The 55,442-nt window shown below is 64.3% G+C and carries 55 protein-coding genes and 1 pseudogene (1 of these 56 cut by a window edge); 20 read left to right on the forward strand and 36 right to left on the reverse strand.

The window, feature by feature from the left end; genetic code table 11:
• Window positions 1-173: 173 nt before the first annotated feature.
• Complete coding sequence (locus tag CSC67_RS10950; protein WP_209304312.1) at window positions 174-827, forward strand: C40 family peptidase; 654 nt, start codon at window positions 174-176, stop codon at window positions 825-827.
• A gap of 97 nt (window positions 828-924) precedes the next feature.
• Here CSC67_RS10950 and CSC67_RS10955 read toward each other — a convergent pair whose 3' ends face one another.
• From CSC67_RS10955 to lptF, 3 genes are all read right to left on the reverse strand, one after another.
• Entirely contained in the window at window positions 925-1,290 is a 366-nt protein-coding gene (locus CSC67_RS10955) for a DUF2325 domain-containing protein (protein WP_118994558.1), read from the reverse strand.
• A gap of 278 nt (window positions 1,291-1,568) precedes the next feature.
• Window positions 1,569-2,531, reverse strand: a complete 963-nt coding sequence (locus tag CSC67_RS10960; protein WP_118994559.1) for a CysB family HTH-type transcriptional regulator — start codon at window positions 2,529-2,531, stop codon at window positions 1,569-1,571.
• Window positions 2,532-2,667: 136 nt separating this feature from the next.
• Window positions 2,668-3,780, reverse strand: coding sequence for an LPS export ABC transporter permease LptF (gene lptF, locus CSC67_RS10965; RefSeq protein WP_118994560.1), 1,113 nt, complete (start codon window positions 3,778-3,780; stop codon window positions 2,668-2,670).
• 67 nt (window positions 3,781-3,847) lie between these two features.
• On the opposite strand from lptF, the pseudogene CSC67_RS10970 reads away from it, so the two are divergent.
• From CSC67_RS10970 to CSC67_RS10985, 4 genes and pseudogenes are all read left to right on the forward strand, one after another.
• Window positions 3,848-5,342: pseudogene (locus CSC67_RS10970) on the forward strand (leucyl aminopeptidase).
• A gap of 59 nt (window positions 5,343-5,401) precedes the next feature.
• The gene (locus tag CSC67_RS10975; protein WP_118994561.1) at window positions 5,402-5,839 is read left to right on the forward strand and encodes a DNA polymerase III subunit chi; all 438 of its coding nucleotides are present in this window, start codon (window positions 5,402-5,404) and stop codon (window positions 5,837-5,839) included.
• 125 nt (window positions 5,840-5,964) lie between these two features.
• Window positions 5,965-6,663 (forward strand): Bax inhibitor-1/YccA family protein, encoded by a 699-nt coding sequence (locus CSC67_RS10980; RefSeq protein WP_118994562.1) that lies wholly within the window; start codon window positions 5,965-5,967, stop codon window positions 6,661-6,663.
• Window positions 6,664-6,873: 210 nt separating this feature from the next.
• Window positions 6,874-7,935, forward strand: a complete 1,062-nt coding sequence (locus CSC67_RS10985; RefSeq protein ID WP_118994563.1) for an enolase C-terminal domain-like protein — start codon at window positions 6,874-6,876, stop codon at window positions 7,933-7,935.
• A gap of 103 nt (window positions 7,936-8,038) precedes the next feature.
• On the opposite strand, the gene CSC67_RS10990 is transcribed toward CSC67_RS10985, so the two are convergent.
• The 18 genes from CSC67_RS10990 to CSC67_RS11080 all read right to left on the reverse strand — a co-directional run bounded on the left by CSC67_RS10990 (window position 8,039) and on the right by CSC67_RS11080 (window position 24,176).
• The gene (locus tag CSC67_RS10990; protein ID WP_118994564.1) at window positions 8,039-8,614 is read right to left on the reverse strand and encodes a PIN domain-containing protein; all 576 of its coding nucleotides are present in this window, start codon (window positions 8,612-8,614) and stop codon (window positions 8,039-8,041) included.
• Window positions 8,611-9,198, reverse strand: a complete 588-nt coding sequence (gene recO, locus CSC67_RS10995; protein ID WP_118994565.1) for a DNA repair protein RecO — start codon at window positions 9,196-9,198, stop codon at window positions 8,611-8,613. Before recO ends, CSC67_RS10990 begins: the two co-directional genes overlap by 4 nt.
• Window positions 9,191-10,078 (reverse strand): GTPase Era, encoded by an 888-nt coding sequence (gene era / locus CSC67_RS11000; protein WP_118994566.1) that lies wholly within the window; start codon window positions 10,076-10,078, stop codon window positions 9,191-9,193. Before era ends, recO begins: the two co-directional genes overlap by 8 nt.
• Window positions 10,075-10,836, reverse strand: a complete 762-nt coding sequence (gene rnc / locus CSC67_RS11005; RefSeq protein ID WP_118994567.1) for a ribonuclease III — start codon at window positions 10,834-10,836, stop codon at window positions 10,075-10,077. The genes era and rnc overlap by 4 nt, the downstream gene beginning before the upstream one ends.
• Entirely contained in the window at window positions 10,836-11,723 is an 888-nt protein-coding gene (lepB, locus tag CSC67_RS11010) for a signal peptidase I (protein WP_118994568.1), read from the reverse strand. The genes rnc and lepB overlap by 1 nt, the downstream gene beginning before the upstream one ends.
• A gap of 25 nt (window positions 11,724-11,748) precedes the next feature.
• Window positions 11,749-13,542 carry a translation elongation factor 4 gene (gene lepA, locus CSC67_RS11015; protein ID WP_118994569.1) on the reverse strand — a complete coding sequence of 598 codons (1,794 nt, stop codon included), beginning with the start codon at window positions 13,540-13,542 and terminating at the stop codon, window positions 11,749-11,751.
• A 118-nt stretch (window positions 13,543-13,660) separates the two neighbouring features.
• The gene (locus CSC67_RS11020; RefSeq protein WP_167752854.1) at window positions 13,661-15,139 is read right to left on the reverse strand and encodes a DegQ family serine endoprotease; all 1,479 of its coding nucleotides are present in this window, start codon (window positions 15,137-15,139) and stop codon (window positions 13,661-13,663) included.
• Window positions 15,140-15,193: 54 nt separating this feature from the next.
• Entirely contained in the window at window positions 15,194-16,249 is a 1,056-nt protein-coding gene (locus tag CSC67_RS11025; RefSeq protein WP_118994571.1) for a MucB/RseB C-terminal domain-containing protein, read from the reverse strand.
• On the reverse strand, window positions 16,249-16,734 hold the full coding sequence (locus CSC67_RS11030) for a sigma-E factor negative regulatory protein (protein ID WP_118994572.1): 486 nt from the start codon (window positions 16,732-16,734) through the stop codon (window positions 16,249-16,251). Before CSC67_RS11030 ends, CSC67_RS11025 begins: the two co-directional genes overlap by 1 nt.
• A gap of 11 nt (window positions 16,735-16,745) precedes the next feature.
• Window positions 16,746-17,345 (reverse strand): RNA polymerase sigma factor RpoE, encoded by a 600-nt coding sequence (rpoE, locus tag CSC67_RS11035; RefSeq protein ID WP_118994573.1) that lies wholly within the window; start codon window positions 17,343-17,345, stop codon window positions 16,746-16,748.
• A 445-nt stretch (window positions 17,346-17,790) separates the two neighbouring features.
• Window positions 17,791-19,020, reverse strand: a complete 1,230-nt coding sequence (gene fabF / locus CSC67_RS11045; RefSeq protein ID WP_118994737.1) for a beta-ketoacyl-ACP synthase II — start codon at window positions 19,018-19,020, stop codon at window positions 17,791-17,793.
• A gap of 147 nt (window positions 19,021-19,167) precedes the next feature.
• Window positions 19,168-19,407: an acyl carrier protein gene (gene acpP / locus CSC67_RS11050; protein WP_017524526.1), complete on the reverse strand. Its 240-nt coding sequence runs from the start codon at window positions 19,405-19,407 to the stop codon at window positions 19,168-19,170.
• Window positions 19,408-19,576: 169 nt separating this feature from the next.
• Window positions 19,577-20,320, reverse strand: coding sequence for a 3-oxoacyl-ACP reductase FabG (gene fabG, locus CSC67_RS11055; RefSeq protein ID WP_118994575.1), 744 nt, complete (start codon window positions 20,318-20,320; stop codon window positions 19,577-19,579).
• A 4-nt stretch (window positions 20,321-20,324) separates the two neighbouring features.
• Window positions 20,325-21,257: an ACP S-malonyltransferase gene (gene fabD / locus CSC67_RS11060; RefSeq protein WP_118994576.1), complete on the reverse strand. Its 933-nt coding sequence runs from the start codon at window positions 21,255-21,257 to the stop codon at window positions 20,325-20,327.
• Window positions 21,258-21,278: 21 nt separating this feature from the next.
• Window positions 21,279-22,265: a beta-ketoacyl-ACP synthase III gene (locus tag CSC67_RS11065; RefSeq protein ID WP_209304316.1), complete on the reverse strand. Its 987-nt coding sequence runs from the start codon at window positions 22,263-22,265 to the stop codon at window positions 21,279-21,281.
• The gene (plsX, locus tag CSC67_RS11070; RefSeq protein WP_118994578.1) at window positions 22,265-23,356 is read right to left on the reverse strand and encodes a phosphate acyltransferase PlsX; all 1,092 of its coding nucleotides are present in this window, start codon (window positions 23,354-23,356) and stop codon (window positions 22,265-22,267) included. The genes CSC67_RS11065 and plsX overlap by 1 nt, the downstream gene beginning before the upstream one ends.
• Before the next feature lie 43 nt (window positions 23,357-23,399).
• On the reverse strand, window positions 23,400-23,582 hold the full coding sequence (rpmF, locus tag CSC67_RS11075; protein WP_118994579.1) for a 50S ribosomal protein L32: 183 nt from the start codon (window positions 23,580-23,582) through the stop codon (window positions 23,400-23,402).
• A 60-nt stretch (window positions 23,583-23,642) separates the two neighbouring features.
• Window positions 23,643-24,176 carry a YceD family protein gene (locus tag CSC67_RS11080; protein ID WP_118994580.1) on the reverse strand — a complete coding sequence of 178 codons (534 nt, stop codon included), beginning with the start codon at window positions 24,174-24,176 and terminating at the stop codon, window positions 23,643-23,645.
• A 154-nt stretch (window positions 24,177-24,330) separates the two neighbouring features.
• Here CSC67_RS11080 and CSC67_RS11085 point away from each other — a divergent pair, with 154 nt between their 5' ends.
• The 3 genes from CSC67_RS11085 to CSC67_RS11095 are packed head-to-tail and all read left to right on the forward strand — an operon-like array spanning window position 24,331 to window position 26,452.
• Window positions 24,331-24,918, forward strand: coding sequence for a Maf-like protein (locus CSC67_RS11085; protein WP_118994581.1), 588 nt, complete (start codon window positions 24,331-24,333; stop codon window positions 24,916-24,918).
• Window positions 24,915-25,631: an SAM-dependent methyltransferase gene (locus tag CSC67_RS21245; protein ID WP_135227460.1), complete on the forward strand. Its 717-nt coding sequence runs from the start codon at window positions 24,915-24,917 to the stop codon at window positions 25,629-25,631. Before CSC67_RS11085 ends, CSC67_RS21245 begins: the two co-directional genes overlap by 4 nt.
• Window positions 25,632-25,636: 5 nt before the next feature.
• Window positions 25,637-26,452, forward strand: a complete 816-nt coding sequence (locus CSC67_RS11095) for an N-acetylmuramoyl-L-alanine amidase (protein ID WP_118994583.1) — start codon at window positions 25,637-25,639, stop codon at window positions 26,450-26,452.
• Window positions 26,453-26,519: 67 nt separating this feature from the next.
• Here the strand turns inward: CSC67_RS11095 and CSC67_RS11100 are convergent, their stop codons facing one another.
• The 4 genes from CSC67_RS11100 to CSC67_RS11115 all read right to left on the reverse strand — a co-directional run bounded on the left by CSC67_RS11100 (window position 26,520) and on the right by CSC67_RS11115 (window position 29,960).
• Window positions 26,520-27,224, reverse strand: coding sequence for a protein-methionine-sulfoxide reductase heme-binding subunit MsrQ (locus tag CSC67_RS11100; protein WP_118994584.1), 705 nt, complete (start codon window positions 27,222-27,224; stop codon window positions 26,520-26,522).
• Between the two features lie 8 nt (window positions 27,225-27,232).
• Window positions 27,233-28,225, reverse strand: coding sequence for a protein-methionine-sulfoxide reductase catalytic subunit MsrP (gene msrP / locus CSC67_RS11105; RefSeq protein WP_118994585.1), 993 nt, complete (start codon window positions 28,223-28,225; stop codon window positions 27,233-27,235).
• A 131-nt stretch (window positions 28,226-28,356) separates the two neighbouring features.
• A complete protein-coding gene (locus tag CSC67_RS11110; RefSeq protein WP_118994586.1) occupies window positions 28,357-29,016 on the reverse strand; it encodes an HAD-IA family hydrolase in 660 nt (219 codons plus the stop codon).
• Entirely contained in the window at window positions 29,013-29,960 is a 948-nt protein-coding gene (locus tag CSC67_RS11115) for an RluA family pseudouridine synthase (RefSeq protein ID WP_118994587.1), read from the reverse strand. The genes CSC67_RS11110 and CSC67_RS11115 overlap by 4 nt, the downstream gene beginning before the upstream one ends.
• A 505-nt stretch (window positions 29,961-30,465) precedes the next feature.
• Here CSC67_RS11115 and CSC67_RS11120 point away from each other — a divergent pair.
• Window positions 30,466-33,450 carry an Rne/Rng family ribonuclease gene (locus CSC67_RS11120; RefSeq protein ID WP_118994588.1) on the forward strand — a complete coding sequence of 995 codons (2,985 nt, stop codon included), beginning with the start codon at window positions 30,466-30,468 and terminating at the stop codon, window positions 33,448-33,450.
• Window positions 33,451-33,561: 111 nt separating this feature from the next.
• On the opposite strand, the gene accD is transcribed toward CSC67_RS11120, so the two are convergent.
• From accD to CSC67_RS11140, 4 genes are all read right to left on the reverse strand, one after another.
• Complete coding sequence (gene accD, locus CSC67_RS11125; RefSeq protein WP_118994589.1) at window positions 33,562-34,440, reverse strand: acetyl-CoA carboxylase, carboxyltransferase subunit beta; 879 nt, start codon at window positions 34,438-34,440, stop codon at window positions 33,562-33,564.
• Between the two features lie 38 nt (window positions 34,441-34,478).
• Window positions 34,479-35,321 (reverse strand): tryptophan synthase subunit alpha, encoded by an 843-nt coding sequence (gene trpA / locus CSC67_RS11130; protein WP_118994590.1) that lies wholly within the window; start codon window positions 35,319-35,321, stop codon window positions 34,479-34,481.
• 18 nt (window positions 35,322-35,339) lie between these two features.
• A complete protein-coding gene (gene trpB, locus CSC67_RS11135; protein ID WP_118994591.1) occupies window positions 35,340-36,539 on the reverse strand; it encodes a tryptophan synthase subunit beta in 1,200 nt (399 codons plus the stop codon).
• A 101-nt stretch (window positions 36,540-36,640) separates the two neighbouring features.
• Window positions 36,641-38,866, reverse strand: a complete 2,226-nt coding sequence (locus CSC67_RS11140; protein ID WP_118994592.1) for a RelA/SpoT family protein — start codon at window positions 38,864-38,866, stop codon at window positions 36,641-36,643.
• Window positions 38,867-39,014: 148 nt separating this feature from the next.
• Between CSC67_RS11140 and CSC67_RS11145 the strand changes: the two genes are divergently transcribed.
• Window positions 39,015-39,527, forward strand: coding sequence for a flavodoxin family protein (locus tag CSC67_RS11145; RefSeq protein ID WP_118994593.1), 513 nt, complete (start codon window positions 39,015-39,017; stop codon window positions 39,525-39,527).
• Between the two features lie 43 nt (window positions 39,528-39,570).
• Here CSC67_RS11145 and CSC67_RS11150 read toward each other — a convergent pair whose 3' ends face one another.
• Together CSC67_RS11150 and pncB are read right to left on the reverse strand one after the other, a co-directional pair.
• On the reverse strand, window positions 39,571-39,924 hold the full coding sequence (locus CSC67_RS11150) for a RidA family protein (protein ID WP_118994594.1): 354 nt from the start codon (window positions 39,922-39,924) through the stop codon (window positions 39,571-39,573).
• Window positions 39,925-39,953: 29 nt separating this feature from the next.
• Window positions 39,954-41,132, reverse strand: a complete 1,179-nt coding sequence (pncB, locus tag CSC67_RS11155; RefSeq protein WP_118994595.1) for a nicotinate phosphoribosyltransferase — start codon at window positions 41,130-41,132, stop codon at window positions 39,954-39,956.
• A gap of 246 nt (window positions 41,133-41,378) precedes the next feature.
• On the opposite strand from pncB, the gene fdxA reads away from it, so the two are divergent.
• The 6 genes from fdxA to CSC67_RS11185 all read left to right on the forward strand — a co-directional run bounded on the left by fdxA (window position 41,379) and on the right by CSC67_RS11185 (window position 46,432).
• A complete protein-coding gene (gene fdxA / locus CSC67_RS11160) occupies window positions 41,379-41,702 on the forward strand; it encodes a ferredoxin FdxA (RefSeq protein WP_118994596.1) in 324 nt (107 codons plus the stop codon).
• A gap of 19 nt (window positions 41,703-41,721) precedes the next feature.
• A complete protein-coding gene (locus CSC67_RS11165; protein WP_118994597.1) occupies window positions 41,722-42,555 on the forward strand; it encodes a ferredoxin--NADP reductase in 834 nt (277 codons plus the stop codon).
• A gap of 352 nt (window positions 42,556-42,907) precedes the next feature.
• On the forward strand, window positions 42,908-44,140 hold the full coding sequence (locus CSC67_RS11170) for a polyhydroxyalkanoate depolymerase (protein ID WP_118994598.1): 1,233 nt from the start codon (window positions 42,908-42,910) through the stop codon (window positions 44,138-44,140).
• Between the two features lie 8 nt (window positions 44,141-44,148).
• A complete protein-coding gene (gene rsxB, locus CSC67_RS11175; protein ID WP_118994738.1) occupies window positions 44,149-44,829 on the forward strand; it encodes an electron transport complex subunit RsxB in 681 nt (226 codons plus the stop codon).
• The gene (nth, locus tag CSC67_RS11180; RefSeq protein ID WP_118994599.1) at window positions 44,826-45,464 is read left to right on the forward strand and encodes an endonuclease III; all 639 of its coding nucleotides are present in this window, start codon (window positions 44,826-44,828) and stop codon (window positions 45,462-45,464) included. The genes rsxB and nth overlap by 4 nt, the downstream gene beginning before the upstream one ends.
• Before the next feature lie 227 nt (window positions 45,465-45,691).
• Entirely contained in the window at window positions 45,692-46,432 is a 741-nt protein-coding gene (locus CSC67_RS11185; protein ID WP_118994600.1) for an ABC transporter ATP-binding protein, read from the forward strand.
• A gap of 164 nt (window positions 46,433-46,596) precedes the next feature.
• Here the strand turns inward: CSC67_RS11185 and CSC67_RS11190 are convergent, their stop codons facing one another.
• The 3 genes from CSC67_RS11190 to CSC67_RS11200 are packed head-to-tail and all read right to left on the reverse strand — an operon-like array spanning window position 46,597 to window position 50,248.
• The gene (locus tag CSC67_RS11190; protein WP_118994601.1) at window positions 46,597-47,370 is read right to left on the reverse strand and encodes an ABC transporter ATP-binding protein; all 774 of its coding nucleotides are present in this window, start codon (window positions 47,368-47,370) and stop codon (window positions 46,597-46,599) included.
• On the reverse strand, window positions 47,367-49,205 hold the full coding sequence (locus CSC67_RS11195; RefSeq protein WP_118994739.1) for a branched-chain amino acid ABC transporter ATP-binding protein/permease: 1,839 nt from the start codon (window positions 49,203-49,205) through the stop codon (window positions 47,367-47,369). The genes CSC67_RS11190 and CSC67_RS11195 overlap by 4 nt, the downstream gene beginning before the upstream one ends.
• 8 nt (window positions 49,206-49,213) lie before the next feature.
• Entirely contained in the window at window positions 49,214-50,248 is a 1,035-nt protein-coding gene (locus CSC67_RS11200; RefSeq protein WP_118994602.1) for a branched-chain amino acid ABC transporter permease, read from the reverse strand.
• A 251-nt stretch (window positions 50,249-50,499) separates the two neighbouring features.
• On the opposite strand from CSC67_RS11200, the gene msrB reads away from it, so the two are divergent.
• The 4 genes from msrB to CSC67_RS11220 are packed head-to-tail and all read left to right on the forward strand — an operon-like array spanning window position 50,500 to window position 52,533.
• A complete protein-coding gene (gene msrB, locus CSC67_RS11205; protein ID WP_118994603.1) occupies window positions 50,500-50,895 on the forward strand; it encodes a peptide-methionine (R)-S-oxide reductase MsrB in 396 nt (131 codons plus the stop codon).
• Window positions 50,892-51,467 carry a septation protein A gene (locus CSC67_RS11210; protein WP_118994604.1) on the forward strand — a complete coding sequence of 192 codons (576 nt, stop codon included), beginning with the start codon at window positions 50,892-50,894 and terminating at the stop codon, window positions 51,465-51,467. The genes msrB and CSC67_RS11210 overlap by 4 nt, the downstream gene beginning before the upstream one ends.
• Window positions 51,467-51,745 carry a BolA family protein gene (locus CSC67_RS11215; RefSeq protein WP_118994605.1) on the forward strand — a complete coding sequence of 93 codons (279 nt, stop codon included), beginning with the start codon at window positions 51,467-51,469 and terminating at the stop codon, window positions 51,743-51,745. The genes CSC67_RS11210 and CSC67_RS11215 overlap by 1 nt, the downstream gene beginning before the upstream one ends.
• 11 nt (window positions 51,746-51,756) lie before the next feature.
• Window positions 51,757-52,533 carry a peptidylprolyl isomerase gene (locus CSC67_RS11220; RefSeq protein WP_118994606.1) on the forward strand — a complete coding sequence of 259 codons (777 nt, stop codon included), beginning with the start codon at window positions 51,757-51,759 and terminating at the stop codon, window positions 52,531-52,533.
• A 95-nt stretch (window positions 52,534-52,628) separates the two neighbouring features.
• On the opposite strand, the gene ligA is transcribed toward CSC67_RS11220, so the two are convergent.
• On the reverse strand, window positions 52,629-54,674 hold the full coding sequence (gene ligA / locus CSC67_RS11225) for an NAD-dependent DNA ligase LigA (RefSeq protein WP_118994607.1): 2,046 nt from the start codon (window positions 54,672-54,674) through the stop codon (window positions 52,629-52,631).
• Window positions 54,671-55,442 carry the 3' portion of a cell division protein ZipA C-terminal FtsZ-binding domain-containing protein gene (locus tag CSC67_RS11230; protein WP_167752856.1) on the reverse strand. The gene runs 236 nt beyond the window's last position, so only the last 772 of its 1,008 coding nucleotides appear in the window; the start codon falls outside the window, past its right edge; its stop codon occupies window positions 54,671-54,673. The genes ligA and CSC67_RS11230 overlap by 4 nt, the downstream gene beginning before the upstream one ends.

Below are 55,442 nucleotides of genomic sequence, written 5' to 3' on the forward strand. Positions count from 1 at the left end.
TTGTAACGACGCTTTACCCTCTAAATGAGATTGGTTAAACTCGGGGCAGTTTTTTTCAGGCGCCTGATTTCTGCGCGATCCCCGTTCTTTGCCCACTGCTTGCCACAGCAGGCAAGGCCGGTTCATGGCCGCGCCACGTGTACGTATTTTTTTGTCGAATAGCCCTATAGCTCATGCCGCCACATTACACCCCATCGATTCCGACGCTTACCCCTCGAAGTCTATGGCACGCAGGAAAGATCCTGCTGGCGGCATCGACCCTGGCACTGGCAGGATGCGCTACCAATCCGAATACCCAGCAACAGGCCGAAAACAGCTCACACCTCATCATACGCGACAGCTATCTGTCCAAAACCAAGTCCGACCCGCTGGGTGCTTACCTGGCAAGCAGCGACTTCAACCGCGTCCGATCCAGCGGCGCTTATTCAGAACCCCGGACCCCGTCGCTGGTCAGCACCGCCCTCGAAGTCCTGGGGGTCAAATATAAGTTTGGCGGGGAATCGCCCAACACGGGCTTCGACTGCAGCGGACTGGTCAGCTATGCGGCGGAAAAATCGCTGGGCCTGAAGCTGCCGCGGCAATCGTCCGAAATGGCCCGGCAAGGCATCTCGGTAAAACGCTCCGAGCTCAAACGCGGCGACCTGGTGTTCTTCAATACCCGTGGCGCCCGCTTCTCTCATGTCGGCATCTACCTGGGCAACCACAAATTCGTGCATGCGCCCCGCACCGGCTCGGTGGTGCGCATCGAAGACATGAATATCGCCTACTGGAAAAAGCGCTACAACGGCGCTCGCCGCCTGGTGGCGGCGAACACGGCCAGAAAGTAGGGCCGAAGCGGTCGGGGCGGCCTTTCGGGCCGCGAATCGAAACAGCTTCGGGCGGCTCGTCCATTGAGCCGCGCATCGAAACCGTTCCCGCAAATTATCAGGCCGCGAACCTCAAAGCCTTTTTTCCGACCGGCCGGCTTTGGGCTTCGGCCGGACACGCCTCGCAATAGCCGCTTTGCGTCAGCGCGCGCTTCATGCAGCACACCGATCGCCTACACACCAGAACCTTTACGCCCGACCGCTGAGCCGCGGCACGGAAGGTCTTCATCACATTGTGGCCCAGGAAATCGGTTAGAAGAATCAATAGATCCGTGCCCGAGGGAAGCTGCAAGGTCTTCTTCTGGTGGGCCGGATCGCGTCCGCTGATGTGATGCCTGATGGCGATGTTGTGCACCTTGAGCAATTCGGGGATATTGCCCAGCCTGTCCGCACCCACCACTACTGCCCTGACGAGTTCTGTCATGAAAGATCTCCTTTGCGTCGATGTTTCGTAACGATAATCATTCCTATCTTCTAAGTCAATAAGAATCATTCTTATTTTGAATCAGGGTTTACCCAGGGGATGTCGTGACGGAGGAATGAAGGGGCGTTTTTTGCCGGGGGCGCCGAGCCTTGGGGCGGCCCGGCGGCAAAAATACCCCCACGCCGCGCAGGCTCGCGCCTGCTTGCTGCCCCCCGAGGGGGCGCTTTTTTGCCTTGGGGCGGCCCGGCGGCAAAAAGAACGCAATGGAAAAGAAAGAATCAGCCGTTGACGACCTGGCGCAGCGGCTCGGAGTCGACCGCCTCTTGCACGACGTCGCGGTTCAATTCGGGTGACAGCATCTCGAGCAGCACATAAACATAGTCGCGCAGGAAGACGCCCGACTTGATGGCCACACGGGTGGTATGGGTGCCGAACAAATGACCGGCCGGAATGCCCACCATGCCCTTGTCGCGGCGCGGGTCGAAAGCCATGCCGGCGATGATGCCCACGCCCAGCCCGACGTCCACGTAGGTTTTGATGATGTCGGCGTCGATGGCCTCGAGCACGATGTCGGGCGTGATGCCGTTCGAAGCGAATACATCGTCGATGGTGCAGCGGCCCGAGAACTGCCGGTCATAGGTGATGATGGGGTATTGCGCCAATTGCTCGAGCGACAGCGCCCTGGCTTCGCTGGAGGTGAGCTCGGCCAGCGGATGATCCGGCCGCATGACGATCACATGCTCCCACGAATACACCGGCAGGGTCGCCAGCCCTGGGGTGCGGGACAGCGACTCGGTCGCAATGGCGATGTCGGCCTGCTCGTGCAGCACCATCTGGGCGAGCGTGGGCGGGTTGCCCTCGGCCAGCGACACACGCACTTTGGGAAAGCGCTCGCGAAACGCGGGGATCACGCGCGGCAGGATGTAGCGCGCCTGGGCGTGCGTGCAGCCGATGACCACGCCCCCTTCGTCGCGATGAGCGAATTCGTCGCTGACCTTCTTCAGGTTGTCCACTTCGCGCATGATGCGGTCTATGACCTGGGCCACCACGGCGCCCGGCTTGGTCAACCCCTTGATGCGCTTGCCGTGACGCTCGAATATCTTGACGCCCAGCTCGTCCTCGAATTCGATGATGGACTTGGAAACACCGGGCTGGGAGGTGAACAGCGCCCGCGCCGCTTCGGTCAGATTGAAATTGCGGCGTATGGTCTCGCGCACGAAACGGAATTGTTGCAGGTTCATAATGGGAGGGCCGGTTGGAACCAACCCATTATAAGTAATATAGAAGCAATTCCAAATTATTTTTTTATATAAGCATATGCGCGGAGGGGCGAGAACACGAAGCGCGGCGGCATGCCGTGGTACCGCGCGGACCCGGTCAGCCGGCGGGGCGCGCCTCGCGCGGCGCCTTGATACGCAGCTTGCGCCACAACATATAGGCCATCAAGGCGGCAAACACCCCATGAACCAGCCAGACTCCGAGCCTGAAGTCGAGTTGTCCGCTGCCTATCCATCCGCGCGAAAGATTGATCAGGTTCATATACAGCAGGCCGATGAGGCCGGCCATCAGGAGGTCTCCGGACCGTCCCAGCCGTGGATTGACCGACCCGAGCGGGATGGCGAGCAGGGCCAGGTTCAGGGCCGCCAGCGGCAGGGCCAGCCGCCACATGATTTGCGAGCGCGCCGTATCGTTGCCGTCGCGAAAGAGCTGCTCGGTGGGCCTGGCCTTGATCTGCCGTTCGGCCAGCTCGCGCATTGCCGCGGGCGAAGTGGCATCGGCCCGGCTTTCGAGGCGAAAGCCGTATTTGTCGAAATCGAACAGGCGAAATTCCGAGGTGTCGCGTTTGAGGTCGTAGCGATGCCCCTCGCTCAATACCAGAAAGCGGTCGCCGTTCTCCTGGGTCTCGATGCGGGCGCTCTCGGCCGCCACCACGCTGAGCCACTCGGGGTCGATGACCCGTGCCACCACGCGTCCCAGCTCATCTCCCGGCGTGACGGGCTCTTCGGCAAAAAAGACGCGCGCGCCGTCCTGGGTTTCGATGAACTGCCCCACCGTCACCTTGGACAGGTCGGAGCGCTGTTCGTAGCGCTGGCGGTACTCTTCGATCTGGCGATAGGCCCAGGGCGAAGCGAACAGCGTCAGAAAAGCGATCAGCAGCGCAATGGGCACGGCGCAACGCAGCACCGGCCGGATCCAGTCCTTCAGCGAAAGGCCGCTGGCAAACCAGACGACCATCTCGGATTCACGGAAATTGCGGGTCACCGTGGTAAGCACCGCGATGAACAGGGAGACGGAAAGAATCACCGGCAAGGCGGTGATGCTTGAAAAGGTGGCCAGCCCCAGCACGACGTCCCCGCCTATCGCGCCGTTGGCGGCGTCGCCCAGCAGACGCACCAGCAGCACGCTCAGCCACACTACCAGCAAGGTGGAGAACACCACGCCGGCATGGCTCATGATTTCGGATACGACGGAACGTTTGAATAGTGACATGAGACAATATGCAGGATAATCGACAGTTCACTCAATAGCATCCTGTAGACACCTTGGGGAAACTCGTATGGAATTTAGCACACAGACTTCGGCCTCTTTGCATCAGATCAAGACTGCGGCGCTGGCGGTCGGCGTCTTTGCCGACGGCATGCTGAGCAGTGCGGCCGACATCATCGACAACGCCAGCAATGGCGCCATTCGCGAAGTGCTGAAATCCGAATTTCCGGCCAAGCCCAACACGCACCTGGTACTGCGCAAGCTGCCCGGCGTGGCCGCCGCACGCGTCATTTTAATCGGCCTGGGCAAACAAGAGGCCTACAACGCCAAAACGCATGCCGGCGCCGAACAAACCTTCGCCAACTATTGCGCGCAGGCCCGGCTCTCCGAAGGCGTCTCCACCCTCGCCGCCATCGAATGCAACGGCACCACGCTGCGCGGCCGCGCGCAAGCCTGCGCCGTCGCCGCGGGCCAGGCTTTGTATCGCTACGACGAGACGTTGGGCAAGCGCGATCGCGAAGGCCCGCCCAAGCTCAAGAAAATCGCCGTCCACGTCGAACGGGGCCAGGCCGCGCAGGCCCAGCAGGGCCTGGCGGCCGGACGCGCCATTGCCAACGGCATGCAGCTCGCGCGCAAGCTGGGCGACCTGCCCGGCAACGTCTGCACGCCCACCTATCTGGGCAATACCGCCAAGCAGCTGGCGCGCGAATTCAAGAACCTGTCGGCGCGCGTATTCAACCTCAAGCAGATCGAAGCGCTGAAGATGGGTTCCTTCCTGTCCGTGGCCAAAGGCTCCTCGCAGCCGCCCGCCTTCATCGAACTCAAATATACGCCGGCGGGCGCGCGCCGCCAAGGCCGCGCCCATCGTCCTGGTGGGCAAGGGCATCACCTTCGACGCCGGCGGCATCTCGATCAAGCCCGCCGCCAACATGGACGAAATGAAGTACGACATGTGCGGCGCCGCCAGCGTGCTGGGTACGCTGCGCGCCATCGCCGAACTGGGTGTGGACCGGCCGGTGATCGGGCTCATTCCGGCCTGCGAAAACCTGCCCAGCGGCCAGGCCAACAAGCCCGGCGACGTGGTCACCAGCATGTCGGGCCAGACCATCGAAATCCTCAATACCGACGCCGAAGGGCGCCTGGTGCTCTGCGACGCCCTCACCTACGCCGAACGCTTCAAGCCCGAGGCCGTCATCGACATCGCCACACTGACCGGCGCCTGCGTGGTCGCGCTGGGGCACGTCAATACCGGCCTGTTCTCGAAAGACGACGAACTGGCCGAGGGGCTGCTCACGGCGGGCCGGACGGCCAACGACACGGCGTGGCGCATGCCCCTCGACGATGCCTACCAAGAGCAGCTGCGCTCCAACTTCGCCGATATGGCGAATATCGGCGGCCCTCCGGCCGGCTCGGTCACGGCCGCCTGCTTCCTGTCGCGCTTCACCGGCAAATATCGCTGGGCCCATCTCGACATCGCCGGCACGGCATGGCGCAGCGGCAAGGACAAAGGCGCCTCGGGGCGGCCGGTGCCGCTGCTGGTGCAATTCCTGATGGATCAGGCCTGAGCCATGCCCGGCGCGCCCATCTCACGCTTTGACGCGCCTTCGGCGCACATTGTGCGCTGATGGCCCGCGTCGACTTCGCCTTCGGCGCCGCCGACCGGCTGCGCATGGCCTGCGAGGTCGTGCTCAAGCACTACAGCAAGGGCCGGAGGCTGGTGGTGTATTGTTCCGACGCCGTGCTGCTCGAACGCTTCGACCTCATGCTGTGGGGGTTCGAGGCCACGGCCTTCGTCCCTCATGTGGACGCCGGAGATCCGCTCGCGCCGCAAACGCCCATACTGCTTTCGGGCAAGGCCATCGCCCCGCCCGAGGGGCCGCCGCCCTCCCCCTGGCTCGTCAATCTCGATGCGCAGTGTCCGCCGGGGGCGGAGCAGTACGAGCGCATCCTGGAAATCGTTTCGCAGGACGAAGAATCGGTGTTGATGGCGCGCCAGCGCTGGCGCCGATACAAAAGTGCAGGCCACGATCTGCACGCTCACGATGTATCAAACAGAACTTGATTATTCAGCCTCTTGTAAGTTAATCTCTTTTGGTACTTTCAATAATCGTAGTCGTCGGCGCGGGCGCCCGCCTCGTCCGGAAGGCGCCACATCGCATTTTCCGCCTACAGACACAGGAATCCATCATGAACGATCACACTACCTTGTCCCGCGACAGCTATGCGGCCCGAAGCGAGGTCATGCGCAACCGCGTTCTGCGCAACACCTACTGGCTGCTCGCGCTGTCGCTCATACCCACGGTCCTGGGCGCCTTCGTGGGGCTCAACACCGGCCTGAACGCGGTCATGGCCACCAGCCCCGGGCTGAGCGTGGTGGTCTTCCTGGTCGGCGCTTTCGGCCTGATGTTCCTGGTCGAGCGCAACAAGAACAGTTCGCTGGGCGTAGCCCTGCTGCTCGCATTCACGTTCTTCATGGGCATCATGCTGTCGCGGCTGATCGGCCATGTGCTGGGCTTTTCGAACGGTTCGCAGTTGATCATGCTGGCATTCGGCGGCACTGCCCTGGTGCTGGGCGCAATGGCCAGCGTGGCCTCGACGACCAAGCGCGATTTCTCGCACTGGCAAAAGTTCTTGTTCGTGGGCGTGGTGATCCTGATCGTGGCCGCGGTGGCGAATATCTTCCTGCAGCTGCCGGCGCTGGTGCTGACGGTGTCCGTGCTGGCCATCGGCATCTTCTCGGCCTTTCTGCTGGTCGACCTGCAGCGGGTCATCCGCGGCGGCGAAACCAACTATATTTCGGCCACTCTGGCCATCTATCTCGACCTGTACAACATCTTTGCCAATCTGCTGATGCTGCTGGGGATTTTCGGCGGCGACCGCGAGTAGGCTGACATTCCCGAGTCGGCGGCCCACCGAAAGACAGGTCGCCGACGCAACCGAAGCCAGGCCGGTGATGCAACACCGGCTTTTTTGTCGCCGGGCCGCCCCAAGGCTCGGCGTTGGGGCGTTGTTCGTGGACGCGTTTCCGTTCCGGCCAGTTCGGTGCGACACTGTCCGCTTGAAAAACTTGCTCAATCCAAGAGCGGCACATAGACAATGGCGCACATCGCAACGATCAGAATCCAGCTCATCGAAAAAAAATACGCCTCGCCCATTGGCGGCTCGGGCGTAACCGGCGTCGACATCATCGTGGCGACCCTGCGCGACGACGAGGGCGCCGAGGGCCTGGGCTTTTCTTACGTGATCGGCGGAGGTGGCGCGGTTGTCGCGCAGCTGGCCCAGGCGCAGGCCGCCCGATTCCTGGAAGGGGCGGCGTTACGCCTGCCCTCCGAGCATTGGTCCGAGATCAAGAAAAGCTTCAACAGGACCGGCGACGGTCCGAACGTTCTGGCTCTTGCCGCGCTGGATGTCGCGCTGTGGGACTTGACCGCAAAGCGGAAGGGCGAACCCCTGGCACGCGCCATGGGCGGAGACGTTCTGCCCGTGCCCCTTTACGCAAGCGGCGGCTTCAGCCCCACCGATCCGCCCCAAAAAAGCGCAGAGCTGGCCGCCTCTTATATTGCAGCCGGCTATGCGGGAGTGAAGCCGCGGGTAAACGCCGACAGCGGCGACGAAGCCGTTCTGCGCGCAGTGCGCGATGCCATCGGAGCAGATGCCCGCCTGATGGCCGATGCCAACGAAAAAGGCAATCTCGACACGGCATCGAGGCTGCTGGCCCAGGCTGCGGAATACGGGCTGAGCTTTGTCGAAGAGCCGCTGCCTTCCATCGACATCCTGGGCTATCGCCGGCTTGCGGCGCAACAGAGCGGCACGCCCATCGCCATCGGCGAGCACCTTCAGGGCCTCGACCGTTTTGCGGTCTGCCTCGATGACGGCATCGCAGCCGTCATCCAGCCCGATCTCGCGATGGCCGGCGGCCTGACCCCATGCCTGGAGGTAGCGCGCATGGCGGCCCTCAAGGGGGTGACGATCGCTCCGCACTTCTTGCCGGGATTGTTCGTACAGCTCTCGGGCGCCTTCGGGGGCCGGCTGCTGCTGGAAGAGTTTCCGATCATAGAAGATGCTTTCGAAGGCTGGCCGGAACGCGACGCCGACGGCGCCCTTCGGCCACGGGCCTGCCCGGGACACGGTCTCTCACTGAAGGCGCAGCCCGCCTAGGGCCTGCCCGGAAGCACGGACCATCGGCCGACCGGTCCGTGCGCCTTCTGAGGCAATCATGGCCGACCGCCGGAAGCGCCATGCCGGCGGCAAGCGCTCAGTGTTATGCCGCGTACAGCTTGTTCAATCGGAACAAACGCTCGCGCTTCAGGATGACGTCCAGGGTCTCGAGGGGACGGCCGGAGGCGGCCAGGTCCAGCGGCATATGCTCGAAGGCGGATCGCAACGTCTCGCGATGGTGGTCCCAGCATCGCACCAGCAATTGATCGGGGTCCATCAGATCTATGCCCAGGCGGCGCAGCTCGGCGCGGCGGAAGTCGCGCAGATTGCGCGTCACGACGGCCACCGAGGCGGTGGGCCGCCTGGCCAGCACGGCGCGGGCGGCGGCAATCACATGCCAGTCTTTGGGATCGCTGTACACCAGGCCTTGCTTGAACGGCGCGACGTCGCCCTGATCGGCTTCGGGGTACAGGGCCTGAAGCTGCTTCCATTCCTGCGCGATGATCTCCGGCTCGACTTCCCAGACCCGTGCGGCGTTGCGCCGCCATTCGTCGCCGATGATCTCGCTCCAGGCGGGCTGGAAGCAGGCTTGATCGGCTAGGCGCAGCAACAGGCGGCGCAGCACGTTGGAAAGCAGCACGCAGGTGTCCAGCACGAGGAAATCGGGAACACGGTTCAAAATCGCTGCAGCGCCATCAGGACCCGCCGGGTCTGCAAGGGGCGGGTCAAGAGTTCGTCCAGACGCTGCCGCAGCGACGTGCGCAAAGCGGGCTCGATGGACGGATCATCGAAGTCGGGTGGCGCTTCGTCCAGGCCGTAGCCGGCCTCGTTCAGCAGCGTCCATTCGAAGCGGCGCAAGGCGCCCGCCGCCCGGGATCCGCCCGCCAGCTGCTCCAGCGCGGCGTCGTAAGCGTCGTACAACACGGGATGCGGGTCTTCACGCGGCAGCAGGCGCAGCAGCAGTTCGTTCATGTACCAGGCGGACATCAGGGCCTTGCCGCCCAAGGGGCGCACGCCGGCGCAGTCGGCGCGCATCAAGGTCTTGACTTCGCCGCCGCCGCTCCAAGACAGGGACAGGGGCTGGAAAGCCGCCAGGACCGGGCGCAGCACCGAATAGGGGCGCTTGGCCCCCTTGGCCACCATCGCGACATTGCCATGGTCCCGCGTAAAGGCCTGCACGATCAGAGAGGTTTCTTTCCAGTCGGTGGCGTGCAGCATGTAGCCGGCCGCGTCCTGGATGCGATGGCCTCGCCGGCTAGTCATATCCCAGTTCGCGCAGGGTGCCCTCGCGGTCGGACCAGCCTTTGCGCACCTTGATGTACACCTCGAGATGCACCGGCTTGTCCAGCAGCTCCTGCATGTCCTGGCGCGCCTCGGAGGCGATGCGCTTCATGTGGCCGCCGCCGGCGCCGAGCAGGATGGGCCGATGGCTTTCGCGCTCGATCAGGATGCAGGCCGCCACCCGGGCCCCCGCGTCGGTCTCTTCCCATTGCTCGATGACCACGGTGCAGCCGTATGGCAGTTCGTCTCCGACGAGGCGGAAGATTTTTTCGCGCAGCAGCTCGGCCGCGATGAAGCGTACGGGCCGGTCGGTGAGGGAATCGGCCTCGAACATGGGCTCGCCCTCGGGCAGGCGGGAAGCCACCTCGGCCAGCAGATTGTCCAGCTGTATGTCGCGCGCGGCGCTGACGGGCACCACGGCCGAATAGGGATGCAGCGCCATGATCTTGCTGACGAAGGGAAACATGGCGTTCTTGTCCTTGATCGCATCGACCTTGTTGACGACCAGGACGGTGTTGTTCTTTTTGGGCAGCAAGGGCAGCAACTGCTCGTCTCCGGCCGTCCACTTGCCCGCCTCGACGACATGCAGCACCACGTCGACGTCGGCCAGGGCCTGGGTGACCACGCGATTCATCATGCGGTTCATGGCGCCGCCGTGGCGGGTCTGGAAGCCGGGAGTGTCCACGAAGACGAACTGTTCATTCTCGCGCGTGAGGATGCCGTGGATGCGGTGGCGGGTGGTTTGCGCCTTGCGCGATACGATGGAGATCTTGCTGCCGATCAGGGCGTTGGCCAGGGTGGACTTGCCCACGTTCGGGCGGCCGACGATGGCGACGAAGCCGCAGCGAAAAGGTGTACTCATTTGTTTTCCTGGGTAACCGCCACGGGCAGCGACAGCTGCGCCGACTTGCGCGCCCTGCCCCGGCCGGACGCCCCCTTGCCCAGTCCCAATGCCTGCACCGCGGCAATAGCCTGGGTGGCCGCAAGCTGCTCGGCGGCGCGCCGGCTGGAGCCCGGCGCCGAGACCTTGATGTCCAGCGCGGGAATGGAACACTCGACGTCGAACATCTGATTGTGCGCCGCACCGTGCGTGGCGACCACGGTATAGGTGGGCAGATCGAGCTTGCGTCCCTGAAGCAGCTCCTGCAGCAGGGTCTTGGGATCTTTGCCCAGGGTCTTGGGATCGACGCTTTGCACGATGGGCGTGTACAGCCGCACAATGGTCTTCTGGGCCGCGTCGAAGCCCGCATCCAGGAAGATGGCGCCGAATATGGCTTCCAGCGTGTCGGCCAGGATGGAGGGGCGGCGAAAGCCGCCGCTCTTGAGTTCGCCCTCGCCCAGGCGAAGGTACTGGGACAGGGACAGCTTCTGGGCGATGTCGGCCAGGGACGACTGCTTGACGAGGTTGGCCCGAAGGCGCGACAGGTCGCCTTCGTCGATCTTGGCAAAGCGCTTGAACAGCATGGCGGCGACCACGAAGTTCAGCACCGAGTCGCCCAGGAATTCGAGACGCTCGTTATGGCGCGCGCTGTGACTGCGATGCGTCAGCGCCTGCTCGAGCAAGGAAGCATCCTGGAATCGATAATCGAGTGCGGTTTCGAGGGTTGCCGTGCTCGCCATTATTGGAATCCGCCAATACGACTGGGTTCGCTGAAATTCATCCAGATGAGAAAGGCCCGCCCGACGATGTTCTGTTCGGGCACGAAGCCCCAGTAACGGCTGTCGAGGCTGTTGTCCCGATTGTCGCCCATCATGAAGTAATGGCCCTCCGGCACCTTGCAGCGCACCCCGTTATGGAAGTACTCGCAGTTGCTTCGATACGGATAATCGGCGATCGGCATGTAGTCCTGGGGGGCGTGCTTGTTGAGCAGCAGGCTGTGCTGCTTGTCGCCCAGCATCTCAGTATACCGCCCGACATAGACCGAGCGATCGGGCTCGAAATAGTCGCCCGAGCGCGTCTGGGTGACGGGCTGGCCGTTGATGAACAGCATTTTGTCCTGGTAGACGACCTCGTCTCCCGGCACGCCCACCACCCGCTTGACGTAATCGATATCGGGTTCGACCGGATAGCGGAACACCAGCACATCGCCGCGCTTGGGCTCGCCGATGTCGATGATCTTCTTGTCGATCACCGGCAGACGGATGCCGTACTGGAATTTGTTGACCAGGATCAGGTCGCCATTTTGCAGCGTGGGCAGCATGGAGCCCGACGGAATGCGGAAAGGCTCGACCACGAACGATCGCAGGACGAACACGAACAGGATCACCGGAAAGAAACTGACGCAGTATTCGATCCACCAGGGCACGCGGTGAGCATCGTCGTAGGCCTCTTGGCGCAGGCGCGCCGCCTCGACCGTGCCCACGCCCGTGGGATTGGCGTCGAACACCGCCATCTGCGCCTGGGCGCGCTGCAGGCGGCGCGACCGCAGATAGAAGAAATCCAGCGCCCAGACCGCGCCCGTGACCACCAGCAGCACAAAAAGTATCAGTGCGAAATCCCAGCTCATGCCCAGCTAATCCTATTGTTTTTGCCTATTTGTCTTCGACCTGCAAGATGGCCAGGAAGGCCTCCTGGGGTATCTCCACGTTGCCCACCTGCTTCATGCGTTTCTTGCCGGCCTTTTGTTTCTCGAGCAGTTTTTTCTTGCGCGAGATGTCGCCACCATAGCACTTGGCCAGCACGTTCTTGCGCAGCGCCTTGACGCTCTCGCGCGCGATGATCTCGGCGCCGATGGCCGCCTGGATGGCGATGTCGAACATCTGGCGCGGGATCAGCCCACGCATCTTGCCGACCACCTCGCGCCCCCGATAGCGGGCGTTGCTGCGGTGCACCATCATCGACAGCGCATCGACCCGGTCGCCATTGATCAGCACGTCGACCTTGACCACGTCCGAAGGCTGGTATTCCTTGAACTCGTAGTCCATGGAAGCATAACCCCGCGACACGGACTTCAGCCGGTCGAAAAAGTCGAGCACGATCTCGGCCAGCGGCACTTCGTAGACGAGGTGGACCTGCCGGCCGTGATAGCTCATGTTCTTCTGCACGCCGCGCTTGGCCAGGCACAGAGTCATGACGGGGCCGACATACTCTTGCGGCATGAACAGCGTGAGCGTCACCATGGGCTCGCGTATCTCGGCGATCTGGCCGATTTCCGGCATGCGCGAGGGGCTTTCTATCATGACCACCGAACCGTCGCGCTGCTCGACTTCGTACACCACCGAAGGCGCCGTGGTGATGATGTCCATGTCGAACTCGCGCTCGAGGCGCTCTTGCACGATCTCCATGTGCAGCAGCCCCAGAAAGCCGCAGCGAAAGCCGAAGCCCAGCGCCTGGGACACCTCGGGTTCGAACATCAGCGACGAGTCGTTGAGCTTGAGTTTTTCGAGGGAGTCGCGCAGCTGGTCGTACTCGCTGCTTTCGACCGGATAGAGCCCGGCGAACACCTGCGGCTTGACCTCTTTGAAACCCGGCAGCGGCCGGTCGGCGGGCTTGCCCGCCAGGGTGATCGTGTCGCCCACCTTGGCGTGCTCGAGCTCTTTGATGCCGGTGATGACGAAGCCCACCTCGCCCGCCGACAGCCTGGAGCGCGGTTCGGACTTGGGGGTGAATACGCCCAGCTGGTCGCAGGGATGGGTGGCGCCGCTGGCCATCAGCTGCACCTTGTCCTTGATGTTGAGCACGCCATTGACGATGCGCACCAGCATGATGACGCCCACGTAGTTGTCGAACCACGAGTCGATGATGAGCGCCTGCAGCGGCTTGGCGGGGTCTCCCTGGGGCGCGGGCACCTTGGCCACGACGGCTTCGAGGATGTCATCCACGCCCATGCCCGTCTTGGCGCTGGCCAGGATGGCCTCGGAAGCGTCGATGCCGATGACGTCCTCGATCTCCTGGCGGGCGGCGTCGGGATCGGCCGAGGCCAGATCCATCTTGTTGAGCACCGGCAGCACCTCGACGCCCAGCTCGATGGCGGTATAGCAATTGGCCACGGTCTGGGCCTCGACGCCCTGCGAAGCATCCACGACCAGCAGGGCGCCCTCGCAGGCGGACAGGGAGCGGCTGACCTCGTACGAAAAGTCGACGTGGCCCGGGGTGTCGATGAGGTTCAGCGCATAGACTTTGCCGTCGCGGGCCTTGTAGCTCAGCGAAGCCGTCTGGGCCTTGATGGTGATTCCCCTTTCACGCTCGATGTCCATGGAGTCGAGCACCTGGGTCGACATCTCGCGGTCGGCCAGGCCGCCACAGCGCTGGATCAGCCTGTCGGCCAGGGTCGACTTGCCGTGATCGATGTGGGCAATGATGGAAAAGTTGCGGATGTGATCCATAAACCTGCGAAAGAGGCCCGGAAAAGGGGCGATTGTGAAGGGGCCGAAAACGCGGCGATACGTAAAAAAGAGGAGCGCATCGGGCGCCCCTCTTGCTGTTACTGCATTTTAGCCGTTTTTATTTGGATGGCGTGACGGGCACCCACTGCGTCTGCCCGTCGCGCCAGATGAGCATGGCGGCCGCCCGATTCTTGTCCAGGCCCTTTACCACCTTGGCGAACTGGGCCGCATCGGTGATGTCCTCGTTGTTGACGGTAAGGATGACGTCGCCCGGCACAATGCCCGCTGCGGCGGCCGGCCCCTGCGACTGCGACACCTGGACGCCGCCCTTGATGCCGGCCTGCTTGCGCGCGGCCTCGGGGACGTCGGCCACCGTCAGCCCCAGAGAGTCGGCGGTGGTGCCGCGCGATTCGGGCGCCTGCGTCGAAGCGGTTTCGGTCGCCGAGGGCATTTCTCCTACCTTGACCTTGAGGGTCTGGTTCTTGCCCTTGCGCCACACCTCGATGTCGGCCCGGGTGCCCGGCTTGGTTTCGCCGACGATGCGAGGCAGGTCGGTCCAATGCTTGATATCCCTGCCGTCGAATTTCGTGATCACGTCGCCCGAGCTCACGCCCGCATCGGCCGCGGGCCCGCCCGGCTCGACATTGCTGACCATGGCGCCGCGTGCATCGCCCAGGCCGATCGCCTTGGCCACGTCGGGGGAAACCTGGCCGATCTGGACGCCGATGCGGCCGCGAGTGACCTTGCCGTGCTCTTTGAGCTGCTCGACGACCCGCATCACTTCGTCGATGGGGATGGCCAGCGAAATACCCATAAAGCCGCCGCTTTGCGAGATGATCTGCGAATTGATGCCGACCACTTCCCCGGCCAGGTTGATGAGCGGACCACCCGAATTGCCGGGATTGACCGCGACATCGGTCTGGATGAAAGGCAGGTAATCGCCCGTTTCGCGATTGATGGCGCTGACGATGCCGGCGGTCACGGTCGAATCCAGCCCGAACGGCGAACCGATGGCCAGCACCCACTGGCCCTTCTTGAGCTGCTTGGAGTCGCCGATGGGCAGCGGCGACAGGCCTTTGACGTCGATCTTGATGAGGGCGATGTCGGTGCGCGGATCGGTGCCGATGACTTCCGCGGTGTGCTCTTTACCGTCCGTCATGGTGACGAAGATGCCGTTGGCGCCCTCGACCACGTGATTGTTGGTAAGAATGTAGCCGTCGCTGGAGATGATGAAGCCCGATCCCACTCCACGCGGCACAATGCGCTCTTCCTCGGAAGGAGGCGGCATGTTGCGCCGCGGAGAAGGCTGGGCGCCCGGAGGCATGAAGTCGGGTCCGAAGAACCAGCGGAACATTTCGTAGGGGTCGGTTCCCCCGGGCCCGAAAGGCGACTGGCGCACTGTCACGGCTTCGGTGGTGCGGATATTGACCACCGAGCCTTCGGTCTTGGCAACCGCCTCGGTGAAATCGGGAACGGCCAGGACCGGGGCCGACGGCTGGGCCGTCGAGGCCATGGACGCGCAGGCCAGTACGACGCCGACGGCGGCCGCTGACAGGAACTGCTTGAATTTATACATGGACATGCATGCTGTACGCATCTTATTGACTCCTCGTACTAAAAGCTGTGCCTAAGGGCCCGCAATACTGAAACCCTAATGCAGTGCGCCGCCAGGGGGCACATATTCGATGTGCTCCACGAGCTGGCTCAGGGTGCCGGCCGGGACTTCTCCGATGGCCGTCAACCAATGATCGCCGATGCGGGCGCCGTAGATGTTCATGGCGCCATTGCGCGCCGCGCCCTGGGGCATCAGGCGGGACTCCTGCGAAGGATGGAATTGCTCGATGAAGACCGATATGGCTGCAAGCCCGTCGGTCAGCACCATCTGCATGACCGGCTTGCCCGACTTCATGGGGCGGGAAACCTGTGTACTGTGGACGAAGCCCGGCGGCAGGGCCACCCGCCACCCGAGTTCGGCGATGTCGACGGCCTTGGTGGGAAGCTCGATGGTGCGCCAGCCGCGCATGTCCCAAGATGTTTGAAGTTCGCGCGCCTGCACCGCCGTGCCCTGCTGCAGCGAGGTGAAGGCGATCTGGTTGACGACCTCGCCGTGTTCGTCGACGGTTTGCGCCTTGATCAGCAGCTTGCTGTCCGGGTCGACGCAGAAGCGATAGCCGTAGCGCAGATCGTCCCGAGGGTGAATTTCGGCGGGGATGCATTCGTGTCCCGCGACGCGCTGGCGTTGCGTGCCCATGCGCAGCGTGTAGTGGCTGTCCAGATCGTGGCCTTCGCCTAGCAGCACGCCGGGGAAGCGGTCCATGCGATGCTTTTCGACCAGCACCAGCTCTTTTGTGGGCACCAGGCACTGCACCGTGTCGTTGTGCCGGATGAATTCGCGTGGTTCGCCGTCGAGGATGACCAGCCGCTCGCGCTCTCCGGTGCCGTCGACCACGTGCACGATGCGCGAAGACTGCATGCTGGCGCCCTGCTGGTAGGTGAACACGCCGGAATAATCGGAGTTGCGGGCCGCCTGCTGGGTTTGATGCAGAAAGCGGGTGACTTCGCCTTGGAGCGGATCGGCGGCCTGGGCGCGCTGCGCGGCGCTTGCCATGGCACAGGCGGCCATGAGCAGCACCACGCCCAACCGCGACAGCGCCCCATCGCGCGCTGCGGGTCCGTGCGTCCGAAATGCCAGAGCCTGCTTCGCCATCAGCGCGAGGCCCCCATGTCGAACGACACCTGGCGGATGGGGTTGGCGCCTGCGAACTGGCGATGGGCCTCGATGTAGTCGTCTACCTGGCCTTCGTCCGCGGCAGCCAGCACCTGGGTCTGCGCCCCGCCGGAAGCCTGGCCGGAGAAATAGGGCAAGGCGACCCAGATGACCGAGGCGACGGCCGCGGCCACCGCTACGCCCGACAGCCCGAGCCGGGTGGCCGAAAAGACCCGGCGCTGGGGCGCCACGATAGCCGGCTCGGCGTCGATGGCCTTGGATACCCTGGCGTAGAACAGGTCGGACGGCCTGATGGCGAGTTCGTCGCTGCGCAACACGTCGCCAATCAGATGGTAAGTGTCCCACACCTGCCTGCCGTAGGGCGAGTCGAGGTCTTCGGGACGGATTTCTCCGTCGCCGTCCATCCATGCGGATACGGTGCTGTCCCAGGAATCGGTCTGGGCGTCGGAATTGACACCTTGCATTTGAATACTCCTTACCACCGACGTTCGGAATCGGTGTCCAAAACAGGACGCAACTGCGTCGCGATGGCCTCGCGGGCGCGAAATATGCGCGACCGGACCGTGCCTATGGGACAACCCATGGTCTGGGCGATGTCCTCGTAGCTCATGCCCTCGATTTCGCGCAGGACGATCGCGGTGCGCAGCTCTTCGGGCAGCGCGTTGATGGCCGCGTTGACCGTCTCGACGATCTGCCTGCTGGCCGCCAGCGACTCCGGCGTACTGATATCGGTTAGGTTGTCGATCTGACTAAAAGTTTCACCGTCTTCGGTCTCTATTACATTTGGAGCGCTGGGGCGCCGCGCGCTGGACGCCTGCCAGTTGCGCGCCGTATTGATGGCGATGCGGTACAGCCAGGTGTAAAAAGCGCTTTCCCCGCGGAACTGCGGCAAGGCGCGATAGGCCTTGATGAAGGCTTCCTGGGCGACATCCTCGACGTCGCCCGGATCGCGTATCATGCGCGACAGCAGGCGCATGATCTTGCGCTGGTACTTGAGCACCAGCAGATCGAACGCCCTTTTGTCCCCGCGCTGCACCCGGGCGACCAGTTCGGCATCGACGTCGCGTTCGCTCATTGACCCTCCGTGATGCGCGTACGGGGCTGTTCGGGGCTGCGCGCCGCGAGCTGACGCAAGCGCCGCCAACCAGACGATGATACATCGCTGCGCCAGACGGTCAATTTCAGGACTGCGCCAGAGGAAGGTGAAAACTTCAGGGTGGTCCAGGCGGGGCCGTGCCAGACGTGCCGCAGGGCGAGCGCCCGGCGCTCACCGCCGTGCTCGAACGCCCAGCCGCCTTCCCAGCCCCGGGCCGACAATCTGCCTTGAAGCGGGGCGACCCGGCCCAGGCGGGGACCCGCCGTCAGCCGCGCCAGCAAAAGCGCCGCCAGGGCGGCCCAACATGAAACGGCGATGCACAGGCTGGCAAGCGCCGCCGCGCCCAGGAGGAGCGCGGCCGCCCGGGCCCATGCGGCCCGCCGGACCGGCCATTCGAAGCTTTGCGGCGTCCGGGTAGTCAGATTCAGACCCGCTTGACGACCATGGAGCCGTTGGTTCCGCCAAACCCGAAGGAGTTGGACAAAGCCACGTCGATCTTGAGATCGCGCGCCTGGTTGGCGCAGTAGTCAAGATCGCACTCGGGATCCTGGTTGAAGATGTTGATGGTGGGCGGGGAAACCTGGTGATGCACGGCCAGCGTGGTGAATACGGCTTCGATTCCGCCCGCGGCGCCCAGCAGATGGCCCGTCATGGACTTGGTGGAATTGACGACCAGCCTGGAGGCATGGTCGCCGAACGCCAGCTTGAGCGCCTCGGTTTCGTTCTTGTCGCCCAGCGGCGTGGACGTGCCGTGCGCGTTGACATAGCTGACGTCCCGGGGGTCGATCTGGCCGTCGCGCAGGGCATTGACCATGCCTCGGCAAGGGCCCTCGCGGTCGGGCGAGGTGATGTGATGAGCGTCGGAGCTCATGCCGTAGCCCGCGAACTCGCCATAGATCTTTGCCCCGCGCTTGCGCGCGTGCTCGTATTCTTCGAGCACCAGCACGCCGGCGCCCTCGCCCAGGACGAAGCCGTCGCGGTCGACATCCCAGGGGCGCGAGGCCGTGGCGGGATCGTCGTTGCGCGTGGACAGCGCCCGCATGGCGGCAAAGCCGCCGATGCCCAGGGGGGAAACGGTGGATTCGGCGCCGCCCGCCACCATGACGTCGGCGTCGCCATATTTGATGAGCCGCGCCGCATCGCCGATGGAATGCAGCCCGGTGGTGCAGGCCGAGACGACCGCGTAGCTGGGCCCCTTCAGGCCCAGCATGATGGACAGCTGGCCCGAGACCAGGTTGATGAGCGAGGCCGGTACGAAGAAGGGCGAGATGCGCCGCGGCCCGCGATCGAGATAATCGATCTGGGTTTCTTCGATGCGGGGCAGGCCGCCGATGCCCGAGCCCACGATGACGCCGACCCGGTCGGCATTGGCGTCGGTGATTTCAAGGCCCGAATCCTTCCAGGCCTGCACGCCCGCCGCCACGCCGTAATGGATGAAAGTATCCATCGTCTTGGCTTCCTTGGCGGCCATATAGTGCGTCACGTCGAAATCTTTGACTTCACCCGCTATCTGCGCGTTGAAGGCCGATGGATCGAAACGCGTAATGCGCCCGACGCCCGAACGCCCATTGACGATATTGTCCCAAGCGCTTTCGACACTGTTGCCCACTGGCGAAACAATACCGAGGCCGGTAATGACGACACGTCGCTTCACGGATGACTCCCCTAAATTGAAAGAGCGGTTCGAGGCAAACATGCCCGTTGGAGCGCCGGACCCGTAGGTCGGACGCCGCAGGCCTGTTTTCTAGGAACCGCCCCTCTGGCGCGGCACGTGACGCCGCACCCCTTCTAATGATTGAAATTACTGCTTGCTGTGCGAGTTGATGTAGTCCATGGCTTGCTGAACCGTCGTGATCTTCTCGGCTTCCTCGTCGGGAATCTCGGTTTCGAATTCGTCTTCGAGTGCCATCACGAGCTCGACCATATCGAGCGAATCGGCACCGAGGTCGTCAAGGAATGAAGATTCGTTTTTGATCTCGGCTTCGTTGACGCCAAGTTGCTCAGCGACGATCTTCTTGACGCGCTGTTCGATGCTTTCCATGCAGATCTCCAATTGGGAAAAAATCCCGCGAATTATAGCCAAACGTCTCGGTTGTGGGCGCCGGCCATGACAAAAAAATGGCATTTCCAAAGACGGGGATTTGCGCCGCCGGGCGAATCGTCTGTTGGGAACACCTCTGAAATGAACAGATTTTACCCTGTTCGCCTGTTTACATGTACATACCGCCGTTGACGTGCAGCGTGGTCCCGGTAATGTAACCCGCCTGCGGTCCGGCCAGAAAGGCGACCGCGTGGGCGACGTCGGCGGCCGAACCCAGACGTCCCAGGGGGATCTGGGTGAGCAGCGCCGCGGCCTGCGCCTCGCTCAGGGCGCGGGTCATGTCGGTTTCGATGAAGCCGGGAGAGACGCAGTTGACCGTGATGTTGCGGCTGCCCAGTTCGCGCGCCAGGGCCCGGGTCATGCCGGCCACGCCGGCCTTGGCCGCCGCGTAGTTGGCCTGCCCCGGATTGCCGCTGGAACCGACGATGGAGGTGATGTTGATGATGCGGCCGGAACGGGCCTTCATCATGGTCTTGAGCACGGCGCGCGACAGGCGGAACACCGCGGTCAGATTGGTATCGAGCACCGCGGCCCAGTCGTCGTCCTTCATGCGCATGGCCAGCGTGTCGCGCGTGATGCCCGCGTTGTTCACCAGGATGTGCGGACCGCCGTCTTCTCCGGCGAGCTCGGCCACCAGGGCTTCACAGCCCGGCGCATCGTTCACGTCCAGCACGACGCCCCGCCCGCCGGAGGCGGCCAGCATCTCGGAGATCGAGCTGGCGCCCTGCTGAGAAGTAGCCGTGCCGACGACTTTTGCGCCGCGCTCGGCCAGCTCGAGCGCGATCGCCTTGCCGATGCCGCGCGTTGCGCCGGTGACCAATGCGATCTTGCCGCTGAGTTCTTGCTGTTGCACGAGCCTACCCCTTCAAAGTTTCCAAAGTTGACTGGAGCGACGCCGGGTCGCTGATGGACAGGCCGACCAGATCGCGGTCGATGCGCTTGACCAGGCCGGAAAGCACCTTGCCCGGCCCGCATTCGATCACGTGGGTGACGCCCTGCGCCTTCATGAACTGGATCGTCTCGACCCAGCGAACCGGATGCCAGGCCTGGCGCACCAGCGCGTCCTTGATGGCCGCCGGGTCGCTGACGCTGGCCACGTCGACGTTGTTGACCAGCGGGATCCGGGGAGCCTCGACCTGGATGCCCGCCAGGGCCTGCGCGAGTTTTTCGGCCGCAGGCTGAAGCAGGCTGGAATGGAAGGGCGCCGACACCGGCAGCATCAGGGCCCGTTTTGCGCCGGCCTCTTTGGCCAGTTCGCAGGCACGCTCGACGGCTGCCTTGTGCCCGGCGATGACGACCTGGGCGGGCGCATTGAAGTTGACGGCCTCGACGACCTCACCCTGGGCGGCCTGCGCGCACACCGAACGCACCGTGTCGTCGTCCAGGCCCAGCACCGCGGCCATGCCGCCCTGCCCCACCGGCACGGCCTGCTGCATGGCATCGGCGCGGATGCGCACCAGCTTCACGGCGTCGCTCAGTTCGAGCGACCCCGCCGCGGCCAGCGCCGAGTATTCGCCCAGGCTATGGCCCGCGACCCAGGACGGCTCCTGCCCGCCCGCCTGCCGCCAGGCGCGGTACATCGCCACGGCCGAGGCCAGCATGACAGGCTGGGTATTGGTGGTGAGATTGAGTTCTTCGGCCGGGCCCGCGCTGATGAGCGAAGAAAGGTCCTGGCCCAGCGCATCGCTGGCCTGCGCCATCGTGTCGGACACGACGGCATCCTGCGCCCAGGCATCGAGCATGCCGACCGCCTGGGACCCCTGCCCCGGGAAAACAAAAGCAATTTTCATGGTTTTTATCTACGGCTGTGTTTACATTCTGACCAGCACGGAACCCCAGGTAAAGCCGCCGCCGACGCCCTGCATGAGCACCAGATCCCCCTCTTTGATCCGGCCGTCGCGACGCGCCGCGTCCAGGGCCAGCGGCACACTGGCGGCCGAGGTGTTGGCGTGCTTGTCCAGGGTAATGATAACTTTTTCGGGCGCGATGCCCAGCTTGCGGCTCAGGAAGTTGAGGATGCGCACATTGGCCTGGTGGGGCACCATCCAGTCGATCTCGTCCAGCGAGACGCCGGCCTGCTCGCACACCTCGTGCGCGGACTGCACAAGCGAATTGACCGCAAGCTTGAAGACCGCCTGTCCGTCCATCCGGAGAAAGGGATCGCCCACCACTTCGCCGCTGGCCACGTTGCCGGCGGCGTAGAGGATGCCCATATGACTGCCGTCGGCATTGAGCCGCGTGCCGATGATGCCCGGATGCTCGGAGGCTTTCAGCACCACGGCGCCGGCCCCGTCGCCGAACAGCACGCAAGTGCGCCGGTCGTTCCAGTCGAGTATGGTCGAAAACACCTCGGCGCCGATGACCAGGGCGTTGCGCGCCTGGCCCGAGCGGATGAAGGCATTGGCCGTGGTCAAGGCATAGACGAAGCCGCTGCACACCGCCTGCACGTCGAAGGCGGGGCAGCCCTGGATGCCGAGATTCGCCTGAACCAGGCAGGCCGTGCTGGGAAAGATGTAATCGGGCGTGGAGGTGGCGACGATGATGAGATCGACGTCCTGCGGCGCCAGGCCGGCATCTTCGAGAGCCATGCGAGCGGCCTCGGTGGCCAGCTTGCTGGATGTCGTGCCCGGATCGGCAATATGGCGCTGGCGGATTCCGGTGCGCTCGACGATCCATTCGTCGGACGTTTCGACGTTGCGCGCGGCCAGCTCGGCGGCCAGCTCGTCGTTGGAGACGGCCCTGGGCGGCAGACAAGAACCCGACCCGATTATCCTTGCATAAGACATATCTGCTTCCATCAAGCGCCCGGCTTGTAGGGACTTGAAAGTTCGTGGGAAATCTTCGCGGTCTGGTCGGCGGCGGCCTGCAGGCTCTGGCGAAGATGATCGACCGTGGCGGTGGTTCCCGCCAGCAGTCCATTGTGCACGGCCTCGCGCGCCCGGACGAGGGCATTGCCGAACGCATAGGCGTCGGCCGAGCCGTGGCTTTTGATGACGATACCACGCAAGCCCAGCAGCGCGGCCCCGTTGTAGCGCCGGTTGTCGACTTTGTCGCGGAACCGGTTGAGAACGGGCCGGGCGATGGCGCCGGCGGCCATGGAAAGCACGTCGCGCTTGAACTCGGCATGCATCATCTGGCTGACCATGCGGGCCAGGCCTTCGATGGACTTGAGCACCACGTTGCCGACGAAGCCGTCGCACACGATGACGTCCACCGTGCCCTTGCAGATGTCGTCGCCCTCGACGTTGCCGTAGAAGTTCAGGCCGCTGCCGCGCAGCAGTTCGGCCGCCTGCTTGACGACCTCGTTGCCTTTGATGACTTCTTCGCCGATGTTCAGCAGGCCGACCGTGGGCCGCTCATTGCCGTACAGGGCGGTGACCAGGGCCGTGCCCATGATGGCGAACTGCAGCAGGTGCTCGGCGGTGCAATCGACGTTGGCGCCCAGATCGAGCATGGTGGTGGCGCCGCCCTTCTGGTTCGGAATGGAGGTGGCGATGGCCGGGCGGTCGATGCCGTCGAGCGTCTTGAGCACGTAGCGCGAAATGGCCATCCAGGCGCCGGTGTTGCCCGCCGAGACGCAGGCATGCGCCCTGCCGTCCTTGACGGACTGCACGGCCACGCGCATGGAAGAATCTTTCTTGCGCCGCAACGCGACCTCGACCGGATCGTCCATCGTGACGACCTCGGACGCCGGCAACAGCTCGAACCAGTCAGTGCGCGTGCACCCCAGCCCATCGAGCTGGGACTGGATGGCCGCCGTGTCGCCCGTGAGCAGGAAACAGGTATCAGGATGGCGCTGGGCAATCTGATACGCCGCGGCCACCGTGACCGGCAAGCCGACATCTCCCCCCATGCAGTCGATGGCGATTCGTATCGGAGCTGTCGACATCAAGCGCGCAAGCTAGCGAAAAATCGCACTGAGACAGGCTTGATTATTCGTCGTTCTTGGTTTTCAGCACTTTACGGCCGCGATAGAAGCCGTTGGGGCTGATGTGGTGACGCAGGTGGAGTTCGCCGGTGGTGGGCTCGATGGCCGTGGGCGGCGTGCCCAGGGAATCGTGCGAACGATGCATGCCGCGCTTGGACGGACTTTTCTTGTTTTGCTGAACAGCCATGATGACTCCTGAAAACGGGGCGCCACTACTGGCGTGTTACCCGCAAAAAATAAAATTAACTCAAATGCGATCTTTCTTCAGCCGTTCCAGCGCCGCGAACGGCGATGGACGCTCGGCATCGGTTTCCGGCTCGCCAGACGGCTCGGACATGCCGGGCGCGGATGGACAAACATCGTGCTTGGGCACCGAAGGCAGACTCAGGATGAGCTCGTCTTCGATGAGTTCCAGCACGTCGAAACGCGTCGAACCGACAATACGCTCGATTTCCTCATCGTCGCCTTCGAGGTCGGACGGGCTGCGCACGATCTCGAGGCGATTGTCGACCTGCAGAGGCAATACAAACGGCTGCAGGCAGCGCTGGCACTCGAGCGTGACCTCGGCCTGGGCCTGCACCTCGATGAAGCGCCTGCCCGCCGCCGTACCCTCGCCTTGCAAAGACCACTGCACCTGCGTATCGGCCTGCCGCGGCAAGCCCGCGGTCAGGCGCTCAAAACCCGCCAAGGCATGCCGGCCCGAAAGCCTTGTGCCCTGCTCACTGCCATGGCTCTTGGCACCCGAAGCCGTAAGCGCAAAAAGGTCGACCACATCGCGCATGCCTATCCCCACTCTGATGCTAGCAATACAAACGGCAAGTAAGCAAAAAGCGCCGGCAAAGCCAAAAAACGAAAGCTAAGAAAACATTAGATAATAACGCTTTCCGGCTTATCCAGTCAAACGCCACACCGCGTCATCACACCAGATCCAGCCCATGCGTCTCATCCTTGCATCCAGTTCCCGCTACCGGCACGAAATGCTGTCCCGGCTGCGCGTCCCGTTTACAGCCGTCTCGCCCGACGTCGACGAAACACCTTTGCCCGGCGAAACACCCGCGGCCCTCTCGCTGCGGCTTTCCCGGGCCAAGGCGGAAGCGGTCTGCGCGCAGCATCCGGGCGCCGTGGTGATCGGCTCCGACCAGGTGGCGACCGTGGACGGCGCCCCCATCGGCAAGCCGGGCAGCTTCGAGCGCGCCCGCGAGCAGCTGCGCATGCTGAGCGGCCGAACGGTGGAGTTCCACAGCGCCCTGTGCGTGCACGACGGCGAACGCCATGAACTGGAAGACGTCATTACCCGCTGCGTATTCCGCACCCTGAGCAACCGCGAAATCGACACTTACCTGCATCACGAAAAACCCTTCGACACGGCCGGCAGCGCCAAGGCCGAGGGCCTGGGCATCGCGCTGATGGACGCCATGCACAGCGACGACCCCACCGCCATCATCGGCTTGCCGCTGATCGCCCTTTGCCGCATGTTACGCTCTTTTGGTATCGATCCCATTACACACGGCGCACAGGCATGAAAACCAGCGGAACCCTGCACCTGATCCCCGTCGGCCTGGGCGACGCCCCCGCATCGGTCTGGCTGCCCACGGCCGTCCAGGAACTGGCCGGCCGGCTCACCACCTACATCGCCGAAAACGCCAAGACGGCGCGCGCCTTCCTGAAGCTGGTCGGCACGGCCGCGCCGCTGCAGGAGATCACCATCCACACCCTGAGCCCCAAGACCGATGCGCGCGAGATCCGCCAGTGGCTGGCCGGGGCCGCCCGGGGGCAGGAAATCGGCCTGGTTTCCGAGGCCGGCTGCCCCGCCGTGGCCGACCCCGGCGCCAAGGTGGCCGCCCTGGCCCATGAGATGGGCATACGGGTCGCTCCGTGGGTGGGCCCCTCATCCATTCTGCTGGCGCTGATGGCCAGCGGCCTGGACGGCCAGCGCTTTGCCTTCCATGGCTATGCGCCGGTCGAGCCCGGCGAGCGCGCCAAGCGCCTGAAGCAATGGGAGGCCGAATCGCGCAAGCAGAGCCAAAGCCAGATACTGATCGAGACGCCCTATCGCAACGACGCCATGTTCAATACGCTGAAACAGGCCTTGCAGGGTCACACCCGGCTGTGTGTCGCCCGGTCGCTGACGACAAGCGATGAATGGATACGCACCCACACCATCGAACACTGGAAGACACTGCCGGCGCCGGACCTCAACAAGAAGCCCGCCATCTTCCTGTTTCTGGCCGGCTGACGCCCATGATTCTTCAGCCGAGCGCCGCGACTACATCCCGATACGCCGCCGGCCTCGCCGCGGCGGCCTGCGCATTGCTCGTCGGCTGCGCCGGGGCTCCCAAGAGCCCGCCCCGGCTCGAAATCGACCGCAGCATCCAGGCCCAGAGCCAGAACAGCCGGGTCGAGTTCGTCGTGCTGCACTATACCTCGGCCTCGAACGAGCGCTCGCTCGAATTGCTGTCGCGCCGCAATGTCAGCAGCCACTATCTGATCACCGACGAACCCCGGCCGCGCGTCTACCAGCTGGTGGATGAATCGCGGCGCGCCTGGCATGCCGGCGTCAGCCAATGGTTCGAGCGCACCGACATGAACTCCGCGTCGATAGGCATAGAAATCGTCAACCCGGGCGGCGCGGGCCTGGACTGGGCGCCCTATTCCGACGCCCAGATCGAAACGCTGCTCCTGTTGCTGAAAGACATCGTCCAGCGCCACCAGATCAAGGCCTATAACATCGTCGGCCACAGCGACATCGCGCCCCAGCGCAAGGTGGATCCCGGGCCGCTGTTTCCCTGGAAAAAGCTGGCCGACGCGGGACTTGGCCGCTGGTATGACGAAACCCTGGCCGCCCAATACCGCGGCGAGTTCGAGCGCAAGGGACTGCCCGACGTGCGCTGGGTTCAGGGCCAACTGGAAAGGCTCGGCTATGACGCGCCCAAGAACGGAAGGTTGGACAAAGCCACCCGGAAAGTAATCGCCGCCTTCCAGATGCACTATCGCCCCCGCCTGTACGACGGCCTGCCCGACGCCGAAACGCTGGGCATCCTCAAAAGCCTGCCCTGAGCGGCCACTCCGCTCAAAGCCGACGGCCGGGCCGATGACTCGGAATCGGCCGACTCGGGACCGATGGCTAGGACTTGTCGTTGAGCCGTGCCGGAATCAGCCGCGTCAGGAGGAGGACGCCCAGCACCGCGCCATACACATAGACTTCCGCGAAGTCGTTCTTGCCGGCCCTCACCAGCCAGAAATGCCAGACGGACAAGGCGGCGATGGCGTAGATGCTGCGATGCAAGGTGTGCCAGCGCGCGCCGAGCCGGCTCATCCAGCCGCGCGTCGACGTCAGCGCCAGGGCCAGCATGGGCGCCACGGCCAGCACGCCAATGGCAATGAAGGGGCGCTGCAGGACGTCGTCCCACATGGCGGCCGGCGACATGTCTCTTTCCCAGTATGCCCAGCCCAGCACATGGAGGACGGAGTAAAAAAAGGTATACAGGCCCAGCATGCGCCGGCAGCGCAGCAGCGCGGGCTGGCCCAGGTAGCGCCGCAGGGGCGTGACGGCCAGGGTGAGGCCCAGGGCCACCAGGGCCCAGATGCCCGATGACCGGATCAGGAACTCCGGCGGATTGGCGGTGAGCGCATCGTGAAACCCCAGCCACAGCCAGCGCATCACGGGATAGAGGCACACGATGAACAGCAGCGGCTTGAAGAACGCGATCTGCCTGGCCGTCCAGCGAGGCCTGGGCGCCGCGCCGACGCCGGGCCGGATCGCGCCGGTCCGGTCCGCCAGGCCGCCTGCCGGTAGCCCTGCTTCTGTACGGTGGTCGGAGACTCCCATTCTGCGCCCTAGTAGTAACGCCGCAGATCCATGCCCTGGTACAGCGAGGCGACCTGCTCGGCATAGCCGTTGAACGGCAGGGTTTTTTCCCGCGGCGCGAAGACCCCGGCGCCGATGCGCCTTTCGGTCGCCTGGCTCCAGCGCGGATGGGGCACGTCGGGATTCACATTGGCGTAGAAGCCGTATTCTTGCGGCGCCACCTTCACCCAGCTGGTCAGGGGCTGCTCTCGCGTGAATCGTATCTTGACGAGGGACTTGCCCGACTTGAAGCCGTATTTCCAGGGTATGGCCACCCGCAGCGGCGCCCCGTTGGCCGCCGGCAGCGGCTTGCCATAAACCCCGAACACCAGCAGCGTAAGAGGATGCATGGCCTCGTCCATGCGCAAGGCCTCGACATAAGGCCAATCGATGATGCGGCTGTGCAGGCCCGGCATCGCCTCGGCCTGCGTCACGGTCGTGAATTCGACGAACCTGGCCTCGCCGGTGGGCTCAGCCTTGCGAATCAGGCTGGCCAGCGGATACCCCAGCCAGGGAATCACCATGGACCAGGCCTCGACGCAGCGCATGCGATAAACCCGCTCTTCGAGCGGCGCCAGGCGAAGCAGCTCGTCCAGATCGAATGTGCGCGGCCGGGCCACCTCGCCCTCGACGGAGACCGTCCAGGGCCGGGTCTTGAGTTCACCCCCGTACCGGGCGGGGTCGCCCTTGCCCGTGCCGAACTCATAATAATTGTTGTAGGTGGAGACATCGCGCTCGGAAGTCAGGTCGTCGTCGAGATCGTAGGCCGGATTGCGCCCGGCGGACCAGAGTCCGGCCGAATCCGCCGGCCCTTGCTCGCCGCCGTCCGGCTGAACCGCGGCGGCCCTGCCCGGGGCCAATCCCATCAGGCCCAGTCCCGCCACGGCCAGGCCCGAGCGCCGCAACCACGATCGTCGTTCGCGCCAGACGCCTTCCGGGGTGATCTGCGAAGCGGGAATCGCCGGGATATGTATTCTGCCCATGACAACATCCTGAAAAAGCACCGTGCTTTCGTGCCGGATGCCAGCCTTATTTCATAAGCTCATAAGGCGCTTGCCGGCTCTCTATTGCTCATTGGAGCGCGCCGGCGCTCAATAGTTCGGCGCCGCCTCGTTCAACCCGCGATGCGTCGGCTCAGCCAGTCGCGCATCTGGGCCACGCTGTCGACCATGGCGAGCGGTTCGCCGGCGCTCAGGGCCTCCGGATCGTGGGCGCCGTAGGTGACGGCCAGGCCGTCGATGCCGGCGTTGCGAGCCATCTGCATGTCGTGGGAAGTGTCGCCCACCATCAGCACTTCGTCGGGCGCCAGGCACAATGCCTCCATGATTTCGAGCAGCATGGCCGGATGCGGCTTGCTGAACGACTCGTCGGCGCAACGCGTGACGTCGAACTGCCCGTGCATGCTGCGTTGCGTCAGCACGCGGTCCAGGCCCAGTCGGCTCTTGCCCGTGGCGACCCCCAGCAACACGCCCTGCCCGCGCAGCGTGGCCAGCAGCTCGGCCATGCCGTCGAACAGCGGCAGCTGGCCGTCCTGGCCCAGGTAATGGGCGCGATAGCGGCTCTGGAAGTCGTCGAACAGATCGGCCGTCAGGGTGGGCACCGCATGGTACAGGGCGCTTTCGAGCGACAAGCCGATGACCCAGCTCGCCTGGCGCGCATCGGGCACCGGCAGGCCCAGATCCGCGCAAGCGCCCTGTATCGAGGCGACGATGGCGCGGGTCGAATCCATGACGGTGCCGTCCCAGTCGAACACCACCGCTTTGTAACGATTCATGATTGCTCCAGGCAGGCGAGGATGCCGCGGCAGGCATCGGGCAGGTCGGCCTGCAATCGCAGCATGTCGCCGGTCAGGGGATGGGGAATCTCCAGGCGATGGGCATGCAGGAACATGCGGTTCAGGCCCATGCGCGCGAACTGGGCGCGCACTTCGTCCGAGCCGTATTTGTCGTCTCCCACGATGGGATAGCCGGCGGCGGCCAGATGCACCCGTATCTGGTGCGTCCGGCCCGTGCGCAGCTCGGCATCCAGCAGCGAATACTCGCCGAAGCGTTTTTGCAGGGTGATGATGGTATGGGCCGGCTTGCCGGCCGGGTCCACTTTGACCCGCCGCTCGCCGGAAGCGGTCAGCCACTTCAGCAGCGGTGCGCGCAGATGCTGCCGGTCGTTGACCCAATCGCCCTTTACCAGGGCCAGATAATGTTTGCGCCCCTTGCCCTCCCGCAGCATGTCGTGCAGGGCCACCAGCGAGGAGCGCTTCTTGGCGATCATCAGCAGGCCAGATGTTTCGCGATCGAGGCGGTGCGCCAGCTCGAGCATGGACTGGGGACGGGCGGCCCGCAATTGTTCGATGACGCCGAACGACACCCCGCTGCCGCCGTGGACGGCCACGCCCGCCGGTTTGTTGACCACCAGCAGGGCATCGTCCTCGTACACGACGGGGAAAGCGGCGGGAGGGACGGGGCGCGCCTCGTTCGGCGCCGGCAGCCGCAGGGGCGGCACTCTGACCAGATCGCCTTGGCGCAGGCGGTAGTCGGCCGACGTGCGGCCCTTGTTGACCCGCACCTGGCCGCTTCGTATGGCTTTGTACAAATGGCTTTTGGGCACGCCTTTGCATGTGCGCACCAGGAAATTGTCGAGGCGCTGGCCCGCCTGCTCTGTATCAATTTGAAACATCCGGACGCTCGGCGCCGGCTGCTCACTGTTTTCAGTTTTGCGCATATGTGAAAAAGCGGCATATAATCGGAACCAGCCTATGGAGGCTGAAACCACCCCTGACGTAGAGATGCAATGGATGCGTCTCCGTCGGTTGCAAGATCCCATTGTACCGCCTGTGTTTTCAGCCTCTGGGCCATAAGGTCGCCGGGGCGATGCCTGTTGCAACGATGGCGCGGCAAGATGCCAGCCAGAAGTTCCAGGTTCCGCCTGTCGCGTGCGGCGCTGAAGTCTTGCAAAGCTTAGATCTCGTTTTATGCACCAGCCGCACCCACAAACCGTGCGTCTGCCGTTCTCCAGCAATTATTTTCGTCAACCACTATCGTGACCCTGACCTTCCTGCTGACCGAACAGCGTGCCCGCTGGCACGCCGTGCCTGCCTAACGACAACGGCAGGTGTTGCCCGATTCGGCCAGCCCTGCCCCCAGCCGCAAGATTTTGCGTTGCACACCGAGTGGCCCGCGGTCGTGCGCCGATTACCGGCGCGCCATGACTACGGAGAAACACACTCATGAAACGCATGTTGTTCAATGCAACGCACCAAGAAGAACTACGCGTTGCGATTGTCGACGGTCAGAAACTCATCGACCTCGACATCGAAACCGCCGGGCGCGAGCAGCGCAAAGGCAATATCTACAAGGGCGTCATCACCCGCATCGAACCCGGTCTCGAAGCCTGCTTCGTCAGCTACGGCGAAGAACGCCACGGTTTTCTGCCCTTCAAGGAAATCGCCCGCAGCTACTTCAAAGAAGGCGTCGATGTACGCACTGCGCGTATCCAGGACGCGCTGTCCGAAGGCCAGGAACTCATCGTCCAGGTCGAAAAAGAAGAACGCGGCAACAAGGGCGCCGCCCTGACCACCTTCATTTCGCTGGCCGGCCGCTACCTGGTTCTGATGCCGAACAATCCGCGCGGCGGCGGTGTGTCGCGACGGGTCGAAGGCGAAGACCGCCAAGAACTGCGCGAAGCCATGGATCAGCTCAACACGCCCCAGGGCATGAGCATCATCGCCCGCACGGCCGGCATCGGCCGCAGCGTCGAAGAGCTTCAGTGGGACCTTTCCTACCTGCTTCAGCTGTGGAACGCGATCGACGCAGCCGCCCGCGACAACGCGGCGCCCATCCTCATCTATCTCGAATCCAGCCTGGTCATCCGCGCCATTCGCGACTATTTCTCGCCTGAAATCGGCGAGATCCTGATCGATACCGACGAGATCGCCGAACAAGCCACCGCTTTCATGAGCGTGGTCATGCCGGACAACGTGCAGCGCGTCAAGGTATATCGCGACGACGTTCCGCTGTTCTCGCGCTTCCAGATCGAACACCAGATCGAAACCGCCTATTCGCGCACGATCCAGCTGCCTTCGGGCGGTTCGGTCGTCATCGACCATACCGAGGCCCTGGTGGCCATCGACGTCAACTCGGCCCGCTCCACGCGCGGCGCGGACATCGAAGAAACCGCCCTGCGCACCAACCTGGAAGCCGCCGACGAAGTCGCCCGCCAGCTGCGCCTGCGCGACCTGGGCGGCCTGATCGTGATCGACTTCATCGACATGGAGGACAGCAAGAACCAGCGCGCGGTCGAACAGCGCCTGCGCGACGCGCTGCATTTCGATCGCGCACGCGTTCAAATGGGCAAGATCTCGCGCTTCGGCCTCATGGAGCTCTCGCGCCAGCGCCTGCGCCCCGCCCTGAACGAAGGTTCTCACGTCACCTGCCCGCGCTGCACCGGAACGGGCGTGATCCGCGACGCCGAATCCAGCGCGCTGCACGTCCTGCGCCTGCTGCAGGAAGAAGCCATGAAGGAAAATACCGCGGCCCTGCACGCCCAGGTGCCGGTGGACGTCGCCACCTTCCTGCTCAACGAGAAACGCAACGACATCACCAAGATCGAGTCGCGCCTCAAGGTCAACCTGGTCCTGATTCCCAACAAGAATCTCGAGACCCCTCATCACCACATCGAACGCCTGCGCTACGACGACCCCCGCCTGGAAGCCAGCGAAACCAGCTTCGAACTGGTGCAGAGCCCGCCCGAAGAATCGCTGTCCTGGTCCGCCCAGAAGGGCGAGGACGCCAAGACGCGGCCCGAAGCGCTGGTCAAGGGCATCACTCCCGCCCAGCCCGCGCCGGGCGCCGGAATCGCCCCCGCCCCCGCCCCCGAAGCGCCCGTCGCGCCGGCCGCGCCCCGCAGCCTGTTCTCGCGGCTCATCAGCTGGCTCACCGGCTCGACCGGTACAGAACAGCCCCAGCCTGAAGCTCAGGCCCAGTCCCAGGAAAAACCCGCCCAGACGGGCCGCCGCAAGAGTTCCCGCAGCGGTGAGCGCCGCGAGCGCGGTTCCGATGAGCGCCCGCGCTCGCGTCGCGGCGAACGCCGCGGCGAGCCGGGCCGCGGCATCGAGGCTGCCGAAACCGAACAGGCGCGCGGCCAGCGCCGTGGCGCCGGCAATCGCGGCAATAAAGCTGTGGCCGAGCAAAGCCAGCCGGAAGCTCCCGTCACTGCCGAAACGGCCGACGCCGCCGAAAGCGCGTCGTCCCGTGGCGGACGCGGCCGCCGCGGCCGCGGACGCAATCGCCGTGAAGAAAGCACCGATACGGCCGCCGAAACGACGACACTGATCGCCGCCGCGGCAAATGGCGAAGCCCTTGTCGCCGACGAAACCCCTGTCGAAGCGGCTCAAGCCGAGGACACCGGCCTGACGGAAAACACCTCCGCATCCGACGTCGGCGCCGAACAGGCCGACCCGGAACGCAAGCGCCGTCGCCGCCGCAGCCGCCGCGGCCGCCGCTCGGGCGAGGGCCAGTCCGAAGCCGCCGATAGCCAGCAGGACGCCGAGGCTGGCCGCGCCGAAGCCGGCCAGGATGAGGCCGCCGGCGAAGCCGAGCCTCCCCGCCAGGCCGACGCCGCAACGGCAGAAGCCGTACCGGCTCAGGCTGCATCGCAGCAGTCGGCCGAGGCCGCCCGCCAGACTCCCGAGCAGCTCGTGGCCACCGCGGGCGAAACCGGCACCGGCGAAGATCGCCAAGCCGCGACTCAAACCCCGGCCGACTCCGATGCCCCGGTCCATGCCGCGCCCGACACTGTCGCCGTCGGCGAGCATCAGGCCGACTCCGCCACGCCCGACGAGGCGGTCGAGCCCGTCGAGTCGACCACGACGACCTCCATCGCCGTGGCGGCAGCCAGCGCCGTGATCGCCGTGTCCGAACCGGTTTCGCAGGCTCCGGCCGAGGCGGAGCCCTCCGACGACCAGATCGACCCGCAGGACGCCGATACGGCTGAAGCGCCCGCCCTGGCCAACGGAGCCGCCGCCAACGGCGTAGCCGCGCCGCAGTCGAGCTCGCTCGAAGAAGTCGTCCGCGCCGCGGGCATGCAATTGATCGAGACCCGCTCCGACGCGCCGGCCCCCGCTCCCGAGCCGGCCGAACGCCTGGGCCGCGCCCGCAAGGCCGCGCCCGTCACGGAAAGCGAGCCCCTGCAGCAGGTCGAAACCCGCTCCTGATCCGCCGCTGTCGGCCTGGGCTTGCCCAGGCCATAAATGAAAAATCCCGCCGGATTCCGGCGGGATTTTTCGTTGGCGGCAGCGGCCGCCGACAACTACAGCCTTGGGACTTTATTCGGCCTTGGCGATGACGTCCACCGACTGGCGCGTGAGAAGGGCCAGCAGGTGGGCCAATTCGCTGCGCATCTCGCGGCGGTCGATCACCATGTCGATGGCGCCCTTGTCGAGCAGGAATTCCGCCCGCTGGAAGCCTTCGGGCAGCTTTTCGCGCACCGTCTGCTCGATGACCCGGGGACCCGCGAAGCCGATCAGCGCCTTGGGTTCGGCGATGACCACGTCGCCCATGAAGGCAAAGCTTGCCGAGACGCCGCCCATGGTGGGGTCGGTCAGCACGCTGATGAAAGGCAGGCCGGCCTCGGCGAGCCGCGTCAGCATGGCGTTCGTCTTGGCCATCTGCATCAGCGAGAACAGGCTTTCCTGCATGCGCGCGCCGCCCGAAGCGGCGACGCAGATGAAGGGCGTGCGGTTCTTGATGGCCTCCTGGACGCCGCGCACGAAGCGTTCGCCCACCACCGAACCCATGGAGCCGCCCATGAACTCGAACTCGAAGCAGGACAGCACGACGGGAATCGAATGGATGCGGCCGCTCATGGTAACCATGGCTTCGGATTCGCCCGTCTGCTTGGTCGCCTCGGCGACGCGCTCGGGGTACTTGCGTGAATCCTTGAACTTCAACGGATCGACCGGCCGGGTGTTCTGGCCGATCTCGACCCGGCCCTCGGGATCGAGCAAGGCGTCGATGCGGGCCCGCGCCCCGATGCGCATGTGATGGCCGCAATTGGGGCAGACATTGAAAGTGGCCTGCAGGTCTTCTTTGTAAAGCACCGTTTCGCAGCCCGGGCACTTGACCCACAAGCCCTCGGGCACCCGGCGGGTGCCGCTGTCGTTGCGGTTGATCCGGGGGGGCAGAATTTTCTCGATCCAACTCATTGAGTTTCCCTGATATTGATTTTTGTCGCGAGGCCGGCCTAGTCGAGCGCCTTGCGTATGCCGGACAGCCATCCGGAGGCCGCCTCGATGACGCGCGCGTCGATCCGGGCGCTGTCGGATATGCCCTGCCCAGCCGCGTCCTGAGCCGCATTTTCCATGGTTTCGATGAGCTTGGTGCCTATGATCACGGCGTCCGAAAACCGTCCGATGCGCTGCGCGCTGTCGGCATCGCGTATCCCGAAGCCGACGCCCACGGGGACGCGCACATGGCGGCGAATGTCGGCCAGACGCTGCTCGACCGCGTCCGTGTCCAGATGGCCGGCCCCCGTAATGCCCTTCAAGGACACATAGTACACATAGCCGCGGGCGATCTGGGCGACTCTTGCGATGCGCTCCTCGGTGGAGGTGGGTGCAAGCAGGAAAATGGGCGCCAGGCCGCCGCTATCGAGCATGGCGGCGAAATCGCTCATTTCCTCGGGGGGATAGTCGACCACCAGCACGCCGTCCACACCCGCCTTGGCCGCGGCGTCGACGAACCGCTGCTGGCCCATGCGTTCGATGGGATTCGCATAACCCATCAGCACGACCGGAGTCGTGTCGTCCTGCCGGCGGAACTGCGCGACCATGTCCAGCACCTGGGCCAGCCCGACGCCCCGTTCGATGGCGCGTTGGCCGGCGCGCTGGATGACCGGGCCGTCGGCCATGGGATCGGAAAAAGGCACGCCCAGTTCGACGATGTCGGCGCCCGCCTTCACCAGGGCGTGCATGAGCCCGGGCGTGGCCTGGGCCGAGGGTTCGCCCGCCGTGACGTAGGGAATCAGCGCCGCGCGGGGGGCCGCCTTGGCAAACGCCGCAGCCAGCCGGTTGTTCGGGGAATTCATGGCTTGTGCTACCTTGTTCTACAGCGAGATGCCGCTGCGTTCGGCAACGGTGTGCATGTCTTTGTCGCCCCGGCCCGAGAGATTGACCAGAATGATTTTGTCCTTGGGCAGGGTGGGCGCCAGCCGGACCGCGTGCGCGATGGCATGCGACGACTCGAGCGCCGGCATGATGCCTTCGGTGCGGCAGCAATCGTGAAAGGCCTGCAGGGCTTCTTCGTCGGTAACGCCGACGTATTGCGCGCGGCCGCAGTCCTTGAGCCAGGCGTGCTCGGGGCCGACCCCGGGATAGTCCAGGCCGGCCGACACGGAATGGGTCTCGATGATCTGGCCGTTTTCATCCTGCATGATGTAGGTGCGGTTGCCGTGCAGCACGCCCACCGCGCCGGCATTGAGCGAGGCCGCGTGCCGGCCCGTATCCAGGCCTTCGCCCGCCGCTTCGACGCCGATCAGCTGGACGTTTTCGTGGTCGATGTAGGGGTGGAAGATGCCCATGGCGTTGGAGCCCCCGCCCACGGCGGCCACCACGTAGTCGGGCTGGCGGCCGGCTTCGGCCGGCATCTGCTCGAGGCATTCGTTGCCGATCACCGCCTGGAAATCGCGCACCATGGCGGGATACGGGTGCGGGCCGGCCACGGTGCCGATGATGTAGAAGGTGTTCTCGACGTTGGTCACCCAGTCGCGCATGGCTTCGTTGAGCGCGTCCTTGAGCGTGCGCGAGCCGGAGTCGACCGGCACCACGGTGGCCCCCAGCAGCTTCATGCGATATACGTTGGAGGCCTGGCGGCGCGTGTCTTCGCTGCCCATGTACACCACGCATTCGAGGCCGTAGCGCGCGGCCACCGTGGCGGTGGCCACGCCGTGCTGGCCGGCGCCGGTTTCGGCGATGATGCGGGGCTTGCCCATGCGCTTGGCCAGCAGTATCTGGCCTATGCAGTTGTTGATCTTGTGCGCGCCGGTGTGATTGAGGTCTTCGCGCTTGAACCAGATTTGCGCGCCTCCCAGCCGCTCGGACCAGCGGCGCGCGTGATACACCGGGCTGGGACGGCCCACGAAGTGCTTCAGTTCGTAGGCGAATTCGTTCTGGAAATCGGGGTCGTTGCGGTATTTTTCGTAAGCGCGCTTGAGCTCGTCCAGTGCGTGGACAAGGGTCTCGGATACGAACGAACCGCCATATTGACCAAAATGCCCCTGGTCGTCGGGCAAACTATAGGGTTTCAATGACTGACTCTTTGGGTTGTGCGCGGGTGGCAAAGCACGCCGTTCAATGCGTAATCCCCGATTTTACCAGTGCCGGGCCGCTTGCGCCGCCGGCTTATGGCTTACTGCCGAACCGCCGTCACGCCGGGCAGTTCGTTGAGCGCGGCAAGGGCCCGGCTGATCTGTTCGCCGCTGCGCACCTCGACGGTGAAGACCATGTGGGCGAGCGAACGCCGGCTGTGGGTGTTGACGCCGATCACGTTGAGCCGCAGTCGGCCGAACACGTCGGACAGGTCGCGCAGCAGGTTGGCGCTTTGCTGGGCATGAATGACGATGTCGACCGGATACACGGCTTCGCCCGTATCGCCCCAATCGACGTCGATGACGCGCTCGGGCTGGCGCGCGGCCAGCGTGGCGAACGATGGGCAGTCGCGCCGGTGGATGGACACGCCCCGGCCGCGCGTGACGAAGCCGGCGATGTGGTCGGGCGGCGCCGGCCTGCAGCAGCGGGCGAGCTGGGTCAGCAGCGAGTCGACCCCCATGACCAGCACACCGCTTCCGCCCACGCGTCCCGTACTGGCCTGCCCGGGCGAAAACACCTGGGCTTCTTCTGCATCGTTTTGGGCCGCGGGAGCGGGCGTCTTCAGCGCCTGATCGATTTGCCGAAGGCTGAATTCGTCCTTGGCCACCGCCACGTACAGGTCGTCGGCACGCGCGAAACCCAGTTGCTGGGCCAGCTGCTCGAGGTTGACGGCCGTCCTGCCCAGGCGCTGCAGTTCTTTCTCGACCATCGTCTGGCCGTTGGAGATGCGCTCTTGGAGCTCGATGGCATTGAACCAGGCCCTGACCTTGGCCCTGGATCGGGGGCTGGCGAGATAGCCCAGCTGCGGATTGAGCCAGTCGCGTGAAGGGCCACCCGACTTGGCCGCGATGATTTCCACCGTCTGTCCGGTTTGCAGACGCGTCAGCAAAGGCACCATCTGGCCATCGACGCGCGCGCCGCGGCAGCGGTGGCCCAGATCGGTGTGCAGGTAGTAGGCGAAGTCCACCGGCGTGGCCCCTTCGGGCAGCTCGATGACGCGGGCCTGGGGTGTCATGACGTAGATGCGGTCGGCCGGCGTATCGCGCGCAGGCTCGGGCGCTGCGGGCGCGTCGGGCGCGGCATCGCTTCCCCAGGAAAGCAATTGGCGCATCCAGGCGATCTTGCGGTCGTAGTCGCCCGACGCCTTCTGCGTGCCCCCTTGCGCCCCCGCCTCTTTGTAGCGCCAGTGCGCGGCCATGCCGTATTCGGCGAAGACGTGCATCTCGTGCGTGCGGATCTGGATCTCGAAAGTGCGTCCGCGCTCGTCGGCGACGACCGTATGCAGCGAGCGATAGCCGTTGGGCTTGGGCCGGGAGATGTAGTCGTCGAATTCGTCGGACACCGGCGTCCAGCGCGCATGCACCAGCGCCAGCGCGGCGTAGCAGTCTCTTTCGTCCTCGACGATGACGCGCAGCGCGCGCAGATCGTACAGCTTGTCGAACGAAAGATTCTTGATGCGCATCTTGTTCCAGATGCTGTAGATGTGCTTGGGACGGCCGGAGACGTCAGCGGCGATGTGGGCGTCGGCCAGCATGGCCTCGAGTTCGCCCACCACCTCGGCGATGAAGGTCTCGCGCTCGGCGCGGCGCTCTTCGAGCTGGCGTGCGATGGCCTTGTAGGTATCCGGCTGCAGAAAGCGGAAGGCCAGGTCTTCCATCTCCCACTTGAGCTGCCAGATGCCCAGGCGATTGGCCAGGGGCGCATAGAGCTCCATGGTCTCGCGCGCAAATTCCGCCGGACAGGGCGTGCGCGATTCGGCGTACCAGCGCAGCGATTGCATGCGCGAGGCCAGCCGCAGCAGCACGATGCGAAGGTCGGCCGCCATGGCGAGCAGCATCTTGCGCTGCATCTCTTTCTGGCCCGGCCGGTCGGCCGACTCATCGCGCGACTGGCCGGCTATCCGGCCCAGCCGCAGCAAGGAACGGGTGCCCTGCACCAGCGCCGCCACCTCCGCCCCGAAAGCCTTGAGCAAGGGGCTTTTACGCTTGTCGGCGGCATCGGCTTCGTCGGGAAGCACCGCCAGCAAGGCGCTGGTCCGAGTCGCAGCGTCGGTGTGCATGCGCGCCAGGATGCGGGCGACCGAGGCGCAATGCGTGTCCAGGGGCTCTCCGGTGCTGGCCCGGACGCCGCGCAGCGGCTGACGCACCCATTGGACGGCCGTGCCGAGCAGCGCTTTGCCGTCGTCGTCCAGCCCGGCGCAAACCTGCTCGAACCAGGACGCATCGAAGGGCGGCGCGTCGGTGTCGGAAGAAGGCGTACTGGACATAGGTGGAGAAGGCAGAAGTAATGTGGAGCCCGGCTGATGGCATTGGATGCCGTGCGGCCGCGGCTGCACGGTATTGCTCGCGGCGCGGCTTCTATACTACCGTGTCTTGAACCCACCCGCCACAGAACCCGCCCGCCTTATACGACTCATGGACAGCACGCACCGCAGGCTACTCATCGTCTGGCATTCCCGTACCGGTTCGGCGCGCCGGATGGCCGAGGCCGCCCGGCAGGGCGCGCTGGACATCGCCCGCGAACTGGGCGCCACCGATCGTTTCGACGCGAGGCTTTCGCCGGCGGCGCAAACCGGCGCCGGCGACCTGCTTGAGTCGGACGGCTTTGTCTTTTGCGCCCCCGAGAACCTGGGCTCGCTCAGCGGCGAAATGAAGGAATTCTTCGACCGCTGCTACTACGGCGCGCTGGACCAACTGAACGGGCGCCCCTATGGGCTGCTGGTGGCGGCCGGGTCGGACGGCCAGGGCGCCGTGCGCCAAATGGAGAAAATCTGCACCGGCTGGCGGCTGGAAGCGGTTGCGCCGCCGCGCATCGTGCTGACCCATGCGCAGACCCCTGAGGCCATCGCCGCCCCCAAGGAAATCGGGGCGGCGGACCAGGCCCACTGCCATGAATTGGGCGGCACGCTGGCCGCCCTGCTGCTGTAGCCGGCCCGCCAAGCGCAAAGGCTTGGCGGTGCCGGCGCCCGCCTCAGCCGACTGCGGCGGTGACGACGATCTCGACCTTGTAGTCGGGGTTGGCCAACAGCGCCTCGACGGTGGCCCGCGGCGGCGTGTTGCCGGCCGGCACCCAGGCTTCCCAGGCGGCGTTCATGCCGGCGAAATCCTGGATATCGGCAAGAAAGATCTGGGCCATCAGGATGCGGGTCTTGTCCGACCCCGCTTCGGCCAGCAGGCGATCGATCGTCGCCAGCACCTGCCGGGTCTGTTCGCCGATGTCGGCCTTGCCATCGTCGGGCACTTGCCCCGCCAGATAGGCCACGCCGTTGTAGACCGCGACATCGGACAGGCGCTTGCCGACGTTGATGCGTTGAATAGTGCTCATTGATCCTCCTTGATGGACCCGCCCTTTCATCAGGGGCTGGGCGGCAGCTGAAATACCTGGCGCAAGTATGCCAGGTAGGCGGGATCATCGCACATCGTCTTTTCGGGCGCATCGGACACCTTGGCCACAGGTTGGCCATTGCAGCGGACCATCTTCATGACGATTTGAAGCGGCTCGTGCCCCAGGTCGTTGGTAAGGTTGGTGCCGATGCCGAAAGACACCTTGCAGCGGCCCGCGAAGCGCCGCGCAAGCTCGATGGCGCGCGGAAACGTCAAGGCGTCCGAAAACACCAGGGTCTTGGTACGCGGGTCGGTGCGGTTGGCGGCGTAATGGGCCAGCAGCCTTTCGCCCCACAGGAAGGGATCGCCCGAGTCGTGCCGCGCGCCGTCGAACAGCTTGCAGAAGTACATGTCGAAGTCGCGCAGGAAGGCGTCCATGCCGTAGACGTCGGACAGCGCAATACCCAGATCGCCCCGGTATTCTTTGGCCCAGACCTCCAGCGCGAACACCTGGGAGTCGCGCAGCCTGGGGCCCAGCGCCTGGCAGGCCTGCAGATATTCGTGGCCCATGGTGCCCAGCGGCGTCACATTGTGCTTCATGGCCAGCTTGACGTTGCTGGTGCCGGCAAAATGCTCGCCCATCTGCCTTTTCATGGTCGTGACGACTTCTTCGTGCCACACCTTGGAAAAGCGGCGCCGCGTGCCGTATTCGGCCACGCGAAAATCGGCCAGCTCGGGGTCGTCGGTGACCAGTTGCATCTTGGACTGCAGCCGCTGGCGCCCTTCTTCCCAGCCCGGGTCCCTGCATTCGTTGCGGAAGTACACCTCGTTGACGATGGCCAGCACGGGAATCTCGAACAAGATGGTGTGCAGCCAGGGACCCTTGACCGTGATGTCGATTTCGCCGCTGCGTTCGCCCAGGGAAAGCTGGATGCATTTCTCAGGCAGATGGAACAGGCCCAGGAAATCGACGAAGTCGCTCTTGATGAAACGCAGGCTGCGCAGGTAGTCGAGCTCTTCTTCGGTGAACTTGAGCTGGCACAGCGAGTGCACCTCGGCGCGGATTTCGTCGAGATAGGCGCTGAGATTGACGTTGGGGGTTCGGCACTTGTAACGATACTCGACCTGGGCGGCGGGGAAATGATGCAGTACCACCTGCATCATCGTGAACTTGTACAGATCGGTATCGAGAAGCGAAGTAATGATCATGAAACGATGGATTCGTATGGGCGCCGCAACGCCCGGGATGCGGGCCAGGGCCTGTCAACGGGCCCTAAAGACCCGACGCTGCGGCAGGTCTATCGGGGAGTCTCTGTTTTTATTGGGTAAAATCTGTATCGCGTACTTTCGCCCTATTGTAATGTTTAATGCCTTTCCTTTTTCGACGCAGCAAAGCCCAGCAAGCCAGGTCGCCAGGGTATTGACCATTGCGATACTTACTGGAGCTTCCATCTCATGACCCACGTCGTCACCGAAAACTGTATCAAGTGCAAATTCACGGACTGTGTCGATGTCTGCCCCGTCGACTGCTTTCGCGAGGGCCCCAACTTCCTGGTCATCGACCCCGACGAATGCATCGACTGCGCGGTCTGCGTCCCCGAATGCCCGGCCAACGCCATTTTTGCCGAAGAAGACGTACCTGCCGACCAGGTCGACTTCATCGCGCTGAATGCCGAGCTTTCGCCTGAATTCGGCATGATCAATCGCTCCAAGAAGCCCCAGCCCGACGCCGACGAGTGGAACGGCGTCGAGGACAAGCTGAAATACCTCGAGCGCTAGGGTAGAAAGGCCTTAGCCGATGTCCGATTCGAAGTACACGCGCGAAACCGTACTGCAAGTCCACCCCTGGGTTCCCGGCAAGCTCCTGTCCATCACGACGACCCGCAGCCCCGAATTTGAATTCACGGCGGGCCAGTTCGCGCGGCTGGGCCTGCCCGCCGCCGGCCTGCCGGACGAGCCGCCCACCATCTGGCGCGCCTACTCCATGGTCACCCCGCCGGCGCAGCGCGAATTCCTTGAGTTCTATTCCATTGTCGTGCCCGAAGGCGAGTTCAGCCCGCGCCTCGCCGCCCTGCGGCCGGGCGACTCGCTGTATGTGGACAAGACCGCCTTCGGCTTCCTGACGCTGGACCGCTTCATTCCCGGCGGCGCTACGTCGGGCGGAGGTACGCCGACCCACGGCGATTTGTGGCTGCTGGCCACGGGCACCGGCTTGTCGGCCTATCTCTCGCTGCTGCAAGAACCCTCCACCTGGGCCGCCTTCGATCAAATCATCGTGGTGCACGGGGTTCGATCCGTTCAAGAGCTGGCCTATCGCGATCGCCTGCAGCAATGGAGCCGCGACGGATTGCCGGAAGCCGCCGGCCTGCCCGGGCGTGCGCAACTGACCTATCTGCCCATTCCCACCCGCGAGCCCTTCCAGGACATGCCCGCGGCCCGGCTGACCCACCTGATCGAGGACGGGCGGCTCGAAAATCTGGCGGGCCGCAAGCTGGACGCCGATGTGTCCAAGGTCATGCTGTGCGGCAACCCCGACATGCTGACCGAAGCCCGCCAGCTATTGAAGACACGCGGCTTTGCCGTGGGCCGCCGCGGCAATCCCGGCAACCTGGCACTCGAAAATTACTGGTAGAAGCCTTGGCCTGCGCCGGTCCGGTCGCTGCGGAATGTGTGGTCCAGCCGCCACAGAGAGCGCCTGCGCAACACTCATAGCCCCTTCCAAAGAGATATAAAGGAGAAAAGGCGCTTCGCGTGAGCGTCTTTTCCGTCCGCTCCGCCCCCGAATACGGTCGCTGGGCATGCTAAATGCGGAGGCCCCGTGCGGCATCCACGCATAAACGGGCTGAACCTGCTTCCCGAGGGCGCGCCGCGCCAAACCGCGAGGGCGATATGTGCACATTCAATACATTCAGTAAAAGAATATTTTTATAATTATTGGCCATAACCTTATAATTTAACCTTCAACCACTTCGCCACGGGTTTTCATGCTTTACGATCTGCACGAACTCCAGCGCTCGTTCCTGACCCCGCTCTCGGCTTTCACAGACACGGGTTCGCAGCTGTTCTCGCATCCGTACAGCCCCTTTGCCTATACCCCTCTGTCGCGCCACATCGCGGCCGGATACGAGCTGATCCACCGGCTGGGCAAAGACTACGAAAAACCCGCCTGGGGACTCGATTCCACCCAGGTCGACGGCAAGCGTGTCGCCGTGCACGATAAAACGGTGCTTCACAAGCCTTTCTGCGATCTGGTGCATTTTCAGCGCAAGCTGCCGGCGGACCGGCCCGCGGACTCCAAGGTGCTGCTGGTCGCCCCGCTTTCGGGCCACCATGCCACGCTGCTGCGCGATACGGTCAAGGCGCTGCTGCCCAAGCACGACATTTACGTCACCGATTGGATCGATGCGCGCATGGTTCCGGTCGACGAAGGCCCCTTCCACCTGGACGACTACGTGCGCTATGTGCGCGAATTCCTCCAGTTTCTGGGTCCCAATACACACGTCATCTCGGTCTGCCAGCCCACCGTGCCGGTGCTGGCCGCCATCTCGCTCATGGCCGCCGACGACGACCCCTGTACGCCGACCAGCATGGTCATGATGGGCGGCCCCATCGACACGCGCGAATCGCCCACCGACGTCAACCTGCTGGCCACCAATAAGCCTTATTCGTGGTTCGAAGACAACCTCATCCATCGCGTGCCGCCCCGCTATCCCGGCGCGGGCCGCCTGGTGTACCCGGGGTTTTTACAGCACGCGGGCTTCGTCGCCATGAATCCCCAGCGGCACCTGCGCTCGCACTACGACTTCTATCTCGACCTCATCAAGGGCGACGACAGCGACGCCGAGGCGCATCGGCGCTTCTATGATGAATACAACGCCGTGCTGGACATGCCGGCCGAGTTCTATCTGGACACCATCCGCATCGTGTTCCAGGAGTTCCTGCTGCCGCGCGGCAAATGGGAGATCGACGGCCAACTGGTCGACCCCTCCGCCATCACCCGCACCGCTCTCATGACGATAGAAGGCGAACTGGACGACATCTCGGGCCTGGGCCAGACGCGCGCGGCGCAAAAGCTGTGCAAGAACATTCCCGCCGCACGCAAAAAACATTACACCGCTCCGGGCGCCGGCCACTACGGCATTTTCTCGGGCCGCCGGTGGCGTGAAACGATTTGTCCTAAAATCACGGAATTCATACGCCAATCGCAGTCGGCTTGACCAGGGCCTTGCCCTACACCGCAATCGGGGGCGCTGCGCCCCTTTTTTTCGTCATGACCATGCCCTCCCTCGTCGACCAAATCGATGCCCTGCTGCCGCAGACGCAATGCACCCAGTGCGGCTACGAGGGGTGCCAACCCTATGCCGAGGCCATCGCGTTCGAGGACGAGGCCATCAATCGCTGCCCGCCCGGCGGCCAGGACGGCGTCAAGGCGCTGGCCCGGCTGCTTGCACGCCCGGAAACGCTTCTGGACGCTTCCTGCGGCGAACATCTGCCGCTGACCGTCGCGGTCATCGACGAGTCGCACTGCATCGGCTGCACTCTGTGCATACAGGCCTGTCCGGTCGACGCCATCGTAGGGGCGAACAAGCTCATGCACACTGTTCTTGCCGACCTGTGCACGGGCTGCGGCCTGTGCGTGCCGCCCTGTCCGGTGGATTGCATCGAAATGCGGCCGGCCGGCCACGAATGGACGGCCGCCCACGCCGCCCAGGCCCGCCGGCACCACCAGGCCCGCCAGCGCCGTCTGAACATCCAGCATAGCGAAACCTCTTCGCTGGCTGCGCGCACGCTGGCCAACAAGGCGGCGCTCAGCACGGCGGCCGGCCACGACCAGGACGCCAAACGAAAAATCATCGCGGACGCGCTTGCCCGGGCACGCGCACGCCGCTCCTCCACCGCGACATGAACAAGCAGAAACGCCACCAGATATTCGAACGCCTCCAGGCCGCCAATCCGTCACCGACCACCGAGCTGCATTACGAGACGACGTTCCAGTTGCTGATCGCCGTCATTTTGTCGGCCCAGGCGACGGACAAGTCGGTCAATCTGGCCACGGCCAGGTTCTTCCCCGAGCATGGCACGCCGCAAGGGCTGGTGGACCTGGGCCTGGAGCGGCTGACCGAATACATCAAGACCATAGGGCTGTACAAGACCAAGGCCCAGAATGTCCTGAAAACCAGCCGCATCCTGCTCGAGCAGTATGGCGGCGAAGTGCCGGAAGACCGCGAGGCCCTGGAGGCCCTGCCGGGCGTGGGCCGGAAGACGGCGAACGTGGTGCTCAATACCGCCTTCGGCCATGCCACGATTGCGGTCGATACCCATATTTTCCGCGTGGCCAACCGTACCGGCCTGGCCCCCGGCAAGAATGTGCTCGAGGTGGAACGCAAGCTCGAGAAGTTCGTGCCCAAGGAATTCCTGCAGGATGCGCACCACTGGCTGATTCTGCACGGACGCTATATATGCGTGGCCCGCACGCCCAAATGTCCCCAGTGCGGCATTGCCGACTTATGCGAATACAAGCATAAGACACCGCCGCGCTGAACCTGCGCCCGGCGGTGAATGCGGGTTTTCCATAGCTTATGAAAAACCCCCATGGTATTCATTACAGGAAGATTTCATACTAGCTGGTATTGGCTGCTCGTTCATGGCGATTGCAGCGCAGGCTGTCGCCCGGCGCAAAGGGTCGAGGGCGCCTGCGCATGGTACTGTGCGCTTGCAGCCCCCCGCGCGCGGGTTGTCCCGTAAGTGTCGTTTCAACAATCAATAATATGCCTGAACGTTCCCTGGCCGCTTTATCGAGCGTTCCCGCGCTCGAAACCACCGACCTGCATGCCTGGCACGACAATGTCCACGTGCTCAGGGGCGTCAATCTCGATATACCGGTCGGGCAGGTGGCGGCCTTTCTGGGGCGTCCGGGCTCGGGCCATGATACTCTGCTGCGCGCCATCATGGGCCTGACGCCGTTCCGTACGGGTTCAGTGCGTATCCACGGCACAGAATCCATTCACCATGCGCACGAAAAAATCCAGCATCTGGGCGTGGGATACTGCGGGGCGGACACGGGCATATTCACGGGGCTGTCATGCGAAGAAAACCTGCTTCTGCCGTCCAGCACTGAAGACACGCTGGGCGGGGGCATGTCTCTGGCCGAGATCTACGAGCTTCTTCCCACGCTCTATCCGCGCCGGCACATGCCATGCACCCGTCTTTCGGGCGGCGAGCAGCAAATGCTCGCCGTGGCCCGCATCTTGCGCACGGGCGCGAATCTGCTCTTGCTGGACAATGTCGCCGACGGCCTGGCGCCGGTCATGGTGCAGAGCCTGGCCCACCTGATCGATCAGCTGCGCAATATGGGATATACGGCGGTTCTCATCGAACAGAATCTGGATTTTGCGGGGCCGTTGGCCGATTGCTTCTATGTGATGCACGAGGGCCAGGTCATAGACAAGGCCGCGCCGGATGCGCTGGCTTCAAAGCAAGAGGCCTTCAGCGCGCTGCTGGGTATTTAGGTTTTGGCTTTTTCGTCCGGGTGCTATTTATTGGACGGCTGTCTTTGAGTTCTTGACACGGCGCGGGGCGGGTTGGTATTTTGGGGCCTCGCACGCGAGCCGTCTACTTACTCCAATGCACACCCCCGCAGCACAGGGACGTGTTTAAAGCTAGAAGCCTCGCATCAAGCAAGCTCGACTTCCTGCCCCTTCTTGCCCAGCCCCAGATAGCTCTCGATCACCCGCGGGTTATGCGCCAGCTCTTTCGCTGGACCCTCGAGCACCACCTCGCCGGTCTCCAGTACATAACCATAGTCGGCCACTTGCAAGGCCGCCCGCGCGTTCTGCTCGACCAGCAGTATCGACACACCCGTGCTGCGCAGCCGCGCGATGATCTGGAAGATTTCGCGCACGATGCGCGGCGCCAGGCCCAGGCTGGGCTCGTCGAGCATCAGCAGCTTGGGCTGGGCCATCAGGGCCCGGCCCACCGCCAGCATCTGCCGCTCGCCGCCGGAAAGCGTGCCGGCCTGTTGCTGGCGGCGCTCGCGCAGCCGGGGGAAGATGTCGAAGACCTCGTCGATCTTGTCCTTCCAGCCCGCCTGGCGCGCCCGGTACAGCCGGAAGCCGCCCAGAAGGAGATTGTCTTCGACCGTCATGCTGCCGAACAGCTCGCGCAGTTCGGGCACCAGCGACATGCCGTTGGCGACCCGGCGCTCGACGTTCCAGCCGCTTATCTGCTGGCCCAGGTACTGCACCGCGCCGACGCTGCTGCCCGTGCTGGGCAGCGAGCCCATGATGGAGTTGAGCAAGGTGGACTTGCCCGCGCCGTTGCCGCCGATGACGGTGACGATGCTGCCCGGCGCGACGGTGATGTTGGCATTGAGCAGGGCGTGAACCTTGCCGTACTGGGTGCAGAGGTTGTCGACCTTCAGCACCGGTTGTTGCGTGGCGGTGCTCATGCTGTGCCTCCTGCGACTGCCGTGTCTTCGGGTGTCTCGAATTCGAGATCGTCGTCGATGCCGCCCAGATAGGCTTCCAGCACGACGGGATTCTGCTGGATATCGGCCGGCGTGCCTTCGGCGAGCTTGGTGCCGAAGTCCATGACGACGAGGTGATCGGTAAGGTTCATGACGAAATCCATGTCGTGCTCGACCAGCAGGATGCTCATGCCTTCTTTGCGCAGTTGGTCGAGCACCTTGGCGAGTTCCTGCTTTTCTTTGTAGCGCAGGCCGGCCGCGGGCTCGTCGAGCAGCAGCAGGATGGGGTCGGCGGCCAAGGCGCGCGCGATTTCCAGGATGCGCTGCTGGCCCAGGGCCAGGTTGCCCGCCTGCTCGTACAGATAGTCGCCCAGGCCGACCCGCTGCAACTGCTTGGCGGCCTCGTGCAGCAAGGCGGCTTCGGTGCGGCGCTCGATGTGCAGGGCGGCCGGCAGCACGCCGACCTTGCTGCGCAGGTGGGCGCCCAGCGCGACGTTTTCGAGCACTGTCATGGTGGGCAGCAGTTGCACGTGCTGGAAAGTGCGCCCCACGCCCAGCTTGGCGATTTCGCGCGAAGGCAGTTTGTCGAGGCGGTTGCCCAGGAAGGTTATTTTGCCGCTGGTTGCCGGCAGCACGCCCGTGATGAGATTGAAGGTGGTGCTTTTGCCCGCGCCGTTGGGGCCTATGAGGCCCATGATTTCGCCCGCCTTGAGCGAGAAGCTGATGTCGTTCACGGCCACCAGGCCGCCGAACTCTTTGCGCGCGGCGTCGACGTCGAGCACCAGCGTGCCCAGTTCGGGACGCTGGCGCTGCGGCAGCGCGGGGGCCTCGGGCGGCGCGACGGCGCTGCGGCGGCTCTTGGATTGGCCGGTGATGTTGGACCACCATGACGCGATGATGGGCCAGACCCCGTCACGCGCGTATTGCAGCACCAGCACCATCAGAATGCCGAACACCACGAGTTCGAAGTTGGCGGTGGTGTCGATGACCTTGGGCAGCACGTTCTGGATCTGGTCCTTGAGCGTCAGGATGAGGCCGGAACCCACGATGGCGCCCCAGACGCTGGTGCCGCCGCCCACCACGGCCATGAAGAGGTATTCGATACCGTAGTTCAGGCCGAAGGGGCTGGGGCTGACCGCGCGTTGCATGTGGGCGTACAGCCAGCCCGACAGGCAGGCCAGCAAGGCCGAATAGACGAAGATGATGACCTTGTAGGACGCCATGTTGATGCCGAAGGACTCGGCCATGCCGCCGCCGCTCTTGAGCGCGCGGATGGCGCGGCCGGGCCGCGAATCGAGCAGGTTGCGCGTGGCCCACATGGACAGCAGCACGACGATCCAGATCAGATAGTAGATGTCGCGGCCGTCGCGCATCGACAGGCCCAGGAGGTCGATGGGCTGGATGCCGGCAATGCCGTCGTACTGGCCCAGGAACTCGAGGTTGCCGAACAGGTAGTACAGCGACAGGCACCAGGCAATGGTGCCCAGCGGCAGATAATGCCCCGACAGGCGCAAGGTGATGGCGCCCAGGATATAGGCCACCGCAAAAGTGATGACCAGCCCCGCCACCAGGGCGAGCCAGGGCGACCAGCCGGACGCGGTGGTGAGATAGGCGGTGGCGTAGGCGCCGATGCCCACGAAGGCCGCCTGGCCGAACGAGGTGAGGCCGCCCACGCCGGTGAGCAGCACCAGGCCGAGCACGACCAGGGTGGCGAGGCCGATGTAGTTGAGCTGGGTGATCCAGAATTCGGGGGTTGCCGACCAGGCCGGCAACAGCGCCATGACGACGAGGAAAACAATCAGGATGATGCGGTTCATGATCATGACTACTCCTCGTCGACGTGGGTTGTGCCGAACGAGCGCCACAGCAATACTGGAATGATCAGGGTAAACACAATGACCTCTTTATAGGCGCTTGCCCAGAACGACGAGAATGCCTCGAGAATGCCGACGAACAGGGCGCCGATGGCCGCCAGGGGGTAGCTGCCCAGGCCGCCGATGATGGCGGCCACGAAGCCCTTGAGGCCGATCAGAAAACCGGTGTCGTAATAGATGGTGGTGACGGGCGAGATCAGCATGCCCGACAAGGCGCCGATGGCGGCCGCCAGGGTGAACGTGAGGCTGCCCGACATGTTGGTGCTGATGCCCACCAGCCGCGCGCCGCGCCGGTTGACGGCGGTGGCGCGCAGGGCGCGCCCGTACAGGGTCTTGCCGAAGAAGATCCACAGCGCGATGATGAGCAGCGCGCACGTGGCCAGCACGAAGAAGGTCTGGGCCGACCACGAGATGGCGCCCATCTGGATCTCGCCTTCCATGAAGGGCGGCGTACGCCAGCCTTCCGCGCCGAAGAAGACCAGGCCCAGACCGGTCATGGCGAAGTGCACCGCCACCGAAATGATCAGCAGCACAAGCACGCTGGCTTCGGCCACCGGCTGGTACACGAGGCGATACACCATGGGCCCGAGCGGAATGACCAGGGCCAGCGAATACAGGACGTTGACCCACAGGGGCGTGGTGGTGCTGACGATGTAGGGCGCGGCGAAGAACAGCACCAGCGGCACCACCAGCGACCAGAAGGCCTTTCGGGGCATGCTGGCCCATTCCCGGCTGCGCAGCGCCGCGATGAGGTCGGCGATGAACACCACGATGCCCACGATGAGCAGCAAGCTGACCGTGCCCGGCACCCTGCCGTTGACCAGGAAGGCCAGAGTGAGCGCGCCGTATGCGACGTACTCGCCCTGAGGTATGAAAATCACCCGCGTAACCAGGAACACCAATACCAGGGCCAAGCCCAGCAGTGCATATACGGCGCCGTTGAGGACGCCGTCCTGGAGCAATATCAGTATTATTGTCGAATCCATCCCTACCACACTGTGTGAGTCGATTAAGCAGCACAACTGTTAGCCTGAAATACATTTCAGGTTTGTGCTAACTAGCCATTATGGAGAGAAACCGGGGCAAAGTCTTTTAGGGGATTCCCTGCATAGCGCCCGCCCCTTGCCGCTAAAGCGCCGGCCGCGCGCCGCTCGGGCCATGCCGGGGAACCGACGCCGCTTTTCAAAGTCGATTAACATAGAGCAAGCTTCACATCACGAAACGGCAAGGTGTTTTCATGCAAAAAGTTCGTAAGTCCGATGCCGAATGGCGGGCGCAGCTTTCGCCCGAAGAATACTACGTCACAAGGCAAAAAGGCACAGAGCGCCCTTTTTCGGGCCGCTACTGGGACACCAACCAATCGGGCATCTACCGCTGCGTCGGCTGCGGCACGGCGCTATTCGCCTCCGACACCAAGTTCGACGCCGGCTGCGGCTGGCCCAGCTATTTCGAAGCGCTCGATCCCGACCTCGTGCGCGAAGAACAAGACACAAGCCACGGCATGGTACGCACCGAAGTCCTGTGCAATGTCTGCGACGCCCACCTCGGGCATGTCTTTCCCGACGGCCCGCCCCCCACCGGCCTGCGCTATTGCATCAACTCCCTGTCGCTCGACTTCGAACCCTCTGAATGAAAAAATTCCTTTTCGACCTGTTCCCGCTGATTCTCTTCTTTCTGGCGTTCAGGTTCTACGATATCTACACGGCCACCGGCGTCGCCATGGCGGCCGGGGTCGGCCAGATCATCTGGCTGAAGCTGCGCGGCAAGGCGATCGAAGCCATGCACTGGATCAACCTGGCGGTCATCGTGGTCTTCGGCGGCGCCACCCTGCTGCTGCACAACGACGCCTTCATCAAATGGAAGCCCACCGTGCTGTACTGGGTGTTCGCAGCCATTCTGCTGGGCGGCCGCTGGATCTTCGGGCGCAATCTGCTGCAGAAGGTCATGGGCGGCCAGATATCCCTGGATGAAGCCGTCTGGGACAAGCTCAATGCAAGCTGGGCGGGCTTTTTCGTCCTGTCCGGCGCGCTCAATCTCTACGTGGCGTTCTCCGGCCGCTTCACCGAGGCCCAATGGGTCAACTTCAAGGTGTTCGGCCTGATGGCGCTGATGCTGGTCTTCGTCATCGCCCAGTCCGTCTGGCTGGGACGCCACATCAAGGAAGACGGCCAGGCGGCATTGCCCGGCAAGAAGGAAAACCCCTGATGTCCACATCCGATACCATCGCCGGCGAACGCGCCGCCCTGCTGCGCGAGCGGCTGGCCGCGCTCGAGCCCTCCAGCATCGAAGTCATCGACGAGTCCCATCTGCACGCCGGCCACGCGGGCGCGCGCGACGGCGCCAGCCACTTTCGAGTCGTCATTGCGTCCCCCCGGTTCGAGGGCCTCGGCGCGCTGGCGCGGCATCGCCTCGTGTATGATCGCGTGCACGATCTCATCCCCCATCCCATCCACGCCCTGGCCATCGTGACCAGCAAAACTTGATAAAGGTATCCATGAAACGACTCGCCCTGTTTGCCGCAAGCTGCATCATCGCCCTTCCGGCTTACGCTCAAAACGTCGCCACGGTCAACGGCAAGGCCATTACACAGAAACAGCTCGACGATTTCGTGAGCCTGCTGGTAGAGCAAGGGGCGCAGGACTCTCCCCAATTGCGCGAACAGGTCAAACAGGAAATGATCGGCAGGCTGGTGGCCGTGCAGGCGGCCGAAAAAGCCGGCATCGACAAGCAGGCCGACGTCCGGCAAGAGGTCGAGCTGGCCCGCCAGGGCATCCTGGTGCGCGCCCTGATGTCCGACTACCTTAAAAAGCATCCCGTCTCCGACGCCGACATCCAGGCCGAATACGACGAAATCAAAAAGGCCCAGGAAGGCCGCCAGGAATACAAGCTGCGCCACATCCTGGTCAAGGAAGAGCAGGCCGCCAAGGACATCATCGCCGCCATCAAGAGCAAGAAGACCACCTTCGACGCCGCGGCCAAGAAAGACTCCATCGACCCGGGCAGCGGCGCCAAGGGCGGCGATCTGGGCTGGGGACCCAGCAGCAACTATGTGCCCGAGTTCGCCCAGGCCGTCGAGAAGCTCAAGAAAGGCCAGATGACCGACACGCCCGTCCAGACCCAGTTCGGCTGGCACGTCATCCAGGTCGATGACGCGCGCCCGGTCTCGCTGCCCGACCTCAAGGACGTCAAGCCGCAGATCGAAGAAATGCTGCGCCAGGACAAGCTGGTGCAATTCCAGCAAGAGCTCATGAAGTCGGCCGACGTCAAGTAAAGGCCGCCGCCTCATCAAGGCATTGCCCGCGGCGATGCCCGGACAGCGCCCCGCAATCGGTTCATGCCGCTTGCGGGGCGTCTTTCATGCTGTGTCTACCGGCCGTTCTCCAGCAATGCGATCAGGCCGGCCTCGTCCAGGATGGCGACGCCCAGGTCCTGGGCCTTGGTGAGCTTGGTGCCGGCTTCTTCGCCTGCGACCACATAGCTCGTCTTCTTTGACACCGAACCGCTGACCTTGCCGCCCGCGGCAAGTATGCGCCGCGTGGCTTCGTCGCGCGTGAGCGTCGGCAAGGTGCCCGTCAGCACCAGCGTTCTTCCGCTCAGAACCAGCCGGCCCGATGGCGCGGCGTCGACGGTGGGGCTTACGCCCGCATCCAGCAGCGCCTGGACCACTTCGCGATTGTGCGCTTCGGCGAAGAACTGCCGAATCGAACTGGCCACCACGGGGCCTACGTCGTTGACGGCGAGCAGCGCTTCTTCGTCGGCCTGCATGACGGCATCGAGCGAGCCGAAATGCAGAGCCAGATCGCGCGCGGTGGTCTCGCCCACCTGCCGTATGCCCAGGGCGAACAACAGCGCCCTCAAGGAAGGATGGCGCGCCTTGTCGATCGCCGCCACCAGATTCTCGGCCGATTTCCGGCCCATGCGATCGAACAGCACGAGCTCTTCGACCCGCAAGGTGAACAGGTCGGCCAGGGAACGGATGCGTCCGCTGTCGACCAGCTGATCGATCAGTCTTTCTCCCAGCCCCTCGATGTCCAGCGCCTTGCGGCCCACCGCATGCAGCAGGGACTGCTTGCGCTGCGCGGGGCAAAACAGGTCGCCCGTGCAGCGCGATACCGCCTCGCCTTCGAGGCGCTGGATGGCGGAGCCGCACACTGGACAGGCCGCGGGCATGACGAATGATTCTGCCCCCTCGGGACGCAGTTCGATGACCGGGCCGACGACTTCGGGAATGACGTCGCCCGCACGCCGCACGATGACCGTATCGCCCACCCGGACGTCCTTGCGCCGGACTTCGTCCTCGTTGTGCAGCGTGGCGTTGGTGACCGTGACGCCGCCCACGAACACCGGCTTGAGCCGGGCCACGGGAGTGATTGCGCCGGTGCGGCCGACCTGCACCTCGATGTCCATGAGCAAGGTGGTTTCTTCCTGGGCGGGAAACTTGTGCGCGACGGCAAAGCGCGGGGCGCGCGCCACATAGCCCAGGACTTCCTGAGCATCGAGCGCATTGACCTTGTACACCACACCGTCGATGTCGAAAGGCAGGCCGGCGCGGCGTTCGTTCATGCGCGCATAGTATTCCAGCAGCTGATCGGCGCCCTTGATCAGCGCCCGCTCGCTATTGACCGGCAGGCCCAGCCGCTCGAGCCACTCGAGCGCGCCCGCCTGGGTTTGCGGCTGGTCGCCCTGAATCTGGCCCCATCCATAGGCGAAAAAACGCAACGGCCGCCGCGCCGTGATGCGCGGATCTAGCTGGCGCAGGCTGCCTGCCGCGGCGTTGCGCGGGTTGACGAAGATTTTTTCGCCGCGTGCCTGCTGAGCCTGGTTGAGCGCGTCGAAATCGCTGCGATACATCAGCACTTCTCCGCGCACTTCCAGCACCTCGGGAAAATCGCCTCGTAGCTTGAGGGGCACGGACCGCAAGGTGCGGATGTTGCTGGTGACGTCTTCGCCCACCTGGCCGTCGCCGCGCGTGGCCGCCTGCACCAGCAGGCCGTTTTCGTACCTCAGGCTGATGGCCAGGCCGTCGAACTTGCATTCGGCCATGTATTCGACCGCCTGGTCCTGACCCAGCATGCCCGCGGCGCGCAGGGTGTCGGCGATGCGCTTGTCGAAAGCCAGGATGTCGTCCGGCTCGAAGGCATTGCCCAACGAGCGCATGGGCACGGCGTGGCGGACGCTGTCGAAGGCGGCAAGCGGCGCCCCGCCGACCCGCTGAGTGGGCGACTCGGGCACGATCATGTCGGGATGCAGCTGCTCCAGCGCTTGCAGCTGCGCCATGAGCTCATCGTACTTGGCGTCCGATATGACCGGCGCGTCGAGCACATAGTAGCGATGATTGTGCGCGGAGATTTCCTCGCGCAAGCGCTGCAGGGTTTCCTGGACGTCGGCGGCCGATTCCTTGCCGTCGCTCACGAGAACAGCCTTGTGGTGCGCGTTTCAGCCGCGGGAAAGCCGGCTTGCTCCAGGTTCTTGTACAGGTCGTGCAGCTTCTCGTCGATAGCGTGGTCGGCGTTCTCGAGCACGGGCTGTCCCTGGTCGTCGACCAGCGTGCCGCCCAGCCGGGACGCCAGGTCGCGGCCCACGCTGGCCATGCGGCTGAAAGCCTGCTCGTCGGCCTGGCTGCGCGGCACGTCCAGCAGCAGGTCGAGCCGGTCCACGCCGGCCGACTGGAAGTCTCCGGCCGGCACGCCGTCGAACAGCAAGGTGAATCTGGGCACGCCCGCCTCGGACATCCAGGCGAGCTGATTGCCGTACGAAACGAAGCCGGCGTCCTTTACGGCCTGCAGCACCTCATTGATGGAGCGCGCGCCGCCCAGCCTCAGCGCCAGCCCTACCTGAGCGTCCAAGCTGGCGCATAGTTCGTCCAGGGCCTGGGCGCGCTGCAGCACCTGAGCCTGGTCGGGGCCTTCGACGGAGCCCTCGAAGCGTTCGGCCAGGTCCTGGGCGATGGTCCACAGGTGCGACCATTCGATGTCGGTCAAGGCGCCGCTTCGGTTGGCCAGCAACACCGCCAGCTGCACGGACAGGTAGGCGTTGCCCTCGCGCAGGCGCAGCGTGTGTCCGCCTTCGTGCTCGACCAACACGCGCACCGGCTTTTCGCCGGCCTTCTGGATGGAGCGCACGGCCTGCTGCAGCTCGGCCCCCGAAACGGGATGCGAGAAGACGACGTCGATGACGGCT

The sequence above is a fragment of the Pusillimonas caeni genome, assembly GCF_003545815.1.
Lineage (GTDB): Bacteria > Pseudomonadota > Gammaproteobacteria > Burkholderiales > Burkholderiaceae_B > Pusillimonas > Pusillimonas caeni.

Bases quoted from the DNA above. Each gene is read 5' to 3' on its own strand.
- acpP (WP_017524526.1), bottom strand. From the start codon at position 19,407: ATGGAAAGCATCGAACAGCGCGTCAAGAAGATCGTCGCTGAGCAACTT.
- rpmF (WP_118994579.1), bottom strand. From the start codon at position 23,582: ATGGCTGTTCAGCAAAACAAGAAAAGTCCGTCCAAGCGCGGCATGCAT.
- rnc (WP_118994567.1), bottom strand. From the start codon at position 10,836: ATGGCGAGCACGGCAACCCTCGAAACCGCACTCGATTATCGATTCCAG.
- CSC67_RS11210 (WP_118994604.1), top strand. From the start codon at position 50,892: ATGAAAAAATTCCTTTTCGACCTGTTCCCGCTGATTCTCTTCTTTCTG.
- CSC67_RS11190 (WP_118994601.1), bottom strand. From the start codon at position 47,370: ATGAGCACCGCCACGCAACAACCGGTGCTGAAGGTCGACAACCTCTGC.
- CSC67_RS10985 (WP_118994563.1), top strand. From the start codon at position 6,874: ATGGCGCACATCGCAACGATCAGAATCCAGCTCATCGAAAAAAAATAC.
- CSC67_RS11200 (WP_118994602.1), bottom strand. From the start codon at position 50,248: ATGGATTCGACAATAATACTGATATTGCTCCAGGACGGCGTCCTCAAC.
- CSC67_RS11220 (WP_118994606.1), top strand. From the start codon at position 51,757: ATGAAACGACTCGCCCTGTTTGCCGCAAGCTGCATCATCGCCCTTCCG.
- fdxA (WP_118994596.1), top strand. From the start codon at position 41,379: ATGACCCACGTCGTCACCGAAAACTGTATCAAGTGCAAATTCACGGAC.
- CSC67_RS11100 (WP_118994584.1), bottom strand. From the start codon at position 27,224: ATGGGAGTCTCCGACCACCGTACAGAAGCAGGGCTACCGGCAGGCGGC.
- CSC67_RS11120 (WP_118994588.1), top strand. From the start codon at position 30,466: ATGAAACGCATGTTGTTCAATGCAACGCACCAAGAAGAACTACGCGTT.
- CSC67_RS11110 (WP_118994586.1), bottom strand. From the start codon at position 29,016: ATGAATCGTTACAAAGCGGTGGTGTTCGACTGGGACGGCACCGTCATG.
- CSC67_RS11170 (WP_118994598.1), top strand. From the start codon at position 42,908: ATGCTTTACGATCTGCACGAACTCCAGCGCTCGTTCCTGACCCCGCTC.
- CSC67_RS10975 (WP_118994561.1), top strand. From the start codon at position 5,402: ATGGCCCGCGTCGACTTCGCCTTCGGCGCCGCCGACCGGCTGCGCATG.
- rpoE (WP_118994573.1), bottom strand. From the start codon at position 17,345: ATGAGCGAACGCGACGTCGATGCCGAACTGGTCGCCCGGGTGCAGCGC.
- CSC67_RS11215 (WP_118994605.1), top strand. From the start codon at position 51,467: ATGTCCACATCCGATACCATCGCCGGCGAACGCGCCGCCCTGCTGCGC.
- lepA (WP_118994569.1), bottom strand. From the start codon at position 13,542: ATGGATCACATCCGCAACTTTTCCATCATTGCCCACATCGATCACGGC.
- msrB (WP_118994603.1), top strand. From the start codon at position 50,500: ATGCAAAAAGTTCGTAAGTCCGATGCCGAATGGCGGGCGCAGCTTTCG.
- pncB (WP_118994595.1), bottom strand. From the start codon at position 41,132: ATGATCATTACTTCGCTTCTCGATACCGATCTGTACAAGTTCACGATG.
- accD (WP_118994589.1), bottom strand. From the start codon at position 34,440: ATGAGTTGGATCGAGAAAATTCTGCCCCCCCGGATCAACCGCAACGAC.
- CSC67_RS11030 (WP_118994572.1), bottom strand. From the start codon at position 16,734: ATGCAAGGTGTCAATTCCGACGCCCAGACCGATTCCTGGGACAGCACC.
- CSC67_RS21245 (WP_135227460.1), top strand. From the start codon at position 24,915: ATGAAAACCAGCGGAACCCTGCACCTGATCCCCGTCGGCCTGGGCGAC.
- CSC67_RS11085 (WP_118994581.1), top strand. From the start codon at position 24,331: ATGCGTCTCATCCTTGCATCCAGTTCCCGCTACCGGCACGAAATGCTG.
- CSC67_RS11020 (WP_167752854.1), bottom strand. From the start codon at position 15,139: ATGCGTACAGCATGCATGTCCATGTATAAATTCAAGCAGTTCCTGTCA.
- CSC67_RS10950 (WP_209304312.1), top strand. From the start codon at position 174: ATGCCGCCACATTACACCCCATCGATTCCGACGCTTACCCCTCGAAGT.
- CSC67_RS11150 (WP_118994594.1), bottom strand. From the start codon at position 39,924: ATGAGCACTATTCAACGCATCAACGTCGGCAAGCGCCTGTCCGATGTC.
- lptF (WP_118994560.1), bottom strand. From the start codon at position 3,780: ATGTCACTATTCAAACGTTCCGTCGTATCCGAAATCATGAGCCATGCC.
- CSC67_RS11080 (WP_118994580.1), bottom strand. From the start codon at position 24,176: ATGCGCGATGTGGTCGACCTTTTTGCGCTTACGGCTTCGGGTGCCAAG.
- plsX (WP_118994578.1), bottom strand. From the start codon at position 23,356: ATGTCGACAGCTCCGATACGAATCGCCATCGACTGCATGGGGGGAGAT.
- CSC67_RS11185 (WP_118994600.1), top strand. From the start codon at position 45,692: ATGCCTGAACGTTCCCTGGCCGCTTTATCGAGCGTTCCCGCGCTCGAA.
- recO (WP_118994565.1), bottom strand. From the start codon at position 9,198: ATGACTAGCCGGCGAGGCCATCGCATCCAGGACGCGGCCGGCTACATG.
- era (WP_118994566.1), bottom strand. From the start codon at position 10,078: ATGAGTACACCTTTTCGCTGCGGCTTCGTCGCCATCGTCGGCCGCCCG.
- CSC67_RS11095 (WP_118994583.1), top strand. From the start codon at position 25,637: ATGATTCTTCAGCCGAGCGCCGCGACTACATCCCGATACGCCGCCGGC.
- lepB (WP_118994568.1), bottom strand. From the start codon at position 11,723: ATGAGCTGGGATTTCGCACTGATACTTTTTGTGCTGCTGGTGGTCACG.
- CSC67_RS11065 (WP_209304316.1), bottom strand. From the start codon at position 22,265: ATGGAAGCAGATATGTCTTATGCAAGGATAATCGGGTCGGGTTCTTGT.
- CSC67_RS11165 (WP_118994597.1), top strand. From the start codon at position 41,722: ATGTCCGATTCGAAGTACACGCGCGAAACCGTACTGCAAGTCCACCCC.
- CSC67_RS11140 (WP_118994592.1), bottom strand. From the start codon at position 38,866: ATGTCCAGTACGCCTTCTTCCGACACCGACGCGCCGCCCTTCGATGCG.
- CSC67_RS10980 (WP_118994562.1), top strand. From the start codon at position 5,965: ATGAACGATCACACTACCTTGTCCCGCGACAGCTATGCGGCCCGAAGC.
- fabD (WP_118994576.1), bottom strand. From the start codon at position 21,257: ATGAAAATTGCTTTTGTTTTCCCGGGGCAGGGGTCCCAGGCGGTCGGC.
- msrP (WP_118994585.1), bottom strand. From the start codon at position 28,225: ATGGGCAGAATACATATCCCGGCGATTCCCGCTTCGCAGATCACCCCG.
- CSC67_RS11145 (WP_118994593.1), top strand. From the start codon at position 39,015: ATGGACAGCACGCACCGCAGGCTACTCATCGTCTGGCATTCCCGTACC.
- CSC67_RS11195 (WP_118994739.1), bottom strand. From the start codon at position 49,205: ATGAACCGCATCATCCTGATTGTTTTCCTCGTCGTCATGGCGCTGTTG.
- nth (WP_118994599.1), top strand. From the start codon at position 44,826: ATGAACAAGCAGAAACGCCACCAGATATTCGAACGCCTCCAGGCCGCC.
- CSC67_RS11115 (WP_118994587.1), bottom strand. From the start codon at position 29,960: ATGCGCAAAACTGAAAACAGTGAGCAGCCGGCGCCGAGCGTCCGGATG.
- CSC67_RS10960 (WP_118994559.1), bottom strand. From the start codon at position 2,531: ATGAACCTGCAACAATTCCGTTTCGTGCGCGAGACCATACGCCGCAAT.
- CSC67_RS11025 (WP_118994571.1), bottom strand. From the start codon at position 16,249: ATGGCGAAGCAGGCTCTGGCATTTCGGACGCACGGACCCGCAGCGCGC.
- trpA (WP_118994590.1), bottom strand. From the start codon at position 35,321: ATGAATTCCCCGAACAACCGGCTGGCTGCGGCGTTTGCCAAGGCGGCC.
- CSC67_RS10955 (WP_118994558.1), bottom strand. From the start codon at position 1,290: ATGACAGAACTCGTCAGGGCAGTAGTGGTGGGTGCGGACAGGCTGGGC.